Here is a 54331-nt window from a genome sequence, read left to right on the forward strand (position 1 = left end):
GGATCGGCGAGGGCAGTGTCGTCGAGCGGCTCTGGACCAAGCCGTCGATCAGCATCACCGGACTCGACGCCCCCAAGGTCGAGGGCGCCTCCAACACCCTGGTCCCCGCCGCCCGCTGCCGCATCAGCATGCGCATCGCCCCCGGCGACACGACCGCGAACGCGGTCGAGTGCCTCCAGCGCCACCTCGAGAAGCACGTCCCCTGGGGCGCCACGCTGCAGACCACCGTCGTCGACACCGGCGAGGCCACCCAGATCGACGCCACCGGCCCGGCGTACGACGCCGCCCGCAACGCGTTCGCCGAAGCCTGGGACGGCACGGCGCCCGTCGACATGGGTGTCGGCGGCTCGATCCCGTTCATCGCCGAGTTCCTCGAGGCGTTCCCGCAGGCCAGCGTGCTGGTCACCGGCGTCGAGGACCCGGACACCCGCGCCCACGGGGCCAACGAGGGCCTGCACCTCGCCGAGTTCGAGAAGGTCGTGCTCGCCGAGGCGTTCCTGCTGCGCAACCTCGGGGCCTGATCTCGTCCTTGGAAAGTGACAGTGCTGCTGTCATAGTGGGCGGCGGTCCTGGGAGGGACCTCCGCCCCGGGAGGCTGCCGGGGCTGCACCGGATCGGGTGATCCCCCGCGATGAACACTCCGCACCCTGCCGCCACACCGCCCACCCCGCCCGCCCTCGGCCGTCGTTCGTTCCTCGGCTACGTCCTGGCCGGTACGACGCTCGTCGCGGCCGCCGACCTCGGCCTGGGCGAGGCGCCGCCCGCGCGCGCCGAGATCCCCACGCCCCCGCAGGTCCCCGAGCTGTACGACCTCAACGACCTGCTCACCGACGCGGCGCGGCCCACGGCCAACCTGATCACGGTGGTCATCCGCGAGGACGGCACCGCGACCTTCGCCCTCCCGCGGATGGAGGTCGGCCAGGGCATCACCACCTCGACGGCGATGCTGATCGCCGAGGAGCTCGACCTGCCGCTGGAGAAGGTGGAGGTCACGCTTGCGCCGGCGCGCCCCGAGCTCCTGTTCAACCAGCTGACCGGTGGCTCCAACACCACCATCTCCACCTACACCCCGATCCGCGTGGCCGCCGCCGTCGCGCGCGCCGCACTGCTCGACGCGGCAGCGATCGTGCTCGGCGACACCGTCGCCGCCCTGGTCGCCAAGGGTGGCGTGATCACCGCCCCGGACGGCTCGTCGGTGACGTACGGCGAGCTGGCCGGCCGGGCGGCCAGCACCACCTCCCGTGCGGTCGAGGTCCAGCTGAAGGGCGAGGCCGACTTCTCCGTCGTCGGCACCCCCACCAACCGCGTCGACGCCCTGGCGGCCGTGACCGGGCAGAAGGACTTCACCACCGACCTGCAGGTCGAGGGCGCCCTCCCGACCATGGTCTGCCGGGCCCCCACGCTCAACGGGACGCCCGTGCGCATCCGCAACAAGGGAGCCGTCCGCCGGATGCCGGGCGTGACCCACGTCCAGCAGGTGAGCTTCGGCGTCGCCGTGCGCGCCAGGACCTTCGGCCAGTGCATCGACGCCGTGCGGGCCCTCGACGTCGAGTGGCGCGACGGACCCGTCGCGGGGGAGAGCGACGCGACGATCCTGCGCCGGCTGCGGTCGGCCCAGCTGCCGATGCCCGCCCTGCCGGACACCCCGCTCGCGCAGACCATCAAGGGCGACTTCACGTTCTACTTCCGCAGCAACTCCGCGATGGACACCAACAGCGCGATCGCCGACGTGCGGGCCGACCGGGCGACCATCTGGGCGGGCCTCAAGTCGCCCGTGGTGGCGCAGGAGCGGATCGCCGAGAAGCTGGGGATGTCCGTCGACCAGGTGGAGGTCAACGTGGTCACTGCCGGCGGCTCCTTCGGGCGCCGGCTGTTCTTCGACGCCGCGCTCGAGGCCGCCGAGATCTCCCAGGCGATGGGCAGGCCGGTCAAGCTCATGTGGCACCGGGCCGACGACGCGCGCGTCGGACGCGGGCACCCGATGGGCACCTGCCGGGTCCAGGCCACGGTCGCCGGCCAGGAGGTGCTCGCCTTCAACCAGTCGCTCACGTGCGTGGAGACCGACTTCCGCCACGGGCTCGGCGAGATCATCACCGCCAAGGCGGCCGACCTGCCCGCCGGGCTGGGCAACCTCGGCTTCGCCGAGACGATCTTCGCCCTCACCCAGGAGGTGCCCTACGACTTCGGCGCGGTGACCCAGACCCTCGTCGAGACCGACGGCCGCTTCAACACCGGGTCGATGCGCAACATCTACTCACCCGACGTCCGCGTCGCCAGCGAGCTCGTCGTCGACCAGATCGCCGCGAGGATGGGGCTCGACCCCTACGAGTTCCGCCGCAGGTTCCAGCGCAACGAGCGCCTGCTCGCCGTGCTCGACAAGGTCGCCGAGGTGGGCGAGTGGGGCAAGCGGATGCCGGCCGGCACGGCGCAGGGCATCGCGATCCACAAGGAGTACAAGGGCGTCTCGGCCTGCCTGGTCGAGATCGACTGCCGCCCCGCGACGACGGGTCGCAGGATCCGCGAGGCGGTCACCGGGCCGCGGGTCACCAGGGTGACGTACGCCGTCGACGTCGGCCTCGTGATCAACCCGCGCGGCCTCGAGGCCCAGATGCAGGGCGGGATCAACGACGGCATCGCGCTGGCACTGACCTCGAGCCTGCACCTGCGCGACGGCCACTTCCTCGAGGCCAGCTGGGACAACTACTTCTACACGCGCCAGTGGAACACCCCGCCGGCCGTCGAGGTGGTCGTGATGCCGTCCACGGAGAAGCAGCCCGGCGGCGCCGGCGAGGCGGGGGTCGCTGCGACCTTCGCAGCGGTCGCCTGCGCCTACGCCCGTGCGACCGGCACCGTCCCGACGTACTTCCCGATCAACCACAAGGAGCTCTCCTTCGAGCCCAAGCCCTACGTCCCGCCGATCCCGCAGTCGCCCCGCAACGGCCTCGACCTGACCTCCTGAGGAGACCCACATGCCCCGCCAGACCTTCATCCTCAACGGCAAGACCGTGACCGTGGACGTCGCCGACGACGTCCGGCTCCTGTGGGTGCTCCGCGACCGCCTCGGCGTGACCGGCCCCAAGTACGGCTGCGGCATCAACGTCTGCAAGGCCTGCACGTCGCACATCAACGGCAAGGCCTTCAACCCCTGCGCGGTCCCCGTCGGCAAGCTGAAGCCGGACGACGAGATCACCACGATCGAGGGGCTGCCGAAGCAGGTCGCGAAGAAGAAGCGCGGCGAGCACGGCCTGCACCCCATGCAGGAGGCGTGGCTCGACCGGGACGTGCCGCAGTGCGGCTACTGCCAGCCCGGCCAGATCATGGCCGCGGTGGCGCTCGCTGCGAAGGTGCGGCGCGAGGGTCGTGAGATCACCGAGGCCGACCTCGACACCATCCGCAACATCTGCCGCTGCGGCACCTACACCCGCATCCGCGAGGCCATCGTGGACGGGGCCGAGCGGATGTGAGTCCGGGGCCCGTAGAATCCCTGCGTGCCCACGCCGACGAGCAAGCGCAAGGGCGGTGACGGCCGCCTGACGGCTGCCATCGACCCCCACGACCAGGGCCCCCAGGACGCCTGTGGCGTCTTCGGGGTCTGGGCCCCGGGGGAGGACGTCGCCAAGCTCACCTACTTCGGGCTCTACGCGCTGCAGCACCGCGGCCAGGAGTCCGCGGGGATCGCGGTCAGCAACGGGCGCCAGATCCTGGTCTACAAGGACATGGGCCTGGTCTCTCAGGTCTTCGACGAGTCGACGCTGGAGTCCCTCAAGGGACACGTCGCGGTCGGTCACTCCCGCTACTCGACGACCGGCGCGAGCACCTGGCACAACGCGCAGCCCACCTTCCACCCCACGGCGACCGGCTCCATCGCGCTGGCCCACAACGGCAACCTGATCAACACCCCCGAGCTGGCCGAGATGGTCGTCGGCGCGGAGGGCGGCGAGCACCTCGACCTCCAGATGCGGATGCCGCCGGCCTCCACCAACGACACCTCGGTCGTCACCCAGCTCCTCGCCCACCACCCCGGCCAGACGGTCGAGGAGCGCGCCGCCGAGCTGCTGCCGCAGATCAAGGGCGCCTACTCGTTCATCTGGATGGACGAGCACACCCTGTACGCCGCCCGCGACCCCCAGGGCATCCGGCCGCTGGTCCTCGGTCGCCTGGAGCGCGGCTGGGTGATCGCCTCGGAGACCGCCGCCCTCGACATCGTGGGCGCCTCCTTCATCCGCGAGATCGAGCCCGGCGAGATGGTCGCCGTCGACGAGGACGGCCTGCGCACCCAGCAGTTCGCCGAGCCGGCGCCGAAGCACTGCCTCTTCGAGTTCGTCTACCTCGCCCGCCCCGACACCCTCATCACCGGCCAGCGGGTGCACAGCGTGCGCGTCGAGATCGGCCGCCGGCTCGCCAAGGCCTTCCCCGCCGACGCCGACCTGGTGATCCCGGTGCCCGAGTCCGGCACGCCGTCGGCGATCGGGTACGCCGAGGCGTCCGGCATCCCCTACGGCATGGGGCTGGTCAAGAACTCCTACGTCGGGCGCACCTTCATCCAGCCCAGCCAGACGATCCGCCAGCTCGGCATCCGGCTCAAGCTCAACCCGCTGCGCGACGTCATCGAGGGCAAGCGCCTCGTGGTCGTCGACGACTCGATCGTGCGCGGCAACACCCAGCGCGCCCTGGTGCGGATGCTGCGGGAGGCGGGCGCCCGCGAGGTGCACGTGCGGATCAGCTCCCCTCCGGTCAAGTGGCCGTGCTTCTACGGCATCGACTTCGCCACCCGCGCCGAGCTGATCGCCAACGGCCTGACCTCCGACGAGATCTGCCGCTCGATCGACGCCGACTCGCTGGGCTACATCGATCTCGAGGACCTCGTCGAGGCCACCTCGGTGCCCAAGGACGACCTGTGCCGCGCCTGCTTCGACGGCGTCTACCCGATCCCGCTGCCCGAGCCCGAACGGCTCGGCAAGGGGATCATGGAGCCCGCGCCCGACCGGGCCGCGCTGCCGGTGCTCAACAACCCCTGACCACTCGCCGTACCCATCCCAGCAGCAGGAGCGACGTGACCGACAGCGACGTGACCCACCCCGTGCCGTCCACCCAACCGCAGGGGGCCTACGCCGCCGCCGGCGTCTCCATCGAGGCGGCCGACCTGGCCATCGAGCTGATGAAGGGCTCGGTCGCGCGGGCGACCCGGCCCGAGGTGATCGGCGGTCTGGGCGGCTTCGCGGGCCTCTTCGACGCGTCGGCACTCACCAGGTACGAGCGGCCCCTGCTCGCCACCTCCACCGACGGCGTCGGCACCAAGGTCGCGATCGCGCAGGCCATGGACGTCCACGACACGATCGGCTTCGACCTCGTGGGCATGGTCGTCGACGACCTCGTCGTCTGCGGCGCCGAGCCGCTCTTCATGACCGACTACATCGCGACCGGCAGGGTCGTCCCCGAGCGGATCTCCGCGATCGTCAAGGGCATCGCCGACGCCTGCGTGGTCGCCGGCTGCGCCCTGATCGGCGGCGAGACCGCCGAGCACCCCGGGCTCCTCGCCCCCGACGAGTACGACGTCGCGGGCGCCGCCACCGGCGTGGTCGAGGCCGAACGGCTGCTCGGCCCCGGGCGGGTCCGCCCCGGTGACGTGGTGCTGGCCATGGGGTCGAGCGGCCTGCACTCCAACGGCTACTCGCTGGTGCGGTACGTGCTGCTCGGCGAGGGCGGCCCGGGCTGGTCGCTGGACCGCGACGTCGACGTCCTGGGCCGAACCCTGGGCGAGGAGCTCCTCGAGCCCACCCGGATCTACGCCAAGGCGTGCCTGGACCTCGCCGCCCAGACCGAGGTGCACGCGATGTCGCACGTGACCGGCGGCGGGCTCGCGGCCAACCTCGAGCGGGTCATGCCCGTCGAGCTGGCGGCGACCCTGGACCGGGCCACGTGGTCGCTCCCGCCGGTCTTCTCCCTCGTCGCCGAGGTCGGCGACGTCTCCCGCGACGACCTCGAGGCGACGCTCAACTGCGGCGTCGGCATGGTCGCCCTGCTGCCGGCGGACTCGGCCGACCGGGCGATCGCGGTGCTCGACGGCCACGGCATCCCCGCGTGGGTCGCGGGCGAGGTCCACGCCGACGCCGAGCGCGGCGGCCGGGTGACCCTGGAGGGCCAGCACCGCAGCCGGTGAGTCGGCCCCCGGCTCAGTCCGCCAGGGCCTTCGCGACCGCGTCGGCAAAGGGCTGCTGCGCGACCTGGGCGTGCGTCAGCGTCCGCTGCGACACCTCCAGCACGACGGTGTCGGCGGCCGCCACCTGGGCCGCCAGCTGGTCGTCGCCGAAGTACTGGAACCACGCGAAGTCCCCCCGCTCGAAGAGCGGCATCGTCAGGTCGATCGCGGCGTAGGAGAAGGAGTCGCCGATCACCAGGGTGCGACCGGGGTGCAGGCCCTCCGCGGGCCGGCTCCGCCACTGCAGCGGCCCCCACTCGTCCCGGCCGGGGTCGAACACCGGGCCGCCCGGCACGCCCTCGACCGCAGCCCCGGTCGCGAACGCCGCCGAACGGGCCTCCTCGACGTCGTCGCGCCCGGTCTCCACGTAGAGGTCACCCGTGCGCTCGGCGGTCCCGTCGGTCACGACCAGCCGCTCGGCCAGTCCGGGGTCGAGCCGGTCCACCAGCTCCTGCAGCCACAGGCTCGCGCCGTACGACGTCCAGTGGGAGTCGCCGCGCCAGTAGACCTGCTCACCGGCCTCGTCGGCCTCGCGCAGCAGGGCGAGCGAGTCGACGTAGTGGTCCTCGTCGACCGCACCGAGCAGGTGCTCCTGCCAGCGCTGGTTGTCGCGGAAGCAGGCGTCGTGGGGCGTGGTCGCGGGCAGCCGGTCGACCAGGGTGGTCGACTTGTCAGGAACCACCGTCCAGACGACCTCGCGCCCCGACGAGGCGATGGCCGCTGCGACCTCGCCCAGCTGGCGCAGGTCCCGGGCGAAGGTCTGCCCGCTCCCGCAGGACAGGTCGAAGTCGGCCCCGAAGAACAGGTAGCCGTCACGTCCCGTGACCACTGCGGGGGCCGTCCCGGAGGCCGTGTGCAGGCTGGGCGCCGCCATGCGCGGCGTGGGGTCCCGCGTGGGATCGCTGCCCGCCCCGGACCCGCCGCAGGCCGTCACAGCCGTCGCGAGCAGCACGAGCAGGACCAGCCGGGCACGTCGGAGCACCCGCGTAGTCTGACCGACGTCACGGCGATTTCGTGACTTCGTGACCAAATCACGCCGCCCCGGCGTGCGGGAACAGCCACCCAACAGGTAGCGTTGTCCTCACGACAATTTCTTGAGACAGCCCGGGAGCCTTCGTTGCCCCGGCCGATTTGCGAGGGGGCTGACCCTATGGGGCGCGGCCGAGCCAAAGCCAAGCAGACGAAGGTCGCTCGCGACCTGAAGTACCGCACTCACGAGACGGACTTCGGGGCGCTCGCCAGTGAGCTTCACGGTGACAGCGGCAAGGTGGACGAGCAGGTGGATCCTGAAGTCCTCGAGAAGTGGTCCGACGTCATCGAGACGTCTCGCGACTGACCTCGCTCCCCGGTCCCTGGCCGGCTGACCGGGCACTTCATCGCGCTTCGGCGCGGTGACCGGGCAGTTTCTGACCGCTCAGACGTGCCGACCGGGCACTTCCTGACCGCTCGATCACGCCGAACGGGCACTTCCTGACTGCTCAGACGTGGCGACCGGGCACTTCCTGACCGCTCGGCGCTCGTCAGGTGCCAGGAAGTGCCCGCTCGGCGCTTGTCAGGTGCCAGGAAGTGCCCTCTCGGTCAGGGGAGCCAGACGCCGCGCAGCCGACCCACGTCGCGCATGCGACGCTCGGCGAGCCGGTCGGCCGCGATGGCCGGGGCGACCCCGTCGGACGCCGCGAGCTCGAAGACGGCCTTGGTCGTGTCGAAGATGCCCGTGGCGCGCTGCTGGGCGCGGTCGAAGGAGAAGCCCTCGAGCTCGTCGGCGACCTGGATCAGGCCACCTGAGTTGACGCAGTAGTCGGGCGCGTAGAGGATCCCGCGCTCCTCGAGCTGCTTCTCGACCCCGGGGTGGGCGAGCTGGTTGTTGGCGGCGCCGCACACGATCTTGGCGGACAGCACCTCGACGACCTCGTCGGTGAGGGCGCCACCGAGCGCGCAGGGGGCGTAGACGTCCAGCGGGCTCGCGACGAGCGCGTCGGTCGAGGCGACCGCGGTGACGGCCTCGTGCTCGGCGACGAGCGCGTCGACCGAGGGCTGGTGCACGTCGGTGATGACCACCGAGGCGCCGTCCTCGACGAGGTGGCGCACGAGGTGTCGTCCGACCTTGCCCACACCCGCGACCCCGACGGTGCGCCCGTGGAGGGTCGGCGCACCCCAGACGACCTCGGCGGCCGCCCGCATGCCCTGGAACACGCCGTACGCCGTGAGCACCGAGCTGTCGCCCGCGCCGCCGTGGGCGGTGGTGCGACCGGTGACGAAGGAGCACTCGCGCGCGATGTCGTCCATGTCCTCTGAGAATGTCCCCACGTCGCAGGCGGTGTAGTAGCGACCGCCGAGCGACTGCACGAACCGGCCGTAGGCGCGCAGCAGCGCCTCGGTCTTGAGCGTCGCCGGGTCACCGATGATGACCGCCTTGCCGCCGCCGAGGTCCAGGCCGGCGAGCGCCGCCTTGTAGGACATGCCGCGCGAGAGGTTGAGGACGTCCTCAATCGCGTCGTCGGTGCTCGCGTAGGGGTAGAAGCGGGTGCCGCCGAGGGCGGGACCGAGGGCGGTGGAGTGGATGGCGACGATGGCCTTGAGGCCGGTGGCGCGGTCGTTGCAGAAGACGACCTGCTCGTGCTCGCTGCCGAGGTCGAAGACGTCGACAGGGGGATTTCCAGACATGGTGGTGTCCTTCGATGTGTCGTGGCGGTCGCGAGGGTGGTGCGACCCGGTCATGGCGGTCGCATGGGTGGTGACCGCCGTCACGTCCAAGGTTAGTCCGGCTCGCGCATGACCACGACGTCGCCGTGCGTGCCGTAGCCGAGCAGCCGTCCGCCCGCCGGCGCGCCGTTGAAGGCGACCATCAGCCACCCGCCGTCCACGTGGGCGAGCGTCGGCCACGGCAGGTTCGTCGGGTACGGCGCGTCCAGCGCGCCGCGCTCGACCAGGTCGGTGCCGAACACCGGGAACCGGGCCCGTTCGCCCCGCCGCCCGTCCCGTCCGTCGCTGGCCAGGACCAGCAGCTCGCCGTCGACCCGCAGCAGGGTGGTCCCCTCGGTGGCCCGCCGATCCGGAGCGGCCGCGACCAGCGCCAGGTCGTCGAGGGAGGGTCCGGCCGCCAGCGCGGGGTGGAACCGGAAGAAGCGGCTGGCGCTGACGAAGCCCACCAGCCAGCGGTCGCCGTCGCGCAGCAGGTGCGGGTCCCAGACGGCGACCGAGGTGAAGCCGTCGGTGGGCAGCGGCAGCTCGACGGTGTCCAGCACCCGCTCGCCGCGCAACAGGTCCACCGAGCCGTCGACGCTCGCCAGGGTGACGCGCAGCCGCGACGGCGCGGTCCGGTCGGCGCGGGTGGTCGGCTGCTCGAAGTCGCCCCACGTGCTGGTCGCCACCAGCCACCGGTCGCCGTCGCGGACGACATGGGTGGCGTGGTCGCCGTACGCACCCGGGTGGTCGGGGCGGCGGAAGTACAGGTCGCCGGTGTGCCGCAGCTCGAGGGTCTCGGGGGAGAGGCGCCAGAGGCTGGTGTGCGCGCTGTCGAAGAACCCGGGACCGGCCGAGGTGGCGCTCAGCCACAAGTCGCCCTCGTCGCGCACCGGGGTGCCGTCGGCCTCGCTGACCAGTCGCAGGTCGCGCAGGCCGAGCTGGCCGAAGCCGCCGGCCACCGACGGCTGGTCGGGCAGCTCGACCGTCAACGAGGCCAGGGCCTCCTCGTCGTGGAGGACGCCGACGTCGAGGTCGTCGCGCAGGTCGCGGCGGGCGCGGGCGACCCAACGTCCCCGCTCGCGCGACCACGCCGTGAGGTGGGTGCCGGTCAGGGTCAGCCCGAGCTCGGTCGGCGACTCGGCCCCGCCCATCCGCCGGCTCCGGTGCTCGCGGGTGTCGTGCCCTCGGGTCGTGACCAGCGACAGTGCCGACCCGTCGTACGACAGGCCGAGGCGGGTGCCGCCCACGTGCAGGGCGAGGTGCGAGCGGGACGTCGGGGACGCGAGGGTCGTCGTCGCCGCGACGTACGGCGCGAGGGCCGGCAGCGGGTGGCTCCCACCCTCGACCGTGCTGATGCGCGGGGAGGAGACCAGCTCGACCGGGCGCAGGCGGCGCACGATCTCGAGGCGGGGCAGCACCGGGCGATTGTCGCAGCCGGTGCCGCCCCGTCGAGCGGGTGTCAGCCCAGCGACATGCGCGGCTCGCCGCCGACGAGCCCGGTGCCGGCGATGGTGCACTTGCCGCTGCGCACCGCGCCGCCGTTCCAGGCCTGGCGGACGCACGAGCGGGTGGCCATCTGCGCCCAGTAGTTCGGGTGCAGCGACTCCTGGATGTAGTACGGGTTGCTGGAGTCGCAGCAGGTCGAGACCGTGCGGATCTGGTTGATCCACTCGGTCTGGTCGACCGCCCCTGCCTGGGTCCACGAGGACAGCCCCTTCTCCTCGTAGAGCCCCACCGTGTTCTCGCAGAGCCGGCGGCCGTTGAAGGCCGACGAGAGGTCGAGGGTGCGCACGTTGGTGAGCCCGGAGTCGGCCGCGCCGCCGAAGACGGCGCCGTTGATGGTCGGCAGCGCGCTGTTGTTGGCCCAGTCGGCGTCCCGGTTCCAGAAGCCGCAGCCACCCGTGCTCATCCGGGAGTAGCCGGACTCGGAGTAGCGGAACGACGAGGAGCTCGGCAGCGGGGACGGGTAGTTCTGGACCAGCAGCGTCCAGGCGTTGTCGGCGTACCCGGCGTTGCGCATCGCCGTGCGCACGTTCTGCAGGGCGGTGGCGATCGCGGCCCGTCGGGCGGCGACGGCGGAGGCAGTGAAGTTGCCGGTCACCGAGGAGTCGTCGTTGCAGTAGTTCTTGGCCCACGACGGCGAGGTGAGCCAGTTGGTGACGCAGGTCTGCACGATGGAGGCGAAGTTGAAGTCGTTGCCGCCGATGGAGACCGAGACGAGCTTGACGTTGTGGCTCGTCGCGAAGTTCTGCAGCATCAGCGCCTGGCCCTGCTGGCCGCCGCTGTTGTAGAAGTCCAGGCCCGGCTTGAAGTAGCCGTTGGAGTCGGTGAAGGTCGAGGTGCGCGACCCCGAGCAGGCGAGGTTCACCCCGAGCGTCCCGGCTCCGATCTGGGACTGCGAGGACTTGCTGCGGTGGCAGCGGTTGATCTGCTCACCGGTGTTGGTGGCGTTGTCGAAGTACGCCGACCCGCCGAGCGCGTCGGCCCGCGAGTACGACGCGTTGGAGCTGCCGGCCCAGCGGCCGGCCTCCCCGCTGATGTAGGAGTCGCCGAGGGTGACGACGTACGGGGTGCCGGTGCCGGGACCGTCCGCCACGGCCGGAGCCGTGGTGGTGGTGACGGCGAGGCCGGAGGCCAGCAGGGCGAGCACGCTCAGCACGAGCGCGCGGGGGCGCGAGGAAGTCATCGTTCTCCTGACGGTGTGGGTGGACGGTGCCGGCCCCACACCGGCGCTCGGAGTCTTGTGGTTTCCGTCACACCGTGTCAATGGACGCCGCGCCCAACCGGCCTCGTCAGTGAGAGGGCAGTGACCCGCTCAGGCGCTCGTGGCGCTCCGCGCTCGAGCTGTCGAGGCCGACGATCTCGACGGCTTTGCCCTGGCGCTCGTACTTGGTGGTGATGGCGTCGAGGGAGGCCACCGTCGAGGCGTCCCAGACGTGGGACTCCGACAGGTCGATGACGACCTGGTCGGGGTCGTCGGCGTACTCGAACTGCGTGTAGAGGTCGTTGCTGGAGGCGAAGAACAGCTCGCCGGTGACGCGGTAGACGGCCGAGACGCTGCCGTCGGGGTGGGTGACCAGCTCGCGGTGGGTCTCGGTGAGGTGCGCGACCCGGCGGGCGAAGAGGGTCATCGCGACCAGGACGCCGACGACGACCCCGATGGCAAGGTTGTGGCTGGCGACGGTCACCGCGACCGTGGCGACCATGACGGTCGTCTCGGACCGGGGCATCCGGCGCAGGGTGGCGGGTCGCACGGAGTGCCAGTCGAAGGTGCCGACCGAGACCATGACCATCACGGCGACGAGGGCGGCCATCGGGATGAGGGCGACGACGTCGCCGAAGCCGACCACGAGGATGAGCAGGAAGACGCCGGCGAGGAAGGTGGAGATGCGGGTGCGGGCGCCCGACACCTTCACGTTGATCATCGTCTGGCCGATCATCGCGCAGCCGCCCATCCCGCCGAAGAACCCGGTGATGACGTTGGCGGCGCCCTGCCCCCACGCCTCTCGCGTCTTGTCCGAGTGGGTGTCGGTGATGTCGTCGACGAGCTTGGCCGTCAGGAGCGACTCGAGCAGGCCGACCAGGGCCATGGCGATCGCGTACGGCGCGATGACCTGCAGGGTGTCGAGCGTCCACGGCACGTCCGGCACGAAGAGCGAGGGGAGGCTGTCGGGCAGCTCGCCCTCGTCGCCGACGTCGGGCACGTTGATCGCGGCCAGCAGCGTGAAGGCCGTGAGGGCGACGATGGCGACCAGCGGCGCCGGGACGACCCGGGTGACCCGGGGCAGCGCGACGATGACGGCGATGCCGACGGCGACCATCGGGTACACGAGCCACGGCACGTCGACCAGGTGCGGCACCTGGGCCAGGAAGATGAGGATGGCGAGCGCGTTGACGAAGCCGACCATCACCGAGCGGGGGATGAAGCGCATCAGTCGCGCGACGCCGACGAGGCCGAGGACCACCTGGAGGACGCCGGCGAGCAGCACCGTGGCGATGAAGTAGTCCATCCCGTGGTCGCGCATCACCGGGGCGATGACCAGCGCGACCGCACCGGTGGCCGCCGAGATCATGGCGGGGCGTCCGCCGAGGAAGGCGATGGAGACCGCCATGGTGAACGACGCGAAGAGGCCCACGCGCGGGTCGACCCCGGCGATGATCGAGAACGAGATGGCCTCGGGGATCAGAGCCAGCGCGACGACCAGGCCGGCGAGCACCTCGGTGCGCAGCATCCTCGGCGAGCGCAGTGCGGTGCGGACGGTGGGCTCGGGCAGGGCGGCGTCGTACGACGTGGTGGTCACGGGGCTCCGTTCGGGCGGCGGGCGCGGCGGCGCGGGGGCAGGGCGCACGCCGGCAGTGGGTTTGGCGGGTGGGGCAGGGGTGCGCATCATGGGTGCGCGCGCCGGCGTCGTCGCCGGCGGAAGTCTGCTGCCGACCATACCCTCACGCGACGTGAGGGTTGGCATCGTCGCCCGCGAGAGAGGCCCCCGTGACCGACGTACCGACCCCGGCCATGCACATCGGCGAGGTCGCCGCACGCACCGAGCTGTCCCTGCGCAGCCTGCGGCACTGGGAGGAGGTCGGCCTGCTCCGACCGTCCGGCCGCTCCGAGGGTGGGTTCCGGCTCTACACCGAGGGTGACGTCGAGCGGATCCTGGTCATCCGGCGGATGAAGCCCCTCGGCTTCTCCCTCGAGGAGATGAGCGCGGTCATGCGCGACATCGAGGCGCTGGAGGGCGAGGGCGTCGGCAAGGACCAGCGTGACCGCTTGGCCGACGTCCTGGCCGACGCCGCCGAGCGGCGGGCCCGGCTGGTCCGCCAGCTCGCCATGGCCGACGAGTTCATCGACCTGCTGGGCGACCGGCTCGGGTGACCAGGCGGCCGGTGGGCGTCAGTCCGCGTCGAGCACGGAGGCAGGCAGCTCGAGGTCCGGGACCAGCTCGGTGAGCAGGTCGCGCACCCGCGCGTCGAGGTCGCCGATGATCGTGCGGACCGTCTCGTCGTCCTGCCCGCCCGGGTCGGCCACCGGCCAGTCCCGGTAGGTCACGCCGGGAACGAAGGGGCACTCCTCGCCGCAGCCGAGGGTGATCGCCATCGTGCTGGCGGCGATCGTCTCGCGGGTCAGCAGGGTGGGCTCCTCGTGGGAGGTGTCGAGGCCCAGCGCCTCCAGCGCCCGTGCCACCTCGGGGTGGATGTGCTCGCCCGGCTGGGTGCCGGCCGACAGTGCGGTGACCCGACCGCCGGCGTAGTGCTCGGTCAGCACGCGGCTGATCACCGAGCGCCCTCCGTTGCGGACGCAGGCGAAGACGACCTGCGGGGTCGAGGGGGTGGTGGTCATCGGACGTCTCCTGTGGGGGTGGGGGTGCGGTCGCGGAAGAACCTGCGGGCCCAGAGGCTCACGTAGACGAGGCCGACCAGGGCCGGGACCTCGATGAGCGGACCGACGACGCCGGCCAGCGCCTGGCCGGACGCGACGCCGAAGACGCCGATGGCCACCGCGATGGCGAGCTCGAAGTTGTTGCCCGCGGCGGTGAACGAGACGGCGGTGGCGCGGGCGTAGTCGAACCCGAGGGCGTGGGACAGCAGCATCGACCCGCCCCACATCAGCGCGAAGTAGGCGAGCAGGGGCAGCGCGATGCGGGCCACGTCGAGAGGCTCGCTGGTGATCGTGTCGCCCTGCAGCGCGAAGAGCAGCACGATGGTGAACAGCAGGCCGTACAGCGCCGCGGGACCGATGCGGGGCAGGAACGTCCCCTCGTACCACTCGCGCCCCCGGGCCCGCTCGCCGAGCGTGCGCGTGAGGTAGCCGGCGAGCAGCGGGATCCCGAGGAAGACCAGCACCGAGCGTGCGATCTCCCACATGGAGACGTCGAGGTCGGCCTGCGCCAGGCCCAGCCAGCCGGGCAGCACCTCGAGGTAGAAGTAGCCGAGCAGCGCGAAGGCCAGCACCTGGAAGATCGCGTTGATGGCGACCAGGATCGCCGCCGCCTCGCGGTCCCCGCAGGCCAGGTCGTTCCAGATGAGCACCATCGCGATGCACCGGGCGAGGCCGACGATGACCAGGCCGGTGCGGTACTCCGGCAGGTCGGGCAGCAGCAGCCAGGCCAGCGCGAACATCAGCGCCGGGCCGAGCACCCAGTTGAGGAGGATCGACGTCGCGAGCAGCCGGCGGTCACCCGCGACGTGGCCCAGCTCGTCGTACCGGACCTTGGCCAGGACGGGGTACATCATCACCAGGAGCCCGAGCGCGATCGGCAGCGAGACCGACCCGACCTCCACCGCGGCCAGGGCGTCGTCAAGGCCGGGGACCCCGCGACCGAGCAGCAGCCCGGCGACCATGGCCACCCCGATCCACACGGGCAGGAACCGGTCCAGGGTCGAGAGCCGGTGGAGCACCGCGTCGTCGTCACCGCCGGACGGCTGCTCGCGCACGGTGTCGCTCATGCGTCGACCGCCGTCCGGGCGCCGGTGTCGGCGGTGAAGAGCCCCGCCATCGCGGCCATCGCCTCGGGTCGGGCGATGTAGTAGACCCACGTGCCGCGCTTCTCGCGGTCCACGAGGCCCGACTCGTGCAGCACCTTGAGGTGGTGGCTGATCGTCGGCTGCGAGAGGTCGAAGTGGGGCAGGAGGTCGCAGACGCACGCCTCCCCGCCCTCGTGGGACAGCACCAGCGACAGCAGCCGCAGCCGGGCGGGGTCGGCGATCGCCTTGAGCATGGGTACGACGGTGGCGGCCTGCTCGGGGGAGATGGGCTCGCGGGACAGCGGCACGCAACAGGTCAGCGGGTCCGCGCCCGGGGGGACGAGGCCCTCGGAGTTCGACATGCGTCAATGTTGACAGCCGTCGATGTGTGGCGCAATCCGGGTCCACCGTCGCGTGAGTGGGCGTCGCTACGGTGAGGCCATGGAGCTTGCGGTCGACGTCGCGGTCGTGGGCGGAGGGCAGGCCGGCCTGGCCACCGCGTTCTACCTGCGCCGGGCAGGGCTCCGGCCCGGTCGGGAGTTCGTAGTGATCGACGGTGAGGACCGCCCGGGTGGCGCGTGGCAGCACACCTGGGAAGGCCTCCGGCTCTTCTCGCCCGCGACCTACTCCTCGCTGCCGGGCTGGATGATGCCGCCGTGGGACGACGCGACCAAGGGATTCCCACCCCGTGACCACGTGGTCGACTACCTGACGCGCTACGAGGAGCGCTACGGGCTCGACGTACGACGCCCGCACCGGGTCGGCAGGGTCGAGCGGGACGGGGAGCACCTCCACGTCCGGGCGGACGGCCTCGACGTCGCAGCCCGGGCGGTGGTCTCGGCGACCGGTACGTGGACCCGGCCCTTCTGGCCGGTCTACCCGGGTGCGCGGGACTTCGGCGGGCGCCAGCTGCACGCGGCCCAGTACCGCCGTCCCGAGGAGTTCGCGGGCCGGCGCGTGGCGGTGGTCGGGGGCGGGAACTCGGGTGCGCAGGTCCTCGCCGAGGTCTCGACGCTCGCCGAGACGGCGTGGTTCACCAGCAGGCCCCCGCGCTTCCTGCCCGACGACGTGGACGGTCGCGCGCTGTTCGCGGCCGCGACCGCGCGGATCCAGGCGCTGCGTGAGGGCCGCCAGCACCCCGGGGTCGGTGGACTCGGCGACGTCGTGATGGTCGAGAGCGTGCGCGAGGCCCGTGACCGCGGCGTGCTCGTCGCGCGGCCGATGTTCTCCCACCTCACCGCCGGCGGCGTGGTGTCGCCCGACGGTGCGACCTTCGACGCCGACACGGTCATCTGGTGCACCGGGTTCCGTCCCGCCCTCCAGCACCTCCGGGGGCTGGTCCCGCGCGAGGAGGGTGGGCGGATCCGGGTCGACGGCGCGAGCGGCACCCGCGCGGTCGCCGAGCCGCGTCTCCACCTGGTCGGGTACGGCGACTGGACGGGGCCGGCCTCGGCGACCCTGGTCGGCGTCGGGCGATCCGCCCGGGCCACCGCGGAGGAGGTCGTCGGGGCCGTGCGTCCCTGACCCGGCCCTCAGCCACCGCCGGACCCGGCCGCGGCCCGCGGCGTGGCGCCCAGCATCAGCAGCGCCGCGGCGCCGGCGACGACCGCGAGCACGAGGAACGCGGCGCTGTACGACCCGAGCCCGGCGGCCAGCGCCGCCCCGGCGAACGGCGCGATGGCGGAGGCCAGCAGGGCGGGGGCGGTGAGGATCCCGTTGAGGGTGCCGTAGGCGCCCGGTCCCCAGCGGTCGGTGACGGCGGTGGCCTGGACGAGCGTGTAGACCCCGCGCGCGAGGCCGAGGAGCATCCCGATGCCCACCAGCAGTCCGGCCGACGGCGGAGCGAGCGCCAACGCGGCCGTGGCGACGGCGACCGCGCCCACGACGAGGACGGCGCGCGAGGTGACGGAGGTGCGGGAGGCGAAGCGGGCGTACGCCAGCCGGCCCGCCACCTGGCCGACACCGCCGAGGCCGAGGGCCAGCGCGGCGGCGTTGCGGCTCATCCCCTGCTCCACGAGCATCGGGACCAGGTTGATGACGACCGCGAAGACCGCCAGGGCCACCAGCGCGTTGGCGAGGGCCAGCCGGACGAACGGGGCGCTGCGGACGGTGGTGGGCACGGCGGGTGCCGGGCGGGCCGAGAGGGTGCCGCGGCCGGCGGCCCGCCACGGGTGGTCGAGTCCCCACCAGTGCAGCGGCACCGTGATGACCACCAGGCCGGCGAGGAGGACGAGGTAGGCCTGACGCCAGCCGAGCAGGTCGTCGAGGACTGAGGCGAGGGGCGCGAAGACCGTGCTGGCAAGTCCGGCCACCAGGGTGAGGGTCGTGAGCGCCCGGACGCGTCGTACGCCGCCCCAGTGCGTCAGTGCGGCGAACGCCGGCGGGTAGAGAGTGCCGGCCATGGCTGCACCGGTGACGACCCAGCCCGCGTAGAAGACGGTGAGGTCCGCGGCCAGCGCGACCATGGAGAGGCCGGGCAGGGCGAGCAGGGAGGCGCCGGTCATCACCCGGCGTGGGCCGAACTCGTCGAGGTGGCGGCCCACCCAGAGGCCGATCCCGCCCGCGACGAGCTGCGAGACCGAGAAGGCGCCCGTGACCGCCATCGCGGACCACCCCGTGTCGGCGGTGATCGAGGACTGGAGCGCGGCGAAGGCGTAGTAGAGGCAGCCCCACGACACGATCTGCACGGTGCTGAGCACCGTGACGACGCGCCGCAGCCCGACGTCGTCGAGGGCGTCGGACTGCGGCGAGGCCGTGTCGGGCAGGGTCATCGCCCCGCGGTCACTGTCCCGCGCGGCGACCGAGGGTGACGAGCTCGGGGCCGGACGCCGTCGCGCCGCAGCAACCCCCGCCTCCGACCGCGAGGGCGTCGGGAGCGTCGAAGGCGCCCGCGCCGTTGCAGACCCCCGTCTCCGGGAGCACGAGGTCGACGCGGTCGGCGGACTCGAGGTCGCCGTCCAGCGCGGCCACCACGGAGCGGACCTGCTCGTAGCCGGTCATCGCGAGGAACGAGGGCGCCCGCCCGTAGGACTTCATGCCGACCAGGAACAGCCCTGGCTCCGGCTGGGTGAGCTCGCGGTGTCCGTGCGGCGCGACGTCGCCGCACGAGTGGTGGTCGGGATGGATCTGGTCGGCCAGGGCACGCACCGAGCCGAGGGCGGGGTCGAGGTCGAGGCGCACCTCGGAGAGGAACGAGGCGTCCGGCCGGAAGCCGGTGACCACGATGACCTCGTCGACGTCCGTCACCTCGGCACCGTCCACGGACCGCAGGGTGAGCCGCCCGTCGGGCTGCCCCACGACCGCCTCGGTGCGGAACCGGGTGACGTGCGTGACCGCGCCGCCGCCGGCCGCCGCGCGGGCGTCCTGCCCCAGCCGGCCCCGCTGCTCGAGCTGGTCGTTGTCCCCGCCGCCGAAGGCGTCGCCGACGCTGGGGCGTCGCAGCAGCCAGGACACCCGGGTGGCGGAGTCGCGGCGCGCCAGGCTCGCCAGCCCGATGAGCACGCCCTGGGCGGACGCGCCCCGACCGGCCACGGCGACGTGCTTGCCGGCGTAGCGGGCGGCCACGGCCGGGTCGGCGAGGTCGGGGATGCCGTAGGTGATGCGTACGGCGTGCTCCCGCTCGCCGGGGGCCGGGTAGCCGTCGGCGCCGAGCGGGTTGGGGGTGGTCCAGGTGCCGGAGGCGTCGACCACGGCGCTCGCCAGCATCCGGCGGTGGCCGCCGCGGCCCTGCACGTGCACGACGAAGGCGTCGCTCTCGCGACCGGAGTCGACGAGCAGGTCGCGGCCCGCCCGTCCGACTCCCGTGACGCGTGCGTCGTACAGGACGGTGCCGTGCGGTGAGTCGTCGACGACCTGCGCCAGCGGGCGGAGGTAGCGCTCCCGCCACTCGCCGCCGGTGGGGTAGGCACGCTCGTCGGGGGCGGACCAGGTGCCGGCGGCGTCGAGGAGTCGACGCGCGGCAGGGTCGACGAGCTCGGCCCACGAGGAGAAGAGGCGCACGTGCGCCCACTGGCCCACGGCAGTCCCGGCATCGGGGCCGGCCTCGAGGACGACGGCGTCCAGGCCGCGCTCGACGGCGTGCGCGGCGGCGGCCAGCCCGATGGGGCCGGCGCCGATGACGACCAGGGGATGCTGCATGGTGCCCTCCAGGATCGGTATTCATCGACGAGCGTCGATATTGGTGACTGTATCGACCTGCATCGATGAAGGCAAGGTAGTCTGCCGGCATGACGACCGCACCGATCGATGAGCGGCGTCCCGCCCCGGGCCTCGACCGGGCGGACGCCGAGAGCTACGCCGAGTGGTTCGCCGTGCTCGCCGACCCCACGCGGGTGCGCCTCCTGCACACGCTCTCCACCTCGTCCGCCGGCGCGATGCGCATCGGCGACCTGGCCGAGCGCCTCGGCATCAGCCAGAGCACCTGCTCGCACCACTGCCAGCTCCTGCGCAAGGTCGGCTTCGTGGTGGTGGACAAGGTCGGGACCTCGAGCATGGTGTCGGTCAACGCCGCCTGCTGCACCGGGCTGCCGCACGCCGCCGACGTCGTGATGGGCACGCTGTCGTCCCCGCCCTGCTGCCCCGCGGACCTGCCGGTCGACGTCACCACGCGGCCGGTGACCGACGGCGACATGGAGGCCGTCCTCGCGATCTATGCCGAGGGCCTGGCCACCCGCAACGCGACGTTCGAGACCACGGTGCCCACGGCCGGCGAGATGGCCGCCCGGTGGCTGCCCGGCCTCGCGTGGGTCGCGGAGGTCGACGGGGAGGTCGTGGGCTGGACCGCGGTGAGCCCCGTCTCCGCGCGCGAGTGCTATGCCGGGGTGGGGGAGAGCTCGGTGTACGTCGCCGGGTCGGCGCGTGGACGCGGGGTCGGCAAGGCGCTCCTGCACACGCAGGTCACCGGCGCCGATGCCGGCGGGATGTGGACCCTCCAGACGTCGATCTTCCCGGAGAACCGCGCCAGCCTGGCGTTGCACCGCTCCGCGGACTACCGCACGCTGGCCGTGCGCACCCGCATCGCCCGGCTCGACGGGCAGTGGCGCGACACGGTCCTGCTCGAGCGGCGCAGCGAGTCGTGCTGAGCGCTGGCGCTCGAGACCGGGGAACAGCGAAGCGCCCGGTCGGGACGTGACCGGGCGCTTCGCGTGCGTGTGGCCAGGGGCGGGGTCGAACCGCCGACCTACCGATTTTCAGTCGGTCGCTCGTACCAACTGAGCTACCTGGCCAAGCGCGTGGAATGCTACATGAGCGCCGCGGTCGGCGAGGAATCGGCCGTCAGACGGGGGCGTCCGCCTCGCGGACCGGCAGCTCGACCCAGAAGGCGGAGCCGCGTCCGGGGGTCGAGTGGGCGTCGACGGTCCCGCCGTCGCGCTCGGCGAGCGAGCGGGACAGGGACAACCCGAGCCCGGTGCCCCTGACGCCCGCGCGGGCGTACCGGACGAACGGGTTGAACACGTCCCGGAGCTGCTCGACCGTGAGGCCCTCGCCCGTGTCCCGGACGATGATCCGGAGCCGGGGCTCGCCCGACTCGCCGCGCAACGCCTGGGTCGAGACCTCCACCGCACCGCCCGGGTTGTGGACGACGGCGTTGCCGATCAGGTTGGACAGCACCTGCCGGAAGCCCGCGGCGTGCGCCCACACGGTCTGGCCGGATGTGACGGAGCACCCGAGCGTGACGTCGGAGGCGCGCGCGGTGGCCCGGTGCCAGTGCAGGACGTCCTCGACGGCGGCACCGACGTCCAGGACCTCGCGGCTCTCCTCGGTGCCCATGGTCCGGCCCGCGCTGAGCAGGTCCTCGACGACGGCCATCAGCTGCTCGCAGGCGCGCAGGATGACCTGGCCGTCGCGGCCGACGGCCTCGGCGAAGGGGTCCGCCTCGTTCTGGCCGGCCTCGTCCACCAGCATCTCGGTGTAGCCGACGATGGCCGTCAGCGGCGTGCGTAGCTCGTGGCCGATCGAGGCGAAGAAGTGCTGCTGCGCCTCACGGGTCTGGGCGCCTGCTGCTACGGCGTCCGCGAGGGAGCGGCGGGCCTGCTCGAGGGCGATACGTGACGTCAGGGCTGCGTGGAGGAGTCGGAAGTCCGCAACACCCTCGTCCGACCACGGGCCGTGCGCAGTGCCTCCCATGGCCAGGCTGCCGTAGACCACCCCGTCGGCCACCTGGATGCCGACCACCATGCTTCGGATACCGCACGAGGCGAGCTCCCGCCGGTCCTGCTCCGCGTCCGGTGGCAAGACGTGGGCGTCAGGTACCGCGACGACGGCGCGGCGAGCGTGTTGCGACACCCACGGCATGGAGAGGGTGGCCTCTGGCCCGGCGCCAGGGGCCGGGGCGACTGAACACTTGGCGCCGGGTCGCAACCACTCGCGAAGGTAGGCGCGCTGTCCCAGATGTGCCCAGGCCGACTCGTCGGCGGGCGCAAATATCGTCAAGGCGGCGGTGACTGACTCCACGCGGGAAGAGGTGAGCAGGTGAGCCGCCACCTGTTCGTACGCCTGGTCCAGGGGAGTAGCAGTGTCGAGGACGGCCGCGGCGAGACGTGTTGCGGACGGCGACACCGCGGCATCCTGCGACACATACTGGAGCGCAGACCCGTCGGTCATGAGTCAGACCCCTCCCAGAGCTCGACCGCGAGCGATGCAGGCTTTGGCAGTATCCCCCTGCTCTGGTCGATTGTGACGGACGAGGCCAGTGTCATGCGATGCGGTCTCGCCCAGACTGCGAGGTCGCGCAGCAGGGCGAGGCCCAGGGTCCGGCCGGGGCACGCGTGCGCACCGGCACCGAACGGCAGCCAGGCTCCCGGACGCATGTCGCCGCGGTCCCAGCGCTTCGGGCAGAAGCGCATCAGGTCCTCGGGACCGTCGGGCGCGAGCTCTCTCTGGCGCCCGAGCAGAAGTGGGCTCACGAGAACCACGGCCGCGGCGGGCAGGGCAATTCCGCCGACCTCGACAGGACCGGTGGTGATCCTCGCCGTCACCCAGGTCGGGGGCGTGAGGCGCAGGCTCTCCCAGACGGCATGATCGGCGTCGAAGTCCTCGTCCGTCCGGTCCGCTAGGTGGACCAGCAACCAGGCGCCGGCCGCAATGGGCACCTGGATCCCGGCGGCCAGCATCGTCGCGACGACCGACGGGGTGTCGGTGATGCCGCACCCGGGGAGGACGTCCGCCAGGGACTGCTCGAGGGCCACGCGGGCGCGGTGCTCGCGGCGCCGGGTGCGGCTCCAGCGTCGTGGGGCGCGCGGGCTGGCGATGACCGGGGCCAGGGCGTCGATCCAGGCCAGCACCTCGTCGGCCACCCGGTCGCGGGTGTCGGGGTCCAGGTCGACGAGGACCGCCGCGCAGGTCGCCCGCGCGACGGGACGCCTGAGGAGGTCCATGGCCTCGAAGGTCGAGGCTCCACCGTCATCGGACGAGGGCACGCTTCGCACCGCGGTGTCCCACTCGGCGGCGAACGTGGACCGTCCGCGCTCGACCTCGTCGGGGGTCACGGGGGCGAAGACGTGGTGGCCGGTGCGGGTGTCGGCGGTGCTGGCCGACAGGTCCGTGCTGCGCGTGACGCTGGTGGGGAAGTCGAATGCTGGCGCGTCCATGAGGACTCGCCTGGACTGCTCGGAGGTGGTGGCCAGCCAGGGGCCGTGCGGCCCCAGTGCTGCCAGTCCCGCGGACCTCGGGGCGCGAAGGACAGCGCCGAGGCGGCCTGGGGCCGCCTCGGCGCTCTCGATCTGGTGGACGGGGCACGTAGCCCCGTCGCGCGGCTGGTCGGTCAGCGACCCGGGCCGCTCGGACGCCAGCCGTACATGGCGGTCATCTGGTTGGCGACGCGCTTGGCCTCGCGGGCCTGCTTGATCTTGGTCATCATGGTCGTGCTCCCTCTCCTCAGGTGGACGACGTCCCAGGGGGTGTGACGCCGTTCAGGGTCGGCCCTCCCGGCTGTCCCTGCCCGAAGGGTATCGACGTAAAGGGGTTACGGGGAGGTTCTTGCATACTTGTCATCAATGAGGTCACGCAGCTGCTGGCCGCGCAGTGGCTTCGGGAGCACGGTGCTGACCCCCAGCTCCTGCAGCACGGCGCGCTGCTCGCCGGCCCAGGCGCTGATGATGACGATGTCCAGGCCCACCCCACGGTCGGGGTTCTCGCGCAGCCAGCGCACGACCTCCTCGCCGCTCATCCGCGGCATGGTGAGGTCGAGCAGCATGATGTCGTAGTCGTTCCTGGTGAGGGCCTCGACCGCCTCGACCCCGTCGGCGGCCTGGTCGGCGAGGTGCCCGAGGCGCACCACCATCCGCGACATCAGGTCGCGGATGTCCTCGGTGTCGTCCACCACGAGGAAGCGCAGGGGGTCGGACTCGGTGCTCACGCCCAGAGGCTATCGGTCCGGGCGGGTCAACATCTCCCGAGTTCCGCGATGTCCACGAACCGGTCCGGGCGACGCCCACCGCGGTCGCGTCGCAGGGGGACGGGATTCGGTGGGCTGTGCGACCGCGCCCTATGCTGTACGACGCTTCCGACCGCGCGGTTCCGCCGTATGGCTGGTGGCGGGCCCCCATCGTCTAGCGGCCCAGGACCCCGCCCTTTCACGGCGGTAGCACGGGTTCGAATCCCGTTGGGGGTGCCACGTCGGCGCACGCCGGGGACGGTGACGGCCCCGGCACTCAGCCGAGGGTCGAGTCCGTCGCGGAGCTCGGGGCCGGATCCGGCTTGCGGGCCATCCGGAACGAGTTCGCGATCCCGCCCAGCCCGGCCAGGATCGGGATCAGCAGCGCGACCTGGAGGGCGAGGGGTCGTGCGTCGGTGTTGATGCGGATGATCTCGGCCTGGACGTCCGCGGGCTGTCCGACCAGCTGTTCCTCCAGCTGGGTGTTGGTCATCAGCTCCGCGTCGTCCTCGAGCGCGCTCGCCACCTGCTCCTGCTGTCCGGCGTCCAGCACGGTGCTGTCGTCGGACAGCTGGGTGAAGGCGCCGGCCAGGGTCGCGAGCATGATCGCGCCGGCGAAGGCCAGCCCGAAGGACAGTCCGAAGGAGCCCGCTGCCGAGTTGACGCCGGCGGCCTCGCTGACCCTCTCCTCCTCGATCGGTGACAGCGTGTAGTTGTTGAGCTGCGAGACCAGCAGCCCCAGTCCGCTGCCGGCGATCATCAGGGGGATGACGAGGTACCAGCCGGAGGTGGCCCGCGGGACGATCGGGATGAGCACCACCAGGCCGGCCGTGAGCGCCAGGAAGCCACGCCGGATCACGATGGCCGGACGTCTGCGGCCCGCCCTCCTGCCGGCCAGGAGCGCCACGCCGAACATCGTCAACGAGAGCGGCGCGAGCGTGAGGCCCGCCTTCATCGCGTCGTACTCCAACACCATCTGCAGGTAGATGGGGAGCACGATCATGGTGCCGCCGAGGGCGATCTGCTGCATGAGCTGGCCGGAGACGCCGAACCGGAACAGGGCCGAGCGGAACAGGTCCGGATCGAGCAGCGTCGCCTTGCCGGCGCGCTTGCGGTGCCGCAGCCAGAAGACGAGCCCGGCGAGTGCGGCGGCTCCGAGCAGGAGGAGTGCGCCCACGGACTCGCCGCCCTCCTGCCACACCAGGATGCCCATCACCAGGCCGCCCATGCCGACCGCGGACAGGATCGAGCCGACCACGTCGACGGAGCGCGGACCGGTGTAGGGGACGTCGTGGACGAGCCCGATCCCGGACAGGACGGCCGCGATGACGACGACCTCGAGGGCGAAGGCCACCCGCCACGACAGGAACGTGGTGATGAAGCCGCCGAGCAGGGGTCCGACGGCGGCGGCGACCGCCGCCGCGGCGCCCACCATGGCGTAGACCTTCTTCTGCGCCGCGCCCTGGAAGTTGCCGTGGATCAGGGACTGCATGGACGGCAGCAGCAGCGAGGCGCCGATGCCCCCGACGACGGCCCAGAAGATGATCACCGCGGTGAGGCCCTGGGCCAGCGTCATCGCCGTGGCCCCGACGGCGTACCCGCACAGGCCCAGGACGTAGGCGCGCTTGCGGCCGATCAGGTCCCCGACCTTGCTGCCGATCAGGATGAACGCGGCCGAGACCAACGCCTCCAGGGCGATCGCGGACTGGACCCCGCTCACCGTCGTCCCCAGGTCGTCGACGACCGCGGAGATCGAGACGTTCATGATCGAGGTGTCCACCACCAGCACGAACATCGCCATCGACAGCAGCAGCGCGAGCCGACCGTCCAGGGGCGCCTCCGCCGCGGGCGCGTCGAGGTCTGCAGGCTCTGTCACGGGACGCCGCCCATCCGTCGGTCACGGCAGCGGAACGCTCCACCACCCGGCCCCACCGACGCTTCCACCGAGGGTCTGGAGGGAGTAGGGCACATGGTCCCGGTGGGCCGGGCACGACGGCCCCGAGGGCACGGTGCGCGGGCGGGGTCACCCTCGATTGGGAGCCCGCGAAGTCGATGGGTTAGAGTTCCAGCGCTTCGCCTCGCGGAGCAGAATGGCGAGTACAACCTGGCCCCGTAGCGCAGTTGGTTAGCGCGCCGCCCTGTCACGGCGGAGGCCGCGGGTTCGAGTCCCGTCGGGGTCGCCACCAGGCCGGCCCGGAGCACACGCTCCGGGCCGGCCTTCTGCGTCTCCCGCCTCCCGGACCCCGCCTAGGCTGGCGGCATGCCCGTGCAGATCGCTTCCGACGACTTCGACCGGCTCGTCGAGTCCGCCCTGGACGACCTGCCCGACGAGATCGCGTCGCTGGTCAGCAACGTCGTCGTCCAGGTCGAGGCGGACGCACCCGCCGACGACCCCGACCTGCTCGGGATCTACGAGGGAGTCGCCCTCACCGAGCGCGCGGCCAACCACAGCGGCATGCTCCCCGACCGGATCCTGGTCTTCCGCGGACCCCTGACCGAGATGTGCGAGTCGATCGAGGAGCTGCGCGACGAGGTCCGGATCACCGTCGTGCACGAGGTGGCGCACCACTTCGGCATCGGTGAGGAGCGGCTGCACGCCCTCGGCCTCGGCTGACCGGCGACGCCGGGGCTCAGCGGGCGAGGGCGAAGCCGGCGGCGGCAGCAGCCACGGCGAGCGCGATCGTCAGCGCGGCGTACGCGACGCCTCGGCGGCCGAGGTCGACCGACTGGACGGCGCACGACGAGTACGTCGTGAAGCCCCCGCAGAAGCCCGTCACCAGGACCGCCCACGCCCCCTCCGACAGGGAGAGGCCGGCGAAGACCCCGGCGAGCCCCGAGCCCAGGGTGTTGACCAGCAGGGTCCCCGCCGGCCAGCGGTCGTCGAGCTTCTGCGCGACGGCGTACCGCAGGGGAGCGCCGATCGCGGCGCCGAAGGCCACGAGGAGCGCCGTCACCGGACGGCCTCGGTACGGCGGTGCACCAGCACCCGGCCGGCGGCTGCGGCCGCCAGGCACAGCGCCAGGGTGCCGGTCGCGTAGGCCAGCGCGAGCGTCGCACGACCGGTATCGGCCAGGTCGACGGTCTCGATGGCCATCGCCGAGACCGTGGTGAAGCCCCCGAGCAGGCCGGGACCGAGGAGGCGCGCCAGCGTGGGCGACCGGCGTACGGCGCCCACGACGGGCAGGGCGCCCAGCACCAGGCAGCCCAGGACGTTGATGGCGGCCGTGGTCCAGGGAAAGCCGTCGGTGGTCGGCGCGGCCTGTCCGACCGCCCAGCGCACCGTGGCTCCGAGCGCACCACCGAGCGACACCACGGCGAGGTCGAGCGGACGGACGGGGGTCCCGGTCACGAGACGTGCTGGGCGTCGACGATGCCGGAGCCGCCGCCCTCGGAGTGCCACGAGCGAGGCTGCTCGCCGGCGAGCTGGCGGACCATCTCGCCGAGGTACCAGAGGTGGAACGAGCGCTGGTCGGGGGTCCGCTGCAGCGACAGCAGCCGCTCGGCCTTGCAGAAGGCATCGGCCAGGTCGAACATCTCGATCATCGTGGAGACGATGGCCGAGGCCTCGGGCTCCATCCGCATCGAGACGTCGACGGCGCGGGCACCGTTGCGGCGGGCCGCCCGTACGGCGCGGTGGAGATCGCCGGGGATCTGCCGCTCGAAGCTGGCGAACATCGCCGACAGGTCGGCCGCGAGCGGGTAGTGGTCCTGGTGGGCCACCGCGAGCAGTCGCAGCTCGCGGCGCAGCTCGTAGTACTGCCGTGACAAGGACGAGTAGAGGCGCAGGTCGACGCCGAGGAGCCGGATCTCGCGGGCGTCCTCGCTCACGGGGGGCGGCTCGTCCTCGACCGTGCTGTCGATGACCGCCTCGGCCCCGCCGTCCTCGCGCACCTCGGCGGCCGGCTCGAACCACACGACCTTCCCGTCGGGCTCGATCGAGGCACCCCACGCCACCGAGCTCATGGCCACGATCGACAGCCCGCGACCGAAGGTCGTCAGGAACTCCTCGGGGTCGGAGGTGAGCGAGGGCGGGGTGGGCGGTTGCGACGATCCGTCGCTGACCTCGATCCGAGGATGGCTGGCGGTGCCCCGCACGCGTACGGCGATCGGCTCGACGCCGTGGAGGACGGCGTTGGTGGTCAGCTCGGAGACGCCGAGCTCCGCGCACTCGACGAGGTCCTCCCGGTCCAGCTCCAGGCAGATGTCCCGCACCCAGCGGCGCGCGTCCGCGACGGCGCGCGGGGACGCCGAGAGCGGAAGGGCTTGCTTCGTCAGGGGCACTAGGTCACTCATCGGGGGAGGATGTGGGTAGTCCAGCGGGGCGTACGTACCCAGGCCGGCCGCCGAGCAAACACGCCCCCGAGAAAATTGTCCAGCGATACCCGGGGGTGGCCTGAGTCTCCCGTGAGACGCACGAGATGGCGAGGTGTGACGCACGGAACCGGACCCACATTTGGGCGCCGGTCGCCCGAAGCGGGACAATGGGATCGACGGTGACGTCGTCCCGCGCCTCGCACGGCTCCAGGAGGAATGACATGTCGGATCCCCAGGCCCAGCAGACCGCTGCCCACAAGGTGGTCGTGATCGGATCCGGATTCGGTGGTCTCTTCGGGACCAAGGCCCTGCGCAAGGCACCCGTCGAGGTCACCATGGTCGCCAAGACGACCCACCACCTCTTCCAGCCGCTGCTCTACCAGGTGGCCACCGGCATCCTCTCCGAGGGCGAGATCGCGCCTCCGACCCGCGAGGTGCTGAGCAGCCAGCCCAACGCCCAGGTCCTGCTGGGAGAGGTCACCGACGTCGACCTGGAGGCCCGGACGGTCACCAGCCACGTGCTGGGTCGCGAGACCGTCTCGCGCTACGACTCGCTGATCGTGGCGGCCGGGGCGGCGCAGTCCTACTTCGGCAACGACCACTTCTCCGAGTACGCCCCGGGCATGAAGAGCATCGATGACGCCCTCGAGCTGCGCGGCCGCATCTTCGGCGCCTTCGAGATGGCCGAGCTCGGCGCCAACCGGGGCGACGACATCGACCACCTGCTGACCTTCGTCGTCGTGGGCGCCGGTCCCACCGGCGTGGAGATGGCCGGCCAGATCGCCGAGCTCGCCCACCGCACGCTCAAGCGCGACTTCCGGGCGATCAACACGCGTGAGGCACGTGTGATCCTGCTCGACGCCGCGCCGCAGGTGCTCCCGCCGTTCGGCCAGAAGCTCGGCGAGAAGGCCAAGGCCGAGCTCGAGAAGCTCGGGGTCGAGGTGATCCTCGGCGCCATGGTGACCGACGTCGACGAGCGCGGCATCGAGATGAAGTTCAAGGACGGACGCGTCGAGCGCATCAAGACCGTCACCAAGATCTGGGCCGCCGGCGTCCAGGCCAGCCCGCTCGGCAAGACCCTCGCGGAGCAGACGGGCGCGCCGCTCGACCGCGCCGGGCGTATCGGCGTCAACCCCGACCTCACCCTGCCGGGCCACCCCGAGGTCTTCGTCGTCGGCGACATGATCGCCCTCGACAACCTGCCGGGCGTCGCCCAGGTCGCCATCCAGGGCGCCAAGTACGCCGCCAAGGAGATCGAGGGCCGGCTCGCCGGCAAGGCGCCCCAGGGTCCCTTCAAGTACTTCGACAAGGGCTCGATGGCCATCATCAGCCGCTTCCGTGCCGTGGCGATGGTGGGCAAGCTCCGGCTGACCGGCGTCATCGCTTGGCTGATGTGGCTCGCCGTGCACCTCGTCTACATCACCGGCTTCAAGAGCCGCGTGACCGCCCTGCTGCACTGGGCCGTCTCGTTCCTCGGACGCGGCCGCTCCGAGCGGACCACCACCGAGCAGCAGATCTTCGCCCGCTCCGCGCTGGCCCGGCTGCGACGCGGTGCCACCGACCTCGTCTCCGAGCCCGGGGCGTACGACGCGGCCCGCCAGATGATGGAGACGACCCGGCGCGAGGAGCTCGAGGCGCTGGCGCTCGAGGAGGCCCGGCTGACCGACTCCGGCGCCCGCGGGGTCCCCGCCGAGCAGCGCTGACCTCGTCGTACGACGCCTCGCAGGCCCCGGTGGAGACGCCGGGGCCTGCGTCGTCCTCCGGCCTCGCTAGGCTGCGACCGGGCCATTAGCTCAGTTGGTAGAGCACCGGACTTTTAATCCGTGGGTCGTCGGTTCGAGCCCGACATGGCCTACCTCGATCCCGTCCCCGGGAGTGCCGTCACCTGCCCGTAGCCAGCACGGAACGCAGAGTTCACCGACGTGCGCAGATTCACCGTGCCCTCGAAGGTTTCCTTCCGCCGCTTCCTTGGTAGTGTCAGCAGTGCAACAGGTGCAAGTTCCAGCAGGTAGACGCCCGCGGAGTTTGTGATCCAACGGCGTTTCAGCTTCGGGCCTGCCAGTCCCGCGAGTCGGAGCGACGTGTCACCGCATCTATTGCGGGATCGTTGAAGTGACGATCTTTCGCCCGATAACAGGAGTAACAGAGCAATGGCTCAAGGCACCGTGAAGTGGTTCAACGCCGAGAAGGGTTTCGGCTTCATCGCGCAGGAGGACGGCGGCGACGACGTCTTCGTGCACTACTCGGCGATCCAGTCGCAGGGCTACAAGTCCCTCGACGAGAACCAGAAGGTCGAGTTCGACGTCACCCAGGGCCCCAAGGGCCCGCAGGCCGAGAACGTTCGCGCCGTCTGACGACACCTCGAAGCACCGGCACAGCACCTGTTCCGGACTTCTGACAGCGAGGCCCCACCCGATCGGGTGGGGCTTCGTTGCCGTTCGGGCCATTGCGCACAGTGCGGCATACTTTTTACGATCGAAGCAGTTTGAGCGTCCGGCCGCGGGGGCACGGTCGACCTTCGATGTCCGTCCTCGTCCAGAGCTGGAGGTAGTGGTGCCTGACCAGTTCGACGTGAGCCTCGAGGACGACGACCTGCTCGGCGAGGTGGAGCTGACGACGACGCTCATCATCGCCGCCAGCGAGGCCGACGAGCACCTGTCGCAGGAGGAGATCGACCGCCTCCTGGGCGTGACGCCGCGCCGTCCTCCCGGACAGCGCCCCGCCCAGGACTGACCCGCCCGGGACTGACCCGCCCGGGACTGACCGCGTCAGCAGGTCGCGAAGAGCACCGGACCGCTGCTGAGGTCGGAGAGCACGTACTGCCCCGGCTCGGGGACCAGGTCGAGGGTGACCACGCGCCCCGTGGACGCCGCCTCCTCGAGGGTGAACCGGTCGGCGAAGTCGCCGCCCTGTCCCGGGGCCGGGCCGCTGGCGAGCGTGGCGCGCGACTGCGCGTCGGCGCGCGCCACGTCGTCGTCCTCGAAGGACATGGCCACCCGGAGGTCGCCCCCGGCGCGCAGGCCCATCGCGAAGCCGGTCATCGGGTGCACCTCCCCGGCCCGCTCGACCAACGCGTCGGCGACCTCCTGGTCGTCCGCGTCGGCGGCGGCCATGGCGAGGTTGCGGCAGGCGTAGCCCCCGGTGAAGACGCTGGCCGCCAGCGGCTCGCCACTGGCCGCGACGACGTCGTCGACCGACGAGAGGGTGTCGGCGTCGCCACGGGCGGCCTCGACCGCCGCCTCGAGGGGGGCGACCTGGTCCGAGGTCAGGACGAGGCCCTCGTCGGCCAGCAGCGCGACGTACTGGAGCTCGGGCGTGAGGTCCGGGCCGATCCGGGGGAGGAGGTCCTGCCCGCCGCCCCACACCCCGTCGTCGTCCTCGGGCTCCTCGAAGCCCAGGTCGCGCAGCCGGCCGGCGAGGGCGTCGACGGCGTCCTCGTCACGCATGCCGAGGATGTCGACGGCACCGTCGGACGACTGGACGAACAGCTCCCACTCCAAGGTCGCGGGGGAGAAGCCGAACTCGTCCTGCAACGTGCGGCTCGAGCCGACCAGCGCCGAGGTCGAGGTGAGGTCGGAGGTGAACGCCTCGTCGAGGAACGCCGCCACGGCCTCCCCGTCGGGGGTGTCGCCCAGGTCGGCGCCGACCTCGCGGCGTACGGCGCTCCAGTCCGTCCAGGACGCGCGCTCGGTGCCCGCCGGCGCGAGGTGCACGGCGTGCGCGAGACGGGACTCGTCGCCGCCGCGCCACCACAGCAGGCCACCCACCGCGACCACCCCGAGGGCGACGACGAGGAGGACCGCGAGCGCTGCTCGGCCCGGCGCGAGACGGCGACGCATGGGCAGGCTCCTCGGCGGACGGCAAGTGGTGTGAGACTAGCGTCCATGCCGGCCCGGGATGTGCGTGCTGCAGGAGCGGTGGTGACCCGCAAGGGCGGCGACGTGCTCCTGATCCATCGCCCGAGGTACGACGACTGGTCGTTCCCCAAGGGCAAGCTCGACCCCGGTGAGCACGCGGTCACCGCCGCCGTCCGGGAGGTGGCCGAGGAGACCGGCCTGGACGTGCGGCTCGGCCCGGCGCTCCCCGGCCAGCGCTACCGGCTGGCCAACGGCCGCACCAAGGCCGTCTCCTACTGGACGGGCCGGGTCGTGGGCGACGACGACGTGGGGCGCTACGTCGTCAACGAGGAGATCGACGAGGTGGCGTGGGTGGCGTGGGAGAAGGCGCGCGACCTGCTCACCCACGTGCGCGACCGCGAGACGCTGGACGACGCCCACGCGCTGCGCCGCAGGACCAGGGCCCTCGTGGTGCTGCGCCACGGCCGGGCCCGCTCGCGCAAGGCCTGGCGCGGCGACGACCGTCGACGACCCCTGCTCGCCTCGGGCGGCGTGCAGGCCGAGCGGGTGATCCCCCTGCTGGCCGCCTTCGGTGCCACTGCAGTGCACTCGTCCTCGAGCACGCGGTGCGTGGACACCGTGGCGCCGTACTGCGACACGACGGGCTGGCCCCTCACCCTCCACGAGGGGCTCACCGAGGAGGGTGCGGACACCGGCGCGGTGCGCGCGATCGTGGACGACCTGCTGGCCGCGTCCCAGGGTGCCGTGGTGTGCACCCACCGGCCGGTGCTGCCCGACGTGCTGGAGGCGATCGGCGTCCGCGACGACGTCCGGCTCGAGGTCGGGGAGATGCTCGTCGCGCACCACCGCAAGGGCCGCGTCGTGGCCACCGAGCGCCACCTGCCCTAGTCCTGTCGGTCCGGCGTAGTCAAGGTGTCCGGGCCGAGTTCATGTGACGGCCGTCTCGTCCCCGACTGGGCGACGCCATCCGGCCCGGTCGAGTTCACCGCTCGTTCACCGGCGCCGCCGTGCGCGGTCACCTGTGCTGCCTAGCGTCCGTCTCGTCAGCATGTCCACAGACCTCTCAGGAGTTCCGAAGTGAACCGCACTTCCTTCCGCGCGGCGCTCGTCCCGGGCGCCGCTGCCCTCGCCCTCAGCATCTCGCTGACGGCGTGCGGTGCGAGCAACGAGTCCACCGAGTCCGGGTCGGACGCGGGCTCGAGCACCGAGACCGGCTCCCTCTCCGGCGAGCTCAACGGCGCCGGCTCCTCGGCCCAGGAGAAGGCGATGGAGGCCTGGTCCACCGGGTTCCAGGGCCTCAACCCGGACGTGACGCTCAACTACAACCCCCTGGGCTCCGGCGACGGTCGCACCCAGTTCATCGAGGGCGGCACGCTCTTCGCCGGCACCGACTCCTACTTCAGCGACGACGAGGGCGAGCTGAGCAAGGCCAACGAGCGCTGCGGCAGCGACGTCATCGAGGTCCCGTCGTACGTCTCGCCGATCGCGGTGATGTTCAACCTCGAGGGCGTCGACGCCCTCAACATGGACTCCGACACCATCGCGAAGATCTTCGACCAGAAGATCACCAAGTGGAACGACCCGGCCATCGCCGACCAGAACCCCGACGTCGAGCTGCCGGACACCGACATCACCACCGTGCACCGCCAGGACGACTCGGGCACCACCAAGAACTTCACCGACTACCTCGGCAAGGCGTCGGACTCGTGGTCCTACGAGGCCGAGGACGCGTTCCCGGTCAAGGGTGGCGTGGCCGCCGAGGGCACCTCGGGCGTCGTCGCCGCAGTCACCAACGGCAACGGGACCATCGGCTACGCCGACGAGAGCCAGGTCGGTGACCTCTCGGTCGTCTCGGTCAAGGTCGGCGACGAGTACGTCGCGCCGTCCGCCGAGTCCGCCGCCAAGGTCGTCGCCGTCTCCCCGGCCGTCGAGGGTCGTCCCGAGGTGGACATGGCCGTCGACGTCGACCGCACCACGGAGGAGGCCGGCTCCTACCCGGTGATCCTGCTGTCCTACCTGGTCGCCTGCCAGACCTACCCGTCGGCCGACGAGGCCGACCTGGTCAAGGGCTTCCTGGAGTACGTCGTGTCCGACGAGGGCCAGCAGGCCGCCGCGGACAACGCCGGATCCGCCCCGCTGGACGCCGACACGGCCTCCCGCGCCCAGGGGATCGTCGAGGCGATCTCCGCTGAGTAACGTCTGGGTGGTGTGAGCCACCTACTGCGCGTGCGGCGGACCGGTCATCGGTCCGCCGCACACGTGCACCCGTGACCTGACGAGCAAGGAACATTCGTGTCAACCACCTCCGCGTCCTCCACGAGGAACACCGCGCCGACCCAGACCGGGGACCGGGTCTTCTCGGGCATCGCGCGGACCGCCGGCCTCGCCATCGTGGTGGCGCTCGCCGGCGTCTTCGTCTTCCTGGCCATCGAGGGCATCCCAGGCTTCTTCCAGCCGGAGCAGTTCTACAAGGGCGCCGGCAGCTTCTGGGGCTACGTCGACAACCTGATCTTCGGCACGGTGCTGGTCGCGACGATCGCGCTGATCGTCGCCGTACCGCTGGCCTTCGGCATCGCCCTCGTGGTCAGCCACTACGCGCCGAAGTGGATCGCGGGGCCGGTGGCCTACGTGATCGACCTGCTGGCCGCCGTGCCGTCGGTGGTCTTCGGTCTCTGGGGAATCAACCTCTTCGCGCCCAAGATGGTGCCGCTCTACGACTGGCTCCACGAGCACCTCGGCTTCCTGCCCTTCTTCAAGGGCCCGGTCAACCCGGTCGGCACGACACTCCTCACCACCGGGCTGGTGCTGGCGATCATGGTGCTGCCGATCATCACCGCGATCTCCCGCGAGGTCTTCACCCAGACCCCGGTCCTGCACGAGGAGGCAGCACTCGCCCTCGGCGCGACCCGCTGGGAGATGATCCGGCTCGCGGTCTTTCCCTACGCGCGCTCCGGGATGGTCTCGGCCGTGATGCTGGGCCTGGGTCGTGCCCTCGGTGAGACGATGGCCGTCGCGATGGTGCTCTCCGGAGGTGGCGGCATCAGCTTCAACCTGATCACCAACTCCAACCCCACGAGCATCGCGGCCAACATCGCCTCGCAGTACAAGGAGAACACCCCCGGCACGCTGCACGTGCTCATCGCCACGGGCCTGGTGCTCTTCCTGATCACCTTCCTGGTCAACTTCGCGGCCCGATGGATCGTGGCACGCAACGAGAGGAGGATGAGCCGATGACCGCGACGCTGACCACGCCGCCGGCGACGTCGTCGACGATCCCGCTCACCCACGGGCGCCTGCCCCGGTGGGCACCCGGACTGGTTGCGGTGGTGGCGATCGCCGCCGCCGGCCTCTTCCCGCTGCTGCTGGGCTGGGGCGTCGTGCCGTGGGTGATCGTCTCCGTGATCTTCTACATCGGCGGCCTCACGTTGTGGGCGGCCGTGGTGGAGACGCGACGCTCCGCCGTCGACCGGATGGTCACCTCCCTGGTCTGGACGGCGTTCGCGATCGCCCTGGTGCCGCTGGTCTCGCTGCTGTGGACGGTGATCTCCAAGGGACTCCCGGCGATCAACAGCACGTTCCTGACCTACTCGGCCTTCCGCACGAGCCTGGACCAGCCGGTCGGCATCTACCACGCGATCATGGGCACGCTGGTGATCACGTTCTGTGCGGCGGTCATCTCGGTGCCGATCGGGATCTTCGCCGCGATCTACCTCGTGGAGTACGGGAAGGGCAACAGGCTCGCGCGCGGCATCACCTTCCTCGTCGACGTGATGACCGGCATCCCCTCGATCGTGGCCGGGCTCTTCGCCTTCTCGATGTTCACCCTCTTCTTCGGGGCTGGATACCGGTCCGGCATCGGCGGCGCGGTCGCGCTGTCGCTGCTGATGATCCCCATCGTGGTGCGCTCGACCGAGGAGATGCTGCGGCTCGTGCCCGACGACCTGCGCGAGGCGGCGTACGCCCTCGGCACGCCCAAGTGGCGCACGATCACCAAGGTCGTGCTGCGCACGTCCCTCGGCGGCATCATCACCGGCGTCACCCTGGCCACGGCACGCATCATCGGGGAGACCGCGCCGCTGCTCCTCATCGCCGGCCTCACCACCCGCACCAACATGAATCCCTTCGACGGGTTCATGACCACGCTGCCGGTGTTCATCTACTCGCAGTTCCAGAAGGGCACCCCGGCAGACTTCGATCTCGCCTGGGGCACCGCCCTCGTCCTCGTCGTCATCGTGCTGCTGCTCAACATCGCGGCGCGCGTCATCGGAAAGATCTTCGCCCCCAAGACCGGGCGCTGAAGGAGCTAGGAACACTCAATGGCCAAGAGCATCGACGTCTCTGAACTCGACATCTACTACGGCGACTTCCTCGCCGTGCAGGGCGTCAACATGACCATCCAGGCAAAGTCGGTGACGGCGTTCATCGGCCCCTCCGGGTGCGGGAAGTCGACCTTCCTGCGCTCGCTGAACCGCATGCACGAGGTGATCCCCGGCGCCCGGGTCGAGGGGAAGGTGATGGTGGACGGCCAGTCGCTCTACGAGCCCAACGTCGACCCGGTCGCCGTACGCCGCCAGATCGGCATGGTCTTCCAGCGTCCCAACCCGTTCCCGACGATGTCGATCTACGAGAACGTCCTCGCCGGCAACCGGCTCAACGCCAAGAAGATGAAGAAGGCGGAGGCCGACGAGATCGTCGAGTCGTCCCTCAGGGGCGCCAACCTGTGGACCGAGGTCAAGGACCGCCTCGGACGTCCCGGCATGGGGCTCTCGGGCGGCCAGCAGCAGCGGCTGTGCATCGCGCGTGCGATCGCCGTCCAGCCCGAGGTGCTGCTGATGGACGAGCCGTGCTCGGCGCTCGACCCGATCTCGACCTCGGCCATCGAGGACCTGATCCACGAGCTCAAGACCGAGTACACGATCGTGATCGTCACCCACAACATGCAGCAGGCCGCACGGGTCTCGGACGAGACGGGGTTCTTCAACCTCAAGGCCGCGGGGGAGCCCGGGCACCTCGTGGAGTTCAACTCGACGCAGAAGATGTTCGCCAACCCGGACAACGAGTCGACCGAGGCCTACATCTCCGGCCGCTTCGGCTGACCTGTCTGGTCGGGTCGGCTGTCTGCTGCCCGGCCGTCCGGCCGTCCGGCCGTCCGGCCGCATCCCCGACTCTCCGACTCTCCGACTCCGCGTAGTTTGGGACGATCTGGTCGGTCGAACCGCGCTTTCGCCCACCATCTCGTCCCCAACTACCTGGGGCGGGCGGGGCCCTGTGGATGAGCTCTGCGAGAGGGGCCGCGTCCGGGTCACGATGGATGGGTGACGTCACCGGAGTGGACCTCGGGGGCCTGGCCGGTACGCGGTCTGGGCCCTCGCGAGGGCCTGCCTCCCGGCCTGTTCTGGCCCGCCCGACGAGGTGATCCGGACGGACCGACCGAGTGGCAGACCCGGTCCGGCGCCTTCCGCAGCACCGGCGGCGGGCGATGGGTCCCGGCAGACGTCGGGCTCTCGGTCGAGCAGAGGATCATCGAGGCTGCGGCCCGGCTACCGGCGTGGGGCGCGGTGACGGGCTGGGCGGCGCTGCGCCTGCGGGGCGCGCACTGGTTCGACGGCACCGGACGCCGCAAGGAGCCCCTGCCGATCCCGATCGCCCTCGGCACGTCGCACTCGCTGCGGGCCGGTGCGGGCATCGCCCTGTCACGCGAGATCGTCCCCCTGGAGGCGATGAGCAGGGCGCGCGGCGTGCGCGTCACCAGCCCGCTGTGGAGCGTGGCCCACGAGATGCGCAAGGCGGACGACGACGAGGCCGCGGTGGTGGCGTTCGAGCTCGCCGCGTTCCATGACCTCGTCTCGGTGGCCGAGCTGGCGGCATACACGGAGACCGCGCTGGGCACCCGTCAGGGTGTCGGGCGCATCCGCGAGCTGCTGCCCCACCTCGAGGAGAACAGCTGGTCTCCCGCCGAGCCCGTCATGCGCCTCACCTGGTGTGGAGTGGGCTTCGGGCGACCGCTGGCCAACCGGCCGGTCTTCGACCTCGCGGGGCACTTCGTCGGGACACCGGACCTGATCGACCCGGTCGCCGGCGTCTACGGCATGTACGACGGTGCCCTTCACCTGGCTGGCGAGGTCAGGCAGCAGGACGTGGCCAAGGACGCGGCGTACCGGCGGCTGGGCCTGGAGGGCGTGACGATGATGGCGGGCGACCAACGGCAACGCGACCCGTTCGCGGTGCGGCTGGCCGAGGCCTATGCCAGGGCCGGACGCCGAGCGGCCGACCAACGGCGCTGGTCCGTCGAGCCGCCGCCGTGGTGGACCCCGACGTTCACCGTGTCCCAGCGCCGTGCCCTGACGCCGTACGACCGCCAGCGGCTGCTGTGGAACAGGCGCGCCGCCTGACTCGCACCCCCGCCAGCGGCGGTGGTGGTGCCGGGGGTCAGCGGCCCGCCGGGATAGTTGGGGACGAACTGGTAGGAGATCCGCCCGATCCGCCCACCAGAAGATCCCAAACTACCCGGGGGAGGGGGTGCGATCTCAGGGGAGGAAGATGTGGGCGATCCAGTAGCAGACGGCGGCGACGAGGGCGGCGGCCGGGAAGGTCAGCACCCAGGCGGTCAGGATCGACCGGGCGACACCCCAGCGGACGGCGGAGAGGCGCTTGGTGGCGCCGACGCCCATCACCGCAGAGGTGATCGTGTGGGTGGTGGAGATGGGGGCCTGGAAGGCGTACGCCGTGGTGTAGAGCACCGACGCCGCGACCGACTCGGCTGCGAAGCCCCGCGCCGGGTCGAGGTGGATGATCCGGCGACCGAGGGTGCGCATGATGCGCCAGCCGCCCGACCAGGTGCCGAGCGAGATGGCCGACGCGGCCGCGAAGATCACCCAGAGCGGGAGCGGGTCACCCGCGGCGACGTACCCGCCGGTGAGCAGGGCCAGGAAGATGACGCCCATCGTCTTCTGGGCGTCCTGGAGGCCGTGGCCGAGCGCCATCGCGGCGGCCGAGACGGTCTGCGCCATCTTGAAGCCGCGGTTGGCCTTCGAGGGGTTGGCCCGCCGGAAGATCCACATGATCGCGAGCATCAGCGCGAAGCCGAGGCCGAAGGCCACGACCGGCGAGAGGAACATCGGGATGACGACCTTCTCGACGACGACGGTCCAGTCGGTGGTCGCACCGGCCGCGACCGCGGCACCCACGAGACCACCGATCAGGGCGTGCGAGGAGGAGGACGGCAGGCCGAAGTACCAGGTGATGAGGTTCCAGGAAATGGCCCCGAGGAGGCCGCACAGCACGATCACCAGGCCATGCGTCCCGGTGCCGGGGTCGATGACCTCGGACACCGTCTGGGCGACCTTCTGGCCGAGGAAGGCGCCGACGAAGTTCATCACCGCGGCCATGCCGAGCGCGATGCGCGGGGTGAGCGCACCGGTCGAGACCGAGGTGGCGATGGCGTTGGCCGCGTCGTGGAAGCCGTTGGTGTAGTCGAAGACCAGCGCAACGACGACCACCGCGACGATGATCGCGATTTCCATCAGGGGTCAGGACTCCTTGACGGCGATCTGCTCCAGGATGTTGGCCACCCGCTCGAAGGCGTCGATGGCACCCTCGAGGGACTCCACCACGTCCTTGAGCTTGATGACCTCCAGCGCGTCGTAGTCGCCGTTGAAGAGGTTGGCCAGGATGCGGCGGTAGCTGCGGTCGCCGGCGTTCTCGAGGCGGTTGATCTCGATCCAGTAGTCGTCGAGGGAGCTCATCGACTGCAGGCCGGGCATCGCCGTGGCGGTCAGCTCGGCACAGCGCTGGAGGACCTCGACCTGCTCGGAGGTCTCGGCCGGCAGCTTGGTGACGTCGTACAGCAGGACGAGGTCGACGGCCTCGTCCATCATGTCCATGACGTCGTCGAGCCCGCTGGCCAGCGAGTAGATGTCTTCCCGGTCGAACGGGGTCACGAACGTGCTGTTGACCCGTCGGATGATCGCGTGGGTGGTCTCGTCGGCGGCGTGCTCGGCCTCGCGCATCTGCTGGGCGACGGCCTCGCGGTCGTTGCCGTCGCTGAGCATCTCGGCCAGCAGGCCGGCACCCACCACGAGGTGGGAGGCGGCCTCGCTGAAGAGGTCGTAGAAGGAGCCGTCGACAGGGCGGAATTTCAAACGCACGGAGAACTCCGGGGGAGGGGGAGAAGAACGACCACATGCTAGGGGGTCGGCCCCTCCCGGGGGCAATCGCCCGTCAGCGGCGTCGTCGCTGGCGCGCGATGAGCGCTTCCTGCAGGTGCACCGTGCCGTCGTTGAGGGCCCACTCGCCGTCCGCGTCGAGCTCCCACGCGGACGTGTCGGCGTCGAAGGCGAGGTCGAGCAGGGCGTCCACCTCGGCCACCTTGCGCACGCCGGGCAGGCGCACCAGCACCTCGACGCGGCGGTCGAGGTTGCGGTGCATCATGTCGGCCGAGCCGATCCACGCCAGCGGCTCTCCGTCGTTCGCGAACCAGAACACCCGGCTGTGCTCGAGGAACCTCCCGAGCACCGAGCGGACGCTGACGGTCTCTGACAGGCCGGGTACGCCGGGGCGCAGCGAGCAGATGCCGCGGATCAGCAGCTCGACGCGCACGCCCGCCTGGGAGGCGAGGTAGAGCGCGTCGATCACGGCCTCGTCGACGATGGAGTTGGCCTTCATCCGGATCCCCGAGGCGCGCCCCGCCTGGTGGTTGGCGACCTCGGCGTGGATCTGGCTGACCAGTCCGTCGCGGACGCTGTCCGGGGCGACCAGCAGGCTGTCGTACGTCGTGTTGCGGCTGATGCCGGACAGGTTGTTGAAGAGGTGGGCGACGTCCTCGCCGACGGCGGGATCGGCGGTGAGCAGGCCGAGGTCCTCGTAGAGCCGCGCGGTCTTGGGGTTGTAGTTCCCGGTGCCGATGTGGGTGTAGCGACGGATGCCGTCGGGCTCGTCGCGGACGACCATCGACAGCTTGCAGTGGGTCTTGAGGCCGACGAGCCCGTAGACCACGTGGCAGCCGGCCTGCTCGAGCTTGCGCGCCCAGCGGATGTTGTTGGACTCGTCGAAGCGGGCCTTGATCTCCACGATCACCAGCACCTGCTTGCCGGCCTCCGCGGCGTCGACGAGGGCGTCGATGATCGGGCTGTCGCCGGACGTGCGGTAGAGCGTCTGCTTGATGGCGAGCACGTGCGGGTCGGCGGCGGCCTGCTCGAGGAAGCGCTGCACCGACGTGGCGAAGGAGTCGTAGGGGTGGTGCAGCAGCACGTCCTGGCGTCGTACGGCGTCGAACACGTCGACCGGCTTGGCGGTCTCCACCTCCGCGAGCTGCGGGTGCGTCGAGGGCAGGAAGGCGGGGTACTTGAGGTCCTCGCGGGGCAGGTCGGCGATGGAGTGGAGCCCGCGCAGGTCGAGGGGGCCCTGGAGGCGGGTCACCTCCTCGCTGGTCACCCCGAGCTCGGAGACGAGCAGGTCGAGCACCTTCGCGTCGATCGACTCCTCCACCTCGAGGCGGACCGGCGGGCCGAAGCGGCGGCGCAGCAGCTCCTTCTCGAGCGCGGCGAGCAGGTTCTCCGCGTCGTCCTCCTCGACCTCGAGGTCCTCGTTGCGGGTCACCCGGAACGTGTGTGCCTGGAGCACCTCCATGCCGGGGAAGAGCTTCTTGAGGTGCTCGCCGATGACGTCCTCGAGGGGCACGAACCGCTGGTTGCCCACCGGCACGAAGCGGCTGAAGATCGGCGGCACCTTGACCCGGGCGAAGTGCTCGGTGCCGGACTTGGGGTTGCGCACCACGACGGCGAGGTTGAGCGAGAGTCCCGAGATGTAGGGGAAGGGGTGCGCCGGGTCGACCGCCAGCGGGGTCAGGACCGGGAAGATCCGGTCCTTGAAGAGCTTCTTGCAGACCTTCTGCTCCTCGCGGTCGAGCTCGGACCAGCGGACGATCTCGATCCCCTCGCCACGCAGCTCGGGGATGACCTGCTCGTTGAAGACGCGAGCATGGCGCTGCATCAGCTCGCGGCTGCGTTCCCAGAGCAGCTCGAGCTGGTCGCGGGGGAGCAGGCCGCTGGCGGCGCGGACGGCCACGCCGGCGGCGATCCGCCGCTTGAGGCCGGCCACCCGCACCATGAAGAACTCGTCGAGGTTGCTGGCGAAGATGGCCAGGAAGCGGGTGCGCTCGAGCAGCGGCAGCGTCGGGTCCTCGGCGAGCTCGAGCACCCGCTGGTTGAAGCGCAGCCACGACAGCTCACGGTCGAGGAACCGGTCGTGGAACTTCTCGACGGCAGCGATCTCGTCGGCGTCGGGGACGTAGGGCGGCTCCACGTCGAAGGTGTCCGGGGGATGTCCGAACGGCTCGGCCGTCGGGCCGTCCTCGACGGAGGCTCCGACGCTGGTCGGGAGGGACGTGGTGTCGGACATGGACTGAGTGTGGCACCGGATCGTGAACGGTGGGTGACGACGACGCGGGCCGGTCAGGCGCCGGTGCCGGCCTGTCCTTCCCGTGCCGCCGCCAGCCCCTGGGCCAGGCGCTGGCGGGAGCGGCCCATCACCTCGAGGACCAGGCGCATCCCGTCCTCCTCCGCGGACGGGTCGGACCAGAACGAGTCCCACGTGGTCACGCCGTCCTGCACCCGGCGGTTGAGGGACGCCCAGGAGGCGGGTACGTCGTCGGCGCCGGTGATCTCGTCCAGCAGCCGCGCCATCTCGGGAGCGACGCCCTCGGCGCGGTCGCGGGCCGAGGCCCGCTCCACCACGTCGTTGAGGTCGTCGAGGGCACGGTCGAGGCTGGCCTCGGCGCCCGATCGGTTGAGTCCCCGGAGGGCGTCGGCCGCCGACGGCTGCTGGGGACCGGGCGCCGTGGAGGCGTCGTAGAACTCGAAGGGGTCGCTCACCGGGTCACTCGCTCCTGACCCGCGACGACGGCCTCGGCCAGCGCGAGGGCCTCGTCGCGGACCTTCTCGACGCTCACGCCCGTGTCGTCGTAGGCGGTGACCGACGTCTGGAACATCAGGTCGTCGAGCAGGGTCACGACGTTCGCCCCGGTGAGACCGGCAGACGTGCCGAACCCGACCCAACCGGACTGGCCGGCGCCCAGGTCCACCGTCTCGACCTCGTTGCCCGGATCCTCGACGTAGGTGCGTTGCTCCTCGAGGGTCGGCGGGGGGTCGATGCCCGGCTCCCGCAGGCTCCATCGCATGGACACCTCGCGCTCGTCCAGCACGGTCTCGCAGGCCAGCTCGGTGCCGAGGCCGCCGCCGGGGACGTCGACCTCGCGGACCTCCTGCGGGGTGCCGGTGATCTCGGCGAGCTGCTCGGCCGTCACCAGGCACGCAGGCTCCGGCTCGCCGGCGGAGCCGTTCGGCTCCGGGGACGGTTCCTCGTCGCCGCAGCCGCCCGCGAGCAGGACGAGGGCCAGGGCGGCGGTGGACAGCACGGTTCGTGACATGGCGGGCAGCCTCTCAGGCCTCGACGTAGTCCGGCTGCGTGGACCCGCCAGGCACCGGAGGCTCGATGAGCGGTCCGGGGGCCATGAGGTTCTCGTCCTCGTGGTCGTCGTCGTCCTCGTCCGGCTGCGCGGTCTCGCCCTCGAGGTCGTCGAGGCGGTCGTCGAGGCTCTCCTCCTCCTCGCTCGGCCCGGTCTCGACCTCGACGCCGATCTCGCCGAGCGTCTTCTCGTACGCCGGCAGGTCGACGTGGGGGAGCCCGTTCAGGCCGCCGTCCGGGTTGATCCGGGGTCCCCGTCATGACCGGTCCCTGCCCCTCTGCCCTGCGCCGGCGCCGAAACGCCGGCGTCAGTAGACGAGCGCCTGCACACCCTCGCCGAGGATCTCCTCGGCGAAGACCGCCGCCCCCGCGATGGTCGCGCCGCCGACCAGGTCGGCCTCGGTGAGCCCGCGGCGTGCGGCGCACTGGGAGCAGACCGTGAGCCGGCCGCCGGCCAGCACCACGTCGCGCAGGTCGGCCAGCGGTGTCGCCAGCGGCAGCTCGAACGCCTCGGCCCGACCCGGTACGCCGAACCACGCGCCCTCACCGGTGAGCCACAAGGAGACGTCGGCCCCCGCCGCGACCGCGGCCGCGGCCACCGTGAAGGCCTGGTTGGCCCGCTCCGGATCCTCCGCACCGCAGGTGACCTTGACGACGAGGGAGCGCGGCATGGGATCACCCTAGACTCGACGCATGCCCTTCGAGCTCCCCGACAACCTGCACCCCAACTGCGGCCCGCTCGCCTGGCTGCTCGGCACCTGGCGCGGCAACGGCCACGGCGACTACCCCACGATCGAGAAGTTCCAGTTCGGCCAGGAGCTGATCTTCACCCACGACGGCCGCCCGTTCTTCCACTACATGTCCCGCGCCTGGATCGTGGACGAGCAGGGCGAGTTCGTCCGCGACGCCGCCATGGAGTCGGGCTTCCTGCGCTGCCCCGAGCCGGGCAAGGTGGAGATGGTGCTGTCGCACAACATCGGCTACTCCGAGATCTGGTACGGCGCGGCCGACGGCGGCAAGGTCGAGATGCACACCGCCGGGGTCGGCTACACCGAGACGGCCAAGCACGTGACCGCCGGCTCGCGGATGTACGGCAACGTCGAGGGCGACCTGCTCTACGCCTACGACATGGCCGCGGTCGACCAGGAGCTCCAGCCGCACCTGTGGGCTCGGCTCAAGCGCGCGTGAGGCCCTGATGGTCGACGAGCTCGCGCAACGGCTCCGGGGCAGCGGCTACCGGTTGACCCCGCAGCGCCAGATGATCCTCGGCGCGGTCGAGGAGCTCGGTCACGCGACGCCCGACGAGGTGCTGGCCGCGGTCCGGGAGCGGGCCAGCGCGGTCAACGCCTCGACCGTCTACCGCACCCTCGAGGTGCTGGAGGAGCTCGGGCTGGTCCGCCACACGCACCTCAGCGACCGGGCGCCGACGTACCACTCGACCCGCGAGCCCGAGCACTTCCACCTCGTGTGCCGGAATTGCCACCGCGTCCGGTCGGTTGACCCTGATGTGGTGGCCGCGCTGCTCGAGACACTGCGGCGCGAGCACGACTTCGAGGTCGACCTGGGTCACCTGGCGATCTTCGGCCGCTGCACCGACTGTCCCCCACCGTCTGGAGACCCCGCATGACCTCCCCGCTCCTCGGCCTCCCCGGCGCCGTCGCCGGCGATGGCATCGACGCCCCGGTCGCGGCCCACTACGGGTCGTTCCACGGCGAGCAGCGCCGGCTGGTGGCGGGTGACGGCTTCGTCGACCTGTCGCACCGCGACGTCGTACGCATCGAGGGGCCCGACCGGCTGACGTGGCTGCACTCACTCACCACGCAGTACTTCGACGGCCTCGCGCCCGGGGTGTGGACGCAGGCGCTGGTGCTCAGCCCGCAGGGCCACGTCGAGCACGCCTTCACCGGCGTCGACGACGGCACCGCCTTCGTGGCCCACACCGAGCCGGGCGCCGGTCGGGCACTGGCCGACTTCCTGGACCGGATGCGCTTCATGATGCGGGTCGAGGTCAGCCTGGTGACCGACGACGTGGCCGTGGCCTGGCGGGTGACGGGCGAGGGGGCGACGTACGACCTCGTGCCGCGCGACCGCCTGGAGGAGTACGCCGCCGCGGCCGGCCCCGCTGCCGGCCTGTGGGCCTTCGAGGCGCTGCGCATCGAGCGGGGCGAGCCCCGCTTCGGCGTCGACACCGACCACCGCACGATCCCCAACGAGGTGGGCTGGATCGGCCCGGCCGTGCACCTGGATAAGGGGTGCTACCGCGGCCAGGAGACGGTCGCGCGCGTGCACACGCTCGGCCGCCCGCCGCGCCGCCTCACGCTGCTGCACCTCGACGGCTCGGAGAACCGGCTGCCCGCGCACGGCAGCGCCGTGACACTGCCGGGCTCCGACAAGCAGGTCGGCTTCCTCGGCTCGAGCGCCCGCCACCACGAGCTCGGTCCCATCGGCCTGGCCCTGCTCAAGCGCAACGTGCCGATCGATGCCGAGCTCGTCGTCGACGGCATGCCCGTCGCCCAGGAGGTCGTGGTCGACCCCGAGGTCGGGCTGCACGTCCGCCCGCAGCTGTGAGCCTGCTCGCCCGCATCGAGCAGGTGGCTGCCGCGGCCGAGGCCGCCGACGGGGTCGCGCCGCTCGACGAGGCCACGTGGCTGTGGCTCCGGTCGGGGGCCTGGCCCGAGCACCGCGAGGGCGTCGGTGACGTGGTCCGGCCCACGGGGTTCCTGCTGCGGCGCGGCGAGGAGCTGCACCTCGTGATCCACCCGGACCACCGGGCCCAGGGTCTCGGCGCCGCGTCGTTGGCGACCGTGGAGGGCCCGGCGCACGCGTGGTCGCACGGCAACCACCCGGCCGCGGCCCGGCTGGCCGCCGAGCACGGCTTCGAACGGGTCCGCGACCTGTGGGTGATGCGGCGTCCGGCCTCGGTGCCCTTGCCCGAGCTCGACGACCCGCGGATCCGGTCCTTCGAGGACGGCGACGCCGCCGAGCTGCTGCGGGTCAACGCCGCCGCCTTCGCCCACCACCCGGAGCAGGGGAGCCTCGACGAGGCCGGCCTCGCGGCCCGGATGGCCGAGTCCTGGTGGGACCCCGCCGGGCTCCTGGTCGCGACCGACGGGGACCGGATGCTCGGCTTCCACTGGACCAAGCAGCACGACGCGCACCTCGGCGAGGTGTATGTGGTCGGCATCGACCCCTCCGCCCAGGGCCAGGGCCTCGGCCGCGCACTCACCCTCGCCGGACTGCACCACCTGCACGGCCTGGGTGTGGACGAGGTGCTGCTCTACGTCGAGTCGGACAACGCGCCCGCGCTGGCGACGTACTCCCGGCTCGGCTTCACGCACGCGGATGCCGACACCCACGTGATGTACGCCCGCTCCGGGTGATCGGCTCAGCGTGGAGGATCCGACGGCCGTGGGCCGTCAGATCGTCCACGCAGGGACCGCGCACGACGGCGAGCAAGCGGTCGAGGAGCCGTTCCACCCGCGCCTCCGGAGCAACAGCCCGAGGCGCGCCGCGGTGTGGCACGGCGTCCCGAAGACCTGCCGGTAGCGCAGTCGGACGGTGACCTGGCCGCCCGCGAGGTCGTCCAGGTCGCGATCGGCGTCCCGGTCGGCGGCCCGCTCGGTGTCGTGCCAGCGGCTGTCCATCTCGACCACGACGCCCAGCTCGGCGTACTCCGCGTCGCGGTACTCGATGCCCTTCGCGCCGACGCGTGGTGCCTGCCGTGCCGACGGCTCGGGGAGCGCGTGAGGGCGGACGACCGTCGTCAGGAATCCGTGCTCGAGCACCGAGTGGGTGCCTGCGGCGAGGTCGTCCAGGAGGTCGGCGAGCAGGGTGCGGCGCCGGATCCGTGGGCGGGAGCCGAGCACCCGGCCGAGGCGCTCGGCCGTCGTGGCCCGGGAACCGACGACCGCGGCCACGGCGGCGATGGCGTCGAGGTCGGTGGCGGCCCGGTGCGCCCGCTCGAGCGCAGCCACCTCGGGAAGCACGCGCGGAGGGACGAGGTTCCACCGGACCTTGCCCTCGAGCCCGGCCACCCGGTGGATGCGGATGCCGGGCTGCGCGGCGACCCGGCGGGTGGCGTCGATCGCGACGTGGATGACCCCCGTGCCGCCCGGGTGGTCGAGAGCCGACTCGAGGTGCAGGGCCGCGCGCCCGGCGTACAGGACCGCCGCGATCGAACGTTGGACCCGCGTGGGTACGCCGGTGTGGTCGACGTAGACCCCGGGCAGGACCGGCACGAGCAGCCTGCGTCGGACCAGGGTGTCGCGCTCCGCCCGGGACGCGCCGAGGGCGATGAGCTGCGCGCGCGAGACCACCCCCGACTGGCGGGCGAGCAGGTCGTCGAGATCGGACACGTGGGAGACGTGCCCGCCGCGAGGAGCCGCCAACCCGCCGAGTCGGCGCCTGTGGACGAACAGTGTGGAGGATCCGACGGCCGTGGGCCGTCCGATCCTCCGCTCAGGCGTCCGAGGTCTCCGAGGCCGGTGCCTGGTCGCGCTCGGCGGCCTTGTCCTTGCTCGGCAGCACGAAGCGGTAGCCGACGTTGCGGACGGTGCCGATGAGGTGCTCGTTCTCGGGGCCGAGCTTGGCGCGCAGGCGGCGTACGTGGACGTCGACGGTGCGGGTGCCGCCGAAGTAGTCGTAGCCCCACACCTCCTGGAGGAGCTGCTGGCGGGTGAAGACGCGGCCCGGGTGCTGGGCGAGGAACTTGAGGAGCTCGAACTCCTTGTAGGTCAGGTCGAGCGCACGCCCGCTGACCTTGGCGGTGTACGTCGCGTCGTCGACGACGACCTCGCCGGTGCGGATGACGTGGGCGGACGGGTCGTCGGCCTCGCGCTGGGCTGCGAGGCGCCCGATGGCCAGCCGGATCCGGGCCTCGAGCTCCGCGGGCCCGCAGGTGTGGAGCACGACGTCGTCCATGGCCCAGTCGTGCGCGACGACGGCGAGGCCGCCCTCGGTGACGATGAGCAGGACGGGAACGTCGGTGCCCGTGGTGCGGATCAGCCGGCACAGGTCGCGGGCGTGGGCGAGCTCCTGGCGGCCGTCGACGAGCAGGAGGTCGGACTCGGGAGCCTCGAGCAGCGCACTGCCCTCGGCGGGGAGGATCCGGACCGTGTGGCCGAGCAGGGAGAGGGCGGGCAGGACTTCGACCGAGGGCTGGAGTGCGCTCGTCAGCAGGAGCAGGGTGCTCATGGCCGTCTCCTCAGGTGGGGCGGATAGGGAAGGATATCGAGCCATGACCTCCGCCGCGGACCGAACGCACGAGCGTGAGACGCACGTGACCGTCCACTACTGGGCCGCGGCACGGGCGGCGGCGGGCGTCGCGAGCGAGAAGTTCGCCGTCGACGGGCCGCTCACCCTCGCCGAGCTCGTACGCCGCGTGGTCGACGCGCACCCCGGCTCGGACGTCGAGCGCGTGGTCGGCGTCTGCTCGGTGCTGGTGGGCGAGCAGCCGGTCGGGTCGCAGGACCCGGGGGCCGTGGTGGTGCACCCGGGCGACGTGGTGGAGCTGTTGCCGCCCTTCGCCGGCGGCTGATCGATCAGCCGGCAGATCCACCGGACGACCGGTCGCCGCGCGACTCGCGGATGGTCACAACGGACTAGTCATTGCATTCCGGCGCTCGGCCCGTCAGGATCCGGGGTGACTCACGCGCGGGGGCCAGTGAGTCGGGGGTGACCCTGCTGTCCCGCGCGTCGAGTCTTCACTCACCACTCGAACGGGGAACACAGCATGATCGGATCAACCGCGCGACGCCCACTGCGTCGCACCATCGCCTCCGTCGCGGGCACCGCGCTGGTGGCCGCCGGGCTCGGACTGGGGGCCGCTCCGGCCCACGCCGCCGACTCGGTCATCAGCGGCACGCTGACCGACACCCAGGGCAACGCCGTGGACGCCTACGTGGACGTCTTCCGCCAGCAGACGGACGGCACGTTCAGCGACTACGGCACGATGTACGCGGACAACGGCTACTTCTCCGGCACCTACGAGGACGGCGTCTACAAGTTCCAGGCCACGACGTATGCCGGCGGCTACACCGAGTTCTACCGCGACAAGGCCGACCTCGCCACGGCCGACGCGGTGACGGTGGGCGGCGGCGCCACGGCTCTGCAGGCCTGGACCGTGGACCAGCCGTACGTCGTGGGCACGGTCACCGACCCGTCGGGCCGGCCGGTGCAGGACACGGCCGTCTCGGCCTACGACGCGGCGTCGGGTGACCAGATCATCACCGACTACACCGACGAGAAGGGCGCCTTCGTCCTCCCGGTCGGGTCCGCCCTGGTCAAGGTCGCCGTCGACGGCAACGGTCCTCTGGTCGGCGAGTGGTACAACGACAAGTCCGACTTCGCGAGCGCCGACAACGTGGCCGGCACGGCGGCGGGCAACCCCATCGCCATCACCCTCAGCGCCGGAGGGTCCATCTCCGGCCAGGTCCTGAGCGACGCCGGCGCCCCGCTCGAGTTCGTCGAGGTGTCGGCGAACAACAGGTCCGACCTCACGGACAAGAACGGCAACTACCTGATCGAGGGCGTCCCGGCGGGCAGCTACACCGTCGAGTTCCGTGACGACCTCGGCGAGTACTCCACCGAGTACTACAACAACGTCGGCACCGCGGCCGCCGCCAGCCCCGTCGTGGTGGGCAAGGACCAGGCCGTGAGCGGCGTCAACGCCAACCTCACGCTCGCCCCCGCGCAGCCGGCCGGCACCCACGAGATCCTCGGCACGGTCAAGGACGACACGGGTGCGCCCGTGGTCGGAGCCTTCATCACCGCCTGGAACACCCCGAACGCTCCCGGCAAGGAGGACATCGTCGAGTACGCCCGCTCCAACCGCTCGGGTGCCTACGCGCTCGACGACCTCGACCAGGTCGCGGGCGAGAACCAGTTCAAGGTGCACGCCCAGTACGACGGCTCCGGCGACGACAACGCGTTCGCGCTGTTCGACTCCTGGCTCGGTGGGCGCACCAGCTACGACCGCGCCACCGCGGTCACCGTCACGCCCGGCACGACCGTCCCCGGCGACATCACCCTGATGCGCGCCGGTGGCGTCGAGGGCGCCATCACCGGTGCCGCCGGTCTGCCCCTCGAGGGCAACGTCCAGCTGCTGTCGGTCGACGGCACCAACGGTGGATCGTCGTCCACGAAGGCGGACAACACCTTCGAGATGCGCTACATCTACCCCGGCACCTACAAGGTGCGCTTCGGTGACTCCTCGGGCAACCACGTCCCGGAGTGGTGGAAGGACTCGACCTTCGAGAAGGCCACCGAGATCACCGTGAAGCCCGGCCAGATGGTCACCGGCCTCACCGCGGCCCTCGGTGCCTCGCTGCTGGCGACCGACCGTCCCGAGACCAACGGCTACCCGTGGGTCGGCAAGTCGATCTCCGTCGACAAGGGCACGTGGAACCTGGAGACCGGCACGACCTACTCCTACGAGTGGGTCATCGGCTCCTCGGTCGTCGGCACGGGCGCGTCGTACACCCCGACGAAGGCGCAGATCGGTGACAAGCTCACCGTCCGTGTCCTCGCGGAGAACGGCCGCCTCACCGGCACCGCCACCTCGGCCAAGACCGCCAAGATCGGCTACAAGCCGAAGCTCAAGGTCAAGGTCAAGGGCGGCGTGGCCGCGCTGAAGGTCAAGGCGCCGCCGGTCAAGGCCAAGAAGGTCAAGGGCAAGGTCGTCGTCAAGGAGATCGTCAAGGTCAAGGACAACGGCGAGATCAAGTACAAGAAGATCGGCAAGGCCAAGATCGCCAAGGGCAAGGGCTCCGTCTCGCTCGCCAAGCTGAAGAAGGGCAAGCACAAGCTCGTGTTCTTCTTCAAGGGCAAGGGCAAGGTCGGCTCCACCGAGGTGAGCAAGAAGGTCAAGACCAAGCGCTGACCTCACCCGACACGCGACGGTGCCCCGGCGGAGCGATCCGCCGGGGCACCGTCGTGTCTGCGGCTGTGTCCTGCGTCGTCAGGCCTCGATCGCGGTGCGGTCGCCGTGGCCGCTCGTCACCTCGATCTTGCGCGGCTTGGCCTTCTCGGCCACCGGGACGCGCAGGCGCAGGACCCCGCCGTCGTACGACGCCTCGATACGGTCGAGGTCGAGGTTGTCGCCGAGGACCAGCTGGCGGCTGAACATCCCGCGCGGCCGCTCGGAGGCGAGCAGCTCCCAGTCGCCGTTGCGGGCCACCCTCTCGGCCCGGACGGTGAGGACGTTGCGCTCCACGTCGAGGTCGATGGAGTCCGGCGCGACGCCCGGCAGGTCGAACTCGATGGTGAAGGTGTCGCCCTCCCGCCAGGCGTCCATCGGCATGACGGCCGGGCGGTTGGTCGTGCCGAGCAGCTGCTGGGTGAGGCGGTCGAAGTCACGGAACGGGTCGGTGGTGCGGATCAACATGATCTCCTCCCGGGGGACGTGGTCACCGGTCCGGTGACCTGTATCGTTGGTTACAGGTTTTGTATAGCGCGCGATCCCGGGAGTTTTCAAGTCCGTCCGAGGAGGAGCCGATGACCGGTCCGACGGTGGGTGTCTTCGCGATCTCGGTGGCCGCCGAGATGGCCGGCACCAACGTGCAGAACCTCCGCGTCTACGAGCGCAAGGGCCTCGTCGATCCCGACCGGACGGCGGGCGGCACGCGGCTCTACAGCCGCGACGACGTCGACCGGCTGAGCCGGATCCGCGACCTGCTCGACCTCGGGCTCAACCTCGCCGGGATCGCGGCGGTGCTGCAGCTGGAGGCGGAGAACGCCCGCCTGCGCCAGGAGGTACTCCGCTTGCGCGACGCCCGGCGGGCCTGAGGCGCCTCGCCGGTGGTCGAGCGCTCCGGGAGGAACAACCGCGAGCGCCGGTCGGTTGCGCCCTGCATGAGCACCGGTGCCTGGATCCTCGTCGCCGCCGTCGTCCTGGCGTTGGCCGTCGGCCTGTGGCGGGCGGCGACCGACGGCCGGTTCCGCGGCACCCACCGGGTCCGCGCCGGCGAGGCGGCCGGGTCGGGCGCCGTGCCGGCCGATCGCGAGGCCGAGGCCGTCGAGACCCCGCCCGGGGCGGTCCTGGTCGCCGAGGTGGGCGAGACGCTGGGGGAGCGGGCCACGCTGCTCCAGTTCTCCAGTGCCTTCTGCGCCCCGTGCCGCGCCACCCGACGGGTCCTGGCCGACGTGGCCGGGGTCGTGCCCGGGGTGGCCCACGTCGAGGTCGACGCCGAGCACCACCTCGAGGCCGTGCGTCGCCTCGGTGTGCTCCGCACCCCGACCACGATCGTGCTCGCGGCCGACGGGACCGAGGTCACCCGGGCCGCAGGCGCGCCGCGCAAGGAACAGGTGCTCGCGGCCCTCGCCACGGTGGAGTGACGACCGGATCCGCCTGTCCACACTCTGGAACGACCATCCGCATGTCGAGACGCGGGAATGAAGCGGCGCCCCAGATCCCTAGAGTCCACATCATGTCCTCGACCTGGCTGACCAAGCGACGCGCAGTGGATCACTGCCGCGTGCGCTCGTCGCTGTGTCGAATGTCCTGACGGGTCCGTCGATCACTCTGCCCTAAGTCTATTGTGTTTGTGGACTAAAGTGGGTGCCGATCCGGACCCGAGACGAGCCCGTCCGGCCTTCCCCGCAGGAGAGACATGTCCACGATCCATGAGCGCGCCACCGGCGCCGCCACCCCGACCGACACCCCGGCCGGGATCGACCCGCGCGGTCCTCAGCTCACCGCCGCGCTCACCGCGGTGGTGCTCGCCGCCGTGCTGCTGCTGGCGCCACACCCGGCCGGTGTCGCGCTGCTCGCCGTGCAGGCGGTGTTCTTCGCCATCGGTGCGGTCGCCGGGGTGCAGCGCACCCCGCACGCGTGGCTGTTCCGCACCGTGGTCCGGCCGCGCCTGGCTCCGCCCGCCGAGCTCGAGGACCCGGCACCGCCACGCTTCGCGCAGGGGGTCGGGCTCGCCTTCGCGCTGGTCGGCCTCGTCGCCCTGCTGGCCGGCGCCACGGTCGTCGGCCAGGTCGCCGTGGGCCTCGCCCTCGTCGCCGCCCTGCTGAACGCGCTCTTCGCGTTCTGCCTGGGCTGCGAGCTCTACCTGGTCGGCGCCCGCCTGCGCGCAGCCGGCTGACTCCGCACACCCGCACGACACCGCCACACACCCACAGATCACACACAGCAAGGGAGCAATCACATGAGCCGCGAGTCTTCGCTCGTCACCGCCCAGTGGGTCGAGGACAACCTCGACACCGACGGCGTCGTCCTCGTCGAGGTCGACGAGGACACCACGTCGTACGACAAGGGCCACATCCGGGGAGCCATCAAGCTCGACTGGACCACCGACCTCCAGGACCAGGTCCGTCGCGACTTCGTGAACAAGGAGCAGTTCGAGGCCCTGCTGTCCTCGCGCGGCGTCAGCAACGACGACACCGTGGTGCTGTACGGCGGCAACAACAACTGGTTCGCCGCCTACGCCTACTGGTACTTCAAGCTCTACGGCCACCAGGACGTGAAGCTCCTCGACGGCGGCCGCAAGAAGTGGGAGCTCGACTCCCGCGAGCTGACCGACGAGAAGCCGACCCGCGCCGAGACGTCGTACACCGCAACCGCGCAGGACTCGTCGATCCGCGCCTTCCGCGACGAGGTCGTCGCCGCGATCGGCACGCAGAACCTCGTCGACGTGCGCAGCCCCGACGAGTACGCCGGTCGGCTGCTCGCCCCGGCCCACCTCCCGCAGGAGCAGGCCCAGCGCGCCGGCCACATCCCCACCGCGGCGAGCGTGCCGTGGAGCAAGGCGGCCAACGACGACGGCACCTTCAAGTCGGACGACGAGCTCAAGGAGATCTACTCCGAGGCCGGCGTCGACTGGAGCAAGGACACCATCGCCTACTGCCGCATCGGCGAGCGCTCCTCGCACACCTGGTTCGTCCTCAAGGAGCTGCTGGGCCAGGAGAACGTCAAGAACTACGACGGCTCGTGGACCGAGTACGGCTCCCTCGTCGGTGTGCCTGTCGCCCTCG

At 71.6% G+C, this 54331-nt stretch carries 57 protein-coding genes and 4 tRNA genes (2 of these 61 running past the window's edge); 33 read left to right on the forward strand and 28 right to left on the reverse strand.

The features are described 5' to 3' along the window. The 5 genes from ASG94_RS12640 to purM form a co-directional block, all read left to right on the forward strand. Positions 1-521, forward strand: the final stretch of a protein-coding gene (locus ASG94_RS12640) for a dipeptidase (RefSeq protein WP_056926805.1). It extends 817 nt beyond the left edge of the window; 521 of the gene's 1338 nt are visible here — the last part of the coding sequence; the start codon falls outside the window, past its left edge; it ends in the stop codon at positions 519-521. A gap of 110 nt (positions 522-631) precedes the next feature. Next, positions 632-2959 carry a molybdopterin cofactor-binding domain-containing protein gene (locus ASG94_RS12645; protein WP_056926806.1) on the forward strand — a complete coding sequence of 776 codons (2328 nt, stop codon included), beginning with the start codon at positions 632-634 and terminating at the stop codon, positions 2957-2959. A 10-nt stretch (positions 2960-2969) separates the two neighbouring features. Next, positions 2970-3464 carry a (2Fe-2S)-binding protein gene (locus ASG94_RS12650; RefSeq protein WP_056926807.1) on the forward strand — a complete coding sequence of 165 codons (495 nt, stop codon included), beginning with the start codon at positions 2970-2972 and terminating at the stop codon, positions 3462-3464. Between the two features lie 24 nt (positions 3465-3488). Next, positions 3489-5018, forward strand: a complete 1530-nt coding sequence (gene purF / locus ASG94_RS12655; protein WP_056926808.1) for an amidophosphoribosyltransferase — start codon at positions 3489-3491, stop codon at positions 5016-5018. Between the two features lie 35 nt (positions 5019-5053). Beyond that, the gene (gene purM / locus ASG94_RS12660) at positions 5054-6160 is read left to right on the forward strand and encodes a phosphoribosylformylglycinamidine cyclo-ligase (protein WP_156411570.1); all 1107 of its coding nucleotides are present in this window, start codon (positions 5054-5056) and stop codon (positions 6158-6160) included. A gap of 13 nt (positions 6161-6173) precedes the next feature. Here the strand turns inward: purM and ASG94_RS12665 are convergent, their stop codons facing one another. Beyond that, a complete protein-coding gene (locus ASG94_RS12665; RefSeq protein ID WP_056926809.1) occupies positions 6174-7181 on the reverse strand; it encodes an alginate O-acetyltransferase AlgX-related protein in 1008 nt (335 codons plus the stop codon). A gap of 168 nt (positions 7182-7349) precedes the next feature. Between ASG94_RS12665 and ASG94_RS12670 the strand changes: the two genes are divergently transcribed. Next, positions 7350-7535, forward strand: coding sequence for a DUF3073 domain-containing protein (locus ASG94_RS12670; protein WP_056926810.1), 186 nt, complete (start codon positions 7350-7352; stop codon positions 7533-7535). Positions 7536-7777: 242 nt separating this feature from the next. On the opposite strand, the gene ASG94_RS12675 is transcribed toward ASG94_RS12670, so the two are convergent. The 4 genes from ASG94_RS12675 to ASG94_RS12690 all read right to left on the reverse strand — a co-directional run bounded on the left by ASG94_RS12675 (position 7778) and on the right by ASG94_RS12690 (position 13185). Further along, positions 7778-8863: a Glu/Leu/Phe/Val family dehydrogenase gene (locus ASG94_RS12675; protein ID WP_056927263.1), complete on the reverse strand. Its 1086-nt coding sequence runs from the start codon at positions 8861-8863 to the stop codon at positions 7778-7780. Between the two features lie 92 nt (positions 8864-8955). Continuing rightward, a complete protein-coding gene (locus ASG94_RS12680; RefSeq protein WP_056926811.1) occupies positions 8956-10302 on the reverse strand; it encodes a hypothetical protein in 1347 nt (448 codons plus the stop codon). A 41-nt stretch (positions 10303-10343) separates the two neighbouring features. Next, complete coding sequence (locus tag ASG94_RS12685) at positions 10344-11570, reverse strand: hypothetical protein (RefSeq protein ID WP_056926812.1); 1227 nt, start codon at positions 11568-11570, stop codon at positions 10344-10346. A 106-nt stretch (positions 11571-11676) separates the two neighbouring features. After that, positions 11677-13185: a SulP family inorganic anion transporter gene (locus tag ASG94_RS12690; protein ID WP_056926813.1), complete on the reverse strand. Its 1509-nt coding sequence runs from the start codon at positions 13183-13185 to the stop codon at positions 11677-11679. A 188-nt stretch (positions 13186-13373) separates the two neighbouring features. Between ASG94_RS12690 and ASG94_RS12695 the strand changes: the two genes are divergently transcribed. Further along, positions 13374-13757 (forward strand): MerR family transcriptional regulator, encoded by a 384-nt coding sequence (locus ASG94_RS12695; protein WP_200958110.1) that lies wholly within the window; start codon positions 13374-13376, stop codon positions 13755-13757. 18 nt (positions 13758-13775) lie between these two features. Here ASG94_RS12695 and ASG94_RS12700 read toward each other — a convergent pair whose 3' ends face one another. The 3 genes from ASG94_RS12700 to ASG94_RS12710 are packed head-to-tail and all read right to left on the reverse strand — an operon-like array spanning position 13776 to position 15708. Further along, entirely contained in the window at positions 13776-14222 is a 447-nt protein-coding gene (locus ASG94_RS12700) for an arsenate-mycothiol transferase ArsC (RefSeq protein WP_056926814.1), read from the reverse strand. Next, positions 14219-15328 carry an ACR3 family arsenite efflux transporter gene (gene arsB / locus ASG94_RS12705; RefSeq protein ID WP_056926815.1) on the reverse strand — a complete coding sequence of 370 codons (1110 nt, stop codon included), beginning with the start codon at positions 15326-15328 and terminating at the stop codon, positions 14219-14221. The genes ASG94_RS12700 and arsB overlap by 4 nt, the downstream gene beginning before the upstream one ends. Beyond that, the gene (locus tag ASG94_RS12710; RefSeq protein WP_056926816.1) at positions 15325-15708 is read right to left on the reverse strand and encodes an ArsR/SmtB family transcription factor; all 384 of its coding nucleotides are present in this window, start codon (positions 15706-15708) and stop codon (positions 15325-15327) included. The genes arsB and ASG94_RS12710 overlap by 4 nt, the downstream gene beginning before the upstream one ends. Before the next feature lie 79 nt (positions 15709-15787). Here ASG94_RS12710 and ASG94_RS12715 point away from each other — a divergent pair, with 79 nt between their 5' ends. Next, a complete protein-coding gene (locus tag ASG94_RS12715; protein ID WP_056926817.1) occupies positions 15788-16870 on the forward strand; it encodes an ArsO family NAD(P)H-dependent flavin-containing monooxygenase in 1083 nt (360 codons plus the stop codon). Positions 16871-16878: 8 nt separating this feature from the next. On the opposite strand, the gene ASG94_RS12720 is transcribed toward ASG94_RS12715, so the two are convergent. Then, positions 16879-18117 (reverse strand): MFS transporter, encoded by a 1239-nt coding sequence (locus tag ASG94_RS12720; protein ID WP_056926818.1) that lies wholly within the window; start codon positions 18115-18117, stop codon positions 16879-16881. A gap of 10 nt (positions 18118-18127) precedes the next feature. Then, entirely contained in the window at positions 18128-19483 is a 1356-nt protein-coding gene (locus ASG94_RS12725) for an FAD-dependent oxidoreductase (protein WP_056926819.1), read from the reverse strand. Between the two features lie 89 nt (positions 19484-19572). Here ASG94_RS12725 and ASG94_RS12730 point away from each other — a divergent pair, with 89 nt between their 5' ends. Further along, on the forward strand, positions 19573-20427 hold the full coding sequence (locus ASG94_RS12730) for a helix-turn-helix domain-containing GNAT family N-acetyltransferase (RefSeq protein WP_056926820.1): 855 nt from the start codon (positions 19573-19575) through the stop codon (positions 20425-20427). Between the two features lie 70 nt (positions 20428-20497). Here the strand turns inward: ASG94_RS12730 and ASG94_RS12735 are convergent. The 4 genes from ASG94_RS12735 to ASG94_RS12750 all read right to left on the reverse strand — a co-directional run bounded on the left by ASG94_RS12735 (position 20498) and on the right by ASG94_RS12750 (position 23702). After that, positions 20498-20571: transfer RNA gene (locus tag ASG94_RS12735), tRNA-Phe, on the reverse strand. A 49-nt stretch (positions 20572-20620) separates the two neighbouring features. Beyond that, on the reverse strand, positions 20621-21523 hold the full coding sequence (locus ASG94_RS12740; RefSeq protein WP_056926821.1) for a sensor histidine kinase: 903 nt from the start codon (positions 21521-21523) through the stop codon (positions 20621-20623). A gap of 422 nt (positions 21524-21945) precedes the next feature. Continuing rightward, positions 21946-22935 (reverse strand): cytochrome P450, encoded by a 990-nt coding sequence (locus tag ASG94_RS12745; protein WP_056926822.1) that lies wholly within the window; start codon positions 22933-22935, stop codon positions 21946-21948. 374 nt (positions 22936-23309) lie between these two features. Then, complete coding sequence (locus ASG94_RS12750; RefSeq protein WP_056926823.1) at positions 23310-23702, reverse strand: response regulator; 393 nt, start codon at positions 23700-23702, stop codon at positions 23310-23312. A gap of 182 nt (positions 23703-23884) precedes the next feature. Here ASG94_RS12750 and ASG94_RS12755 point away from each other — a divergent pair. Further along, positions 23885-23960, forward strand: a tRNA-Glu gene (locus ASG94_RS12755). Positions 23961-23997: 37 nt separating this feature from the next. Here ASG94_RS12755 and ASG94_RS12760 read toward each other — a convergent pair. Then, positions 23998-25596: an MFS transporter gene (locus tag ASG94_RS12760; protein WP_056926824.1), complete on the reverse strand. Its 1599-nt coding sequence runs from the start codon at positions 25594-25596 to the stop codon at positions 23998-24000. A 230-nt stretch (positions 25597-25826) separates the two neighbouring features. On the opposite strand from ASG94_RS12760, the gene ASG94_RS12765 reads away from it, so the two are divergent. Both ASG94_RS12765 and ASG94_RS12770 read left to right on the forward strand, forming a co-directional pair. Continuing rightward, a tRNA-Asp gene (locus tag ASG94_RS12765) sits at positions 25827-25903 on the forward strand. A gap of 77 nt (positions 25904-25980) precedes the next feature. Further along, complete coding sequence (locus tag ASG94_RS12770) at positions 25981-26334, forward strand: metallopeptidase family protein (RefSeq protein ID WP_056926825.1); 354 nt, start codon at positions 25981-25983, stop codon at positions 26332-26334. A 16-nt stretch (positions 26335-26350) separates the two neighbouring features. On the opposite strand, the gene ASG94_RS12775 is transcribed toward ASG94_RS12770, so the two are convergent. The 3 genes from ASG94_RS12775 to ASG94_RS12785 are packed head-to-tail and all read right to left on the reverse strand — an operon-like array spanning position 26351 to position 28013. After that, the gene (locus ASG94_RS12775) at positions 26351-26674 is read right to left on the reverse strand and encodes a fluoride efflux transporter FluC (protein ID WP_056926826.1); all 324 of its coding nucleotides are present in this window, start codon (positions 26672-26674) and stop codon (positions 26351-26353) included. Further along, positions 26671-27069 carry a fluoride efflux transporter FluC gene (locus ASG94_RS12780; protein ID WP_056926827.1) on the reverse strand — a complete coding sequence of 133 codons (399 nt, stop codon included), beginning with the start codon at positions 27067-27069 and terminating at the stop codon, positions 26671-26673. The genes ASG94_RS12775 and ASG94_RS12780 overlap by 4 nt, the downstream gene beginning before the upstream one ends. Next, the gene (locus tag ASG94_RS12785; protein WP_235537261.1) at positions 27066-28013 is read right to left on the reverse strand and encodes an ATP-binding protein; all 948 of its coding nucleotides are present in this window, start codon (positions 28011-28013) and stop codon (positions 27066-27068) included. The genes ASG94_RS12780 and ASG94_RS12785 overlap by 4 nt, the downstream gene beginning before the upstream one ends. Positions 28014-28255: 242 nt before the next feature. Between ASG94_RS12785 and ASG94_RS12790 the strand changes: the two genes are divergently transcribed. The 4 genes from ASG94_RS12790 to ASG94_RS12805 all read left to right on the forward strand — a co-directional run bounded on the left by ASG94_RS12790 (position 28256) and on the right by ASG94_RS12805 (position 30767). Continuing rightward, a complete protein-coding gene (locus ASG94_RS12790; RefSeq protein ID WP_056926829.1) occupies positions 28256-29737 on the forward strand; it encodes an NAD(P)/FAD-dependent oxidoreductase in 1482 nt (493 codons plus the stop codon). 79 nt (positions 29738-29816) lie between these two features. Then, positions 29817-29889, forward strand: a tRNA-Lys gene (locus ASG94_RS12795). Between the two features lie 295 nt (positions 29890-30184). After that, on the forward strand, positions 30185-30388 hold the full coding sequence (cspE, locus tag ASG94_RS12800; protein WP_056886937.1) for a transcription antiterminator/RNA stability regulator CspE: 204 nt from the start codon (positions 30185-30187) through the stop codon (positions 30386-30388). A 199-nt stretch (positions 30389-30587) separates the two neighbouring features. Continuing rightward, the gene (locus tag ASG94_RS12805; RefSeq protein ID WP_056927265.1) at positions 30588-30767 is read left to right on the forward strand and encodes a hypothetical protein; all 180 of its coding nucleotides are present in this window, start codon (positions 30588-30590) and stop codon (positions 30765-30767) included. Between the two features lie 35 nt (positions 30768-30802). Here ASG94_RS12805 and ASG94_RS12810 read toward each other — a convergent pair whose 3' ends face one another. After that, positions 30803-31873 carry a hypothetical protein gene (locus ASG94_RS12810; RefSeq protein ID WP_056926830.1) on the reverse strand — a complete coding sequence of 357 codons (1071 nt, stop codon included), beginning with the start codon at positions 31871-31873 and terminating at the stop codon, positions 30803-30805. A gap of 45 nt (positions 31874-31918) precedes the next feature. Between ASG94_RS12810 and ASG94_RS12815 the strand changes: the two genes are divergently transcribed. The 6 genes from ASG94_RS12815 (at position 31919) to ASG94_RS12840 (ending at position 38283) form a co-directional block, all read left to right on the forward strand. Further along, entirely contained in the window at positions 31919-32779 is an 861-nt protein-coding gene (locus ASG94_RS12815; protein WP_056926831.1) for an NUDIX hydrolase, read from the forward strand. 189 nt (positions 32780-32968) lie between these two features. Beyond that, positions 32969-34087, forward strand: a complete 1119-nt coding sequence (pstS, locus tag ASG94_RS12820; RefSeq protein WP_056926832.1) for a phosphate ABC transporter substrate-binding protein PstS — start codon at positions 32969-32971, stop codon at positions 34085-34087. 96 nt (positions 34088-34183) lie between these two features. Continuing rightward, positions 34184-35125, forward strand: a complete 942-nt coding sequence (gene pstC, locus ASG94_RS12825) for a phosphate ABC transporter permease subunit PstC (protein WP_056926833.1) — start codon at positions 34184-34186, stop codon at positions 35123-35125. Further along, on the forward strand, positions 35122-36189 hold the full coding sequence (gene pstA, locus ASG94_RS12830; RefSeq protein ID WP_056926834.1) for a phosphate ABC transporter permease PstA: 1068 nt from the start codon (positions 35122-35124) through the stop codon (positions 36187-36189). Before pstC ends, pstA begins: the two co-directional genes overlap by 4 nt. Positions 36190-36207: 18 nt before the next feature. After that, entirely contained in the window at positions 36208-36987 is a 780-nt protein-coding gene (gene pstB, locus ASG94_RS12835; RefSeq protein ID WP_056926835.1) for a phosphate ABC transporter ATP-binding protein PstB, read from the forward strand. A gap of 219 nt (positions 36988-37206) precedes the next feature. After that, positions 37207-38283 carry a hypothetical protein gene (locus ASG94_RS12840; RefSeq protein ID WP_056926836.1) on the forward strand — a complete coding sequence of 359 codons (1077 nt, stop codon included), beginning with the start codon at positions 37207-37209 and terminating at the stop codon, positions 38281-38283. A 135-nt stretch (positions 38284-38418) separates the two neighbouring features. On the opposite strand, the gene ASG94_RS12845 is transcribed toward ASG94_RS12840, so the two are convergent. The 5 genes from ASG94_RS12845 to ASG94_RS12865 all read right to left on the reverse strand — a co-directional run bounded on the left by ASG94_RS12845 (position 38419) and on the right by ASG94_RS12865 (position 43316). After that, positions 38419-39414: an inorganic phosphate transporter gene (locus tag ASG94_RS12845; RefSeq protein WP_056926837.1), complete on the reverse strand. Its 996-nt coding sequence runs from the start codon at positions 39412-39414 to the stop codon at positions 38419-38421. Positions 39415-39420: 6 nt separating this feature from the next. Beyond that, complete coding sequence (locus tag ASG94_RS12850) at positions 39421-40038, reverse strand: DUF47 domain-containing protein (RefSeq protein WP_056926838.1); 618 nt, start codon at positions 40036-40038, stop codon at positions 39421-39423. A gap of 73 nt (positions 40039-40111) precedes the next feature. Further along, positions 40112-42289, reverse strand: a complete 2178-nt coding sequence (locus tag ASG94_RS12855; protein ID WP_082624162.1) for an RNA degradosome polyphosphate kinase — start codon at positions 42287-42289, stop codon at positions 40112-40114. A gap of 53 nt (positions 42290-42342) precedes the next feature. Then, entirely contained in the window at positions 42343-42762 is a 420-nt protein-coding gene (locus ASG94_RS12860; protein ID WP_056926839.1) for a hypothetical protein, read from the reverse strand. Further along, positions 42759-43316: a hypothetical protein gene (locus tag ASG94_RS12865; RefSeq protein ID WP_156411571.1), complete on the reverse strand. Its 558-nt coding sequence runs from the start codon at positions 43314-43316 to the stop codon at positions 42759-42761. Before ASG94_RS12865 ends, ASG94_RS12860 begins: the two co-directional genes overlap by 4 nt. Here ASG94_RS12865 and ASG94_RS12870 point away from each other — a divergent pair. After that, a complete protein-coding gene (locus ASG94_RS12870) occupies positions 43315-43617 on the forward strand; it encodes a hypothetical protein (protein WP_056926841.1) in 303 nt (100 codons plus the stop codon). The two genes, ASG94_RS12865 and ASG94_RS12870, sit on opposite strands and share 2 nt — an antisense overlap. 45 nt (positions 43618-43662) lie before the next feature. On the opposite strand, the gene ASG94_RS12875 is transcribed toward ASG94_RS12870, so the two are convergent. Then, positions 43663-44025, reverse strand: a complete 363-nt coding sequence (locus ASG94_RS12875; protein WP_056926842.1) for a DsrE family protein — start codon at positions 44023-44025, stop codon at positions 43663-43665. A gap of 22 nt (positions 44026-44047) precedes the next feature. Here ASG94_RS12875 and ASG94_RS12880 point away from each other — a divergent pair, with 22 nt between their 5' ends. The 4 genes from ASG94_RS12880 to mshD are packed head-to-tail and all read left to right on the forward strand — an operon-like array spanning position 44048 to position 46734. Continuing rightward, the gene (locus ASG94_RS12880; protein WP_056926843.1) at positions 44048-44542 is read left to right on the forward strand and encodes an FABP family protein; all 495 of its coding nucleotides are present in this window, start codon (positions 44048-44050) and stop codon (positions 44540-44542) included. A 7-nt stretch (positions 44543-44549) separates the two neighbouring features. Next, positions 44550-44981, forward strand: coding sequence for a Fur family transcriptional regulator (locus ASG94_RS12885; RefSeq protein ID WP_056926844.1), 432 nt, complete (start codon positions 44550-44552; stop codon positions 44979-44981). Beyond that, positions 44978-45922 carry a CAF17-like 4Fe-4S cluster assembly/insertion protein YgfZ gene (ygfZ, locus tag ASG94_RS12890; protein ID WP_056926845.1) on the forward strand — a complete coding sequence of 315 codons (945 nt, stop codon included), beginning with the start codon at positions 44978-44980 and terminating at the stop codon, positions 45920-45922. The genes ASG94_RS12885 and ygfZ overlap by 4 nt, the downstream gene beginning before the upstream one ends. Then, positions 45919-46734 (forward strand): mycothiol synthase, encoded by an 816-nt coding sequence (mshD, locus tag ASG94_RS12895; protein WP_082624163.1) that lies wholly within the window; start codon positions 45919-45921, stop codon positions 46732-46734. Before ygfZ ends, mshD begins: the two co-directional genes overlap by 4 nt. A gap of 36 nt (positions 46735-46770) precedes the next feature. Here the strand turns inward: mshD and ASG94_RS12900 are convergent, their stop codons facing one another. Further along, positions 46771-47709 carry a type IV toxin-antitoxin system AbiEi family antitoxin domain-containing protein gene (locus ASG94_RS12900; protein WP_056926846.1) on the reverse strand — a complete coding sequence of 313 codons (939 nt, stop codon included), beginning with the start codon at positions 47707-47709 and terminating at the stop codon, positions 46771-46773. Between the two features lie 103 nt (positions 47710-47812). Next, positions 47813-48547, reverse strand: a complete 735-nt coding sequence (locus tag ASG94_RS12905; RefSeq protein WP_056926847.1) for a winged helix-turn-helix transcriptional regulator — start codon at positions 48545-48547, stop codon at positions 47813-47815. Positions 48548-48590: 43 nt separating this feature from the next. Here ASG94_RS12905 and ASG94_RS12910 point away from each other — a divergent pair, with 43 nt between their 5' ends. Both ASG94_RS12910 and ASG94_RS12915 read left to right on the forward strand, forming a co-directional pair. After that, complete coding sequence (locus ASG94_RS12910) at positions 48591-48890, forward strand: MoaD/ThiS family protein (protein ID WP_056926848.1); 300 nt, start codon at positions 48591-48593, stop codon at positions 48888-48890. 195 nt (positions 48891-49085) lie between these two features. Further along, entirely contained in the window at positions 49086-51233 is a 2148-nt protein-coding gene (locus tag ASG94_RS12915; RefSeq protein WP_056926849.1) for a carboxypeptidase-like regulatory domain-containing protein, read from the forward strand. 78 nt (positions 51234-51311) lie between these two features. On the opposite strand, the gene ASG94_RS12920 is transcribed toward ASG94_RS12915, so the two are convergent. Beyond that, a complete protein-coding gene (locus tag ASG94_RS12920; RefSeq protein ID WP_056926850.1) occupies positions 51312-51737 on the reverse strand; it encodes an Hsp20/alpha crystallin family protein in 426 nt (141 codons plus the stop codon). A 110-nt stretch (positions 51738-51847) separates the two neighbouring features. Between ASG94_RS12920 and ASG94_RS12925 the strand changes: the two genes are divergently transcribed. The 4 genes from ASG94_RS12925 to ASG94_RS12940 form a co-directional block, all read left to right on the forward strand. Continuing rightward, a complete protein-coding gene (locus ASG94_RS12925) occupies positions 51848-52138 on the forward strand; it encodes a MerR family transcriptional regulator (RefSeq protein ID WP_056926851.1) in 291 nt (96 codons plus the stop codon). 66 nt (positions 52139-52204) lie between these two features. Continuing rightward, on the forward strand, positions 52205-52687 hold the full coding sequence (locus ASG94_RS12930; RefSeq protein WP_056926852.1) for a thioredoxin family protein: 483 nt from the start codon (positions 52205-52207) through the stop codon (positions 52685-52687). A 275-nt stretch (positions 52688-52962) separates the two neighbouring features. Further along, complete coding sequence (locus tag ASG94_RS12935; protein ID WP_056926853.1) at positions 52963-53442, forward strand: DUF4395 domain-containing protein; 480 nt, start codon at positions 52963-52965, stop codon at positions 53440-53442. A gap of 63 nt (positions 53443-53505) precedes the next feature. Then, positions 53506-54331, forward strand: partial view of a sulfurtransferase gene (locus ASG94_RS12940; protein ID WP_056926854.1) — the 5' portion only. It continues 23 nt past the right edge of the window; only the first 826 of its 849 coding nucleotides appear in the window; the start codon lies at positions 53506-53508; its stop codon lies beyond the right edge, outside the window.

This window comes from Nocardioides sp. Soil805 (assembly GCF_001429625.1).
Lineage (GTDB): Bacteria > Actinomycetota > Actinomycetes > Propionibacteriales > Nocardioidaceae > Nocardioides.

Excerpts from the sequence above, each read along its gene's own strand:
- ASG94_RS12645 (WP_056926806.1), top strand. The coding sequence starts at position 632 with ATGAACACTCCGCACCCTGCCGCCACACCGCCCACCCCGCCCGCCCTC.
- ASG94_RS12650 (WP_056926807.1), top strand. The coding sequence starts at position 2,970 with ATGCCCCGCCAGACCTTCATCCTCAACGGCAAGACCGTGACCGTGGAC.
- ASG94_RS12670 (WP_056926810.1), top strand. The coding sequence starts at position 7,350 with ATGGGGCGCGGCCGAGCCAAAGCCAAGCAGACGAAGGTCGCTCGCGAC.
- ASG94_RS12675 (WP_056927263.1), bottom strand. The coding sequence starts at position 8,863 with ATGTCTGGAAATCCCCCTGTCGACGTCTTCGACCTCGGCAGCGAGCAC.
- ASG94_RS12685 (WP_056926812.1), bottom strand. The coding sequence starts at position 11,570 with ATGACTTCCTCGCGCCCCCGCGCGCTCGTGCTGAGCGTGCTCGCCCTG.
- ASG94_RS12700 (WP_056926814.1), bottom strand. The coding sequence starts at position 14,222 with ATGACCACCACCCCCTCGACCCCGCAGGTCGTCTTCGCCTGCGTCCGC.
- arsB (WP_056926815.1), bottom strand. The coding sequence starts at position 15,328 with ATGAGCGACACCGTGCGCGAGCAGCCGTCCGGCGGTGACGACGACGCG.
- ASG94_RS12710 (WP_056926816.1), bottom strand. The coding sequence starts at position 15,708 with ATGTCGAACTCCGAGGGCCTCGTCCCCCCGGGCGCGGACCCGCTGACC.
- ASG94_RS12715 (WP_056926817.1), top strand. The coding sequence starts at position 15,788 with ATGGAGCTTGCGGTCGACGTCGCGGTCGTGGGCGGAGGGCAGGCCGGC.
- ASG94_RS12720 (WP_056926818.1), bottom strand. The coding sequence starts at position 18,117 with ATGACCCTGCCCGACACGGCCTCGCCGCAGTCCGACGCCCTCGACGAC.
- ASG94_RS12725 (WP_056926819.1), bottom strand. The coding sequence starts at position 19,483 with ATGCAGCATCCCCTGGTCGTCATCGGCGCCGGCCCCATCGGGCTGGCC.
- ASG94_RS12730 (WP_056926820.1), top strand. The coding sequence starts at position 19,573 with ATGACGACCGCACCGATCGATGAGCGGCGTCCCGCCCCGGGCCTCGAC.
- ASG94_RS12740 (WP_056926821.1), bottom strand. The coding sequence starts at position 21,523 with ATGGTGGTCGGCATCCAGGTGGCCGACGGGGTGGTCTACGGCAGCCTG.
- ASG94_RS12745 (WP_056926822.1), bottom strand. The coding sequence starts at position 22,935 with ATGGACGCGCCAGCATTCGACTTCCCCACCAGCGTCACGCGCAGCACG.
- ASG94_RS12770 (WP_056926825.1), top strand. The coding sequence starts at position 25,981 with ATGCCCGTGCAGATCGCTTCCGACGACTTCGACCGGCTCGTCGAGTCC.
- ASG94_RS12785 (WP_235537261.1), bottom strand. The coding sequence starts at position 28,013 with ATGAGTGACCTAGTGCCCCTGACGAAGCAAGCCCTTCCGCTCTCGGCG.
- ASG94_RS12790 (WP_056926829.1), top strand. The coding sequence starts at position 28,256 with ATGTCGGATCCCCAGGCCCAGCAGACCGCTGCCCACAAGGTGGTCGTG.
- cspE (WP_056886937.1), top strand. The coding sequence starts at position 30,185 with ATGGCTCAAGGCACCGTGAAGTGGTTCAACGCCGAGAAGGGTTTCGGC.
- ASG94_RS12810 (WP_056926830.1), bottom strand. The coding sequence starts at position 31,873 with ATGCGTCGCCGTCTCGCGCCGGGCCGAGCAGCGCTCGCGGTCCTCCTC.
- ASG94_RS12815 (WP_056926831.1), top strand. The coding sequence starts at position 31,919 with ATGCCGGCCCGGGATGTGCGTGCTGCAGGAGCGGTGGTGACCCGCAAG.
- pstA (WP_056926834.1), top strand. The coding sequence starts at position 35,122 with ATGACCGCGACGCTGACCACGCCGCCGGCGACGTCGTCGACGATCCCG.
- pstB (WP_056926835.1), top strand. The coding sequence starts at position 36,208 with ATGGCCAAGAGCATCGACGTCTCTGAACTCGACATCTACTACGGCGAC.
- ASG94_RS12845 (WP_056926837.1), bottom strand. The coding sequence starts at position 39,414 with ATGGAAATCGCGATCATCGTCGCGGTGGTCGTCGTTGCGCTGGTCTTC.
- ASG94_RS12855 (WP_082624162.1), bottom strand. The coding sequence starts at position 42,289 with ATGTCCGACACCACGTCCCTCCCGACCAGCGTCGGAGCCTCCGTCGAG.
- ASG94_RS12870 (WP_056926841.1), top strand. The coding sequence starts at position 43,315 with ATGGCGGGCAGCCTCTCAGGCCTCGACGTAGTCCGGCTGCGTGGACCC.
- ASG94_RS12865 (WP_156411571.1), bottom strand. The coding sequence starts at position 43,316 with ATGTCACGAACCGTGCTGTCCACCGCCGCCCTGGCCCTCGTCCTGCTC.
- ASG94_RS12875 (WP_056926842.1), bottom strand. The coding sequence starts at position 44,025 with ATGCCGCGCTCCCTCGTCGTCAAGGTCACCTGCGGTGCGGAGGATCCG.
- ASG94_RS12880 (WP_056926843.1), top strand. The coding sequence starts at position 44,048 with ATGCCCTTCGAGCTCCCCGACAACCTGCACCCCAACTGCGGCCCGCTC.
- ASG94_RS12885 (WP_056926844.1), top strand. The coding sequence starts at position 44,550 with ATGGTCGACGAGCTCGCGCAACGGCTCCGGGGCAGCGGCTACCGGTTG.
- ygfZ (WP_056926845.1), top strand. The coding sequence starts at position 44,978 with ATGACCTCCCCGCTCCTCGGCCTCCCCGGCGCCGTCGCCGGCGATGGC.
- ASG94_RS12905 (WP_056926847.1), bottom strand. The coding sequence starts at position 48,547 with ATGAGCACCCTGCTCCTGCTGACGAGCGCACTCCAGCCCTCGGTCGAA.
- ASG94_RS12910 (WP_056926848.1), top strand. The coding sequence starts at position 48,591 with ATGACCTCCGCCGCGGACCGAACGCACGAGCGTGAGACGCACGTGACC.
- ASG94_RS12915 (WP_056926849.1), top strand. The coding sequence starts at position 49,086 with ATGATCGGATCAACCGCGCGACGCCCACTGCGTCGCACCATCGCCTCC.
- ASG94_RS12920 (WP_056926850.1), bottom strand. The coding sequence starts at position 51,737 with ATGTTGATCCGCACCACCGACCCGTTCCGTGACTTCGACCGCCTCACC.
- ASG94_RS12925 (WP_056926851.1), top strand. The coding sequence starts at position 51,848 with ATGACCGGTCCGACGGTGGGTGTCTTCGCGATCTCGGTGGCCGCCGAG.
- ASG94_RS12930 (WP_056926852.1), top strand. The coding sequence starts at position 52,205 with ATGAGCACCGGTGCCTGGATCCTCGTCGCCGCCGTCGTCCTGGCGTTG.
- ASG94_RS12935 (WP_056926853.1), top strand. The coding sequence starts at position 52,963 with ATGTCCACGATCCATGAGCGCGCCACCGGCGCCGCCACCCCGACCGAC.